The 55932-nt window shown below is 68.3% G+C and carries 52 protein-coding genes and 1 tRNA gene (2 of these 53 running past the window's edge); 26 read left to right on the top strand and 27 right to left on the bottom strand.

Annotated features, from left to right (window positions below; genetic code table 11):
• The 5 genes in view from AB0E69_RS35505 to AB0E69_RS35485 are tightly spaced (at most 33 nt apart) and all read right to left on the bottom strand, a layout consistent with a single transcriptional unit that may run on beyond the window.
• A protein-coding gene (locus AB0E69_RS35505; RefSeq protein ID WP_360156671.1) for a S26 family signal peptidase crosses the window boundary here: on the bottom strand, nucleotides 1-374 show its 5' portion. Its footprint begins 58 nt before the window's first position; only the first 374 of its 432 coding nucleotides appear in the window; it begins with the start codon at nucleotides 372-374; its stop codon lies off the left edge, out of view.
• A gap of 8 nt (nucleotides 375-382) precedes the next feature.
• Nucleotides 383-3133, bottom strand: coding sequence for a BTAD domain-containing putative transcriptional regulator (locus tag AB0E69_RS35500; protein ID WP_360156668.1), 2751 nt, complete (start codon nucleotides 3131-3133; stop codon nucleotides 383-385).
• 33 nt (nucleotides 3134-3166) lie between these two features.
• Complete coding sequence (locus AB0E69_RS35495) at nucleotides 3167-3919, bottom strand: SDR family oxidoreductase (RefSeq protein ID WP_360156665.1); 753 nt, start codon at nucleotides 3917-3919, stop codon at nucleotides 3167-3169.
• Nucleotides 3919-5139 carry an acetyl-CoA C-acetyltransferase gene (locus tag AB0E69_RS35490; protein ID WP_360156662.1) on the bottom strand — a complete coding sequence of 407 codons (1221 nt, stop codon included), beginning with the start codon at nucleotides 5137-5139 and terminating at the stop codon, nucleotides 3919-3921. The genes AB0E69_RS35495 and AB0E69_RS35490 overlap by 1 nt, the downstream gene beginning before the upstream one ends.
• 12 nt (nucleotides 5140-5151) lie before the next feature.
• The gene (locus AB0E69_RS35485) at nucleotides 5152-6297 is read right to left on the bottom strand and encodes an acyl-CoA dehydrogenase family protein (RefSeq protein WP_360156659.1); all 1146 of its coding nucleotides are present in this window, start codon (nucleotides 6295-6297) and stop codon (nucleotides 5152-5154) included.
• Nucleotides 6298-6392: 95 nt separating this feature from the next.
• On the opposite strand from AB0E69_RS35485, the gene AB0E69_RS35480 reads away from it, so the two are divergent.
• On the top strand, nucleotides 6393-6992 hold the full coding sequence (locus tag AB0E69_RS35480) for a TetR/AcrR family transcriptional regulator (protein WP_360156656.1): 600 nt from the start codon (nucleotides 6393-6395) through the stop codon (nucleotides 6990-6992).
• 43 nt (nucleotides 6993-7035) lie between these two features.
• Here the strand turns inward: AB0E69_RS35480 and AB0E69_RS35475 are convergent, their stop codons facing one another.
• Nucleotides 7036-7605, bottom strand: a complete 570-nt coding sequence (locus tag AB0E69_RS35475) for a YceI family protein (RefSeq protein WP_360156653.1) — start codon at nucleotides 7603-7605, stop codon at nucleotides 7036-7038.
• 139 nt (nucleotides 7606-7744) lie between these two features.
• On the opposite strand from AB0E69_RS35475, the gene AB0E69_RS35470 reads away from it, so the two are divergent.
• On the top strand, nucleotides 7745-8203 hold the full coding sequence (locus AB0E69_RS35470; protein ID WP_360156978.1) for a MarR family transcriptional regulator: 459 nt from the start codon (nucleotides 7745-7747) through the stop codon (nucleotides 8201-8203).
• 42 nt (nucleotides 8204-8245) lie between these two features.
• On the opposite strand, the gene AB0E69_RS35465 is transcribed toward AB0E69_RS35470, so the two are convergent.
• Complete coding sequence (locus AB0E69_RS35465) at nucleotides 8246-9616, bottom strand: NAD(P)/FAD-dependent oxidoreductase (RefSeq protein ID WP_360156650.1); 1371 nt, start codon at nucleotides 9614-9616, stop codon at nucleotides 8246-8248.
• Nucleotides 9617-9689: 73 nt separating this feature from the next.
• Between AB0E69_RS35465 and AB0E69_RS35460 the strand changes: the two genes are divergently transcribed.
• Both AB0E69_RS35460 and AB0E69_RS35455 read left to right on the top strand, forming a co-directional pair.
• The gene (locus AB0E69_RS35460) at nucleotides 9690-10130 is read left to right on the top strand and encodes a MarR family transcriptional regulator (protein WP_360156647.1); all 441 of its coding nucleotides are present in this window, start codon (nucleotides 9690-9692) and stop codon (nucleotides 10128-10130) included.
• Between the two features lie 40 nt (nucleotides 10131-10170).
• Nucleotides 10171-11037, top strand: a complete 867-nt coding sequence (locus AB0E69_RS35455) for an aminoglycoside phosphotransferase family protein (protein ID WP_360156644.1) — start codon at nucleotides 10171-10173, stop codon at nucleotides 11035-11037.
• Here AB0E69_RS35455 and AB0E69_RS35450 read toward each other — a convergent pair.
• From AB0E69_RS35450 to ettA, 4 genes are all read right to left on the bottom strand, one after another.
• On the bottom strand, nucleotides 11021-11641 hold the full coding sequence (locus AB0E69_RS35450) for a dihydrofolate reductase family protein (protein WP_360156641.1): 621 nt from the start codon (nucleotides 11639-11641) through the stop codon (nucleotides 11021-11023). The genes AB0E69_RS35455 and AB0E69_RS35450 overlap by 17 nt on opposite strands.
• A complete protein-coding gene (locus AB0E69_RS35445) occupies nucleotides 11638-12117 on the bottom strand; it encodes an SRPBCC domain-containing protein (RefSeq protein ID WP_360156638.1) in 480 nt (159 codons plus the stop codon). The genes AB0E69_RS35450 and AB0E69_RS35445 overlap by 4 nt, the downstream gene beginning before the upstream one ends.
• A complete protein-coding gene (locus AB0E69_RS35440; protein WP_360156635.1) occupies nucleotides 12114-12440 on the bottom strand; it encodes a metalloregulator ArsR/SmtB family transcription factor in 327 nt (108 codons plus the stop codon). The genes AB0E69_RS35445 and AB0E69_RS35440 overlap by 4 nt, the downstream gene beginning before the upstream one ends.
• Nucleotides 12441-12541: 101 nt before the next feature.
• Nucleotides 12542-14224 carry an energy-dependent translational throttle protein EttA gene (gene ettA, locus AB0E69_RS35435; RefSeq protein WP_360156632.1) on the bottom strand — a complete coding sequence of 561 codons (1683 nt, stop codon included), beginning with the start codon at nucleotides 14222-14224 and terminating at the stop codon, nucleotides 12542-12544.
• Nucleotides 14225-14338: 114 nt separating this feature from the next.
• Here ettA and AB0E69_RS35430 point away from each other — a divergent pair, with 114 nt between their 5' ends.
• Both AB0E69_RS35430 and AB0E69_RS35425 read left to right on the top strand, forming a co-directional pair.
• The gene (locus tag AB0E69_RS35430) at nucleotides 14339-14824 is read left to right on the top strand and encodes a single-stranded DNA-binding protein (RefSeq protein WP_360156629.1); all 486 of its coding nucleotides are present in this window, start codon (nucleotides 14339-14341) and stop codon (nucleotides 14822-14824) included.
• Nucleotides 14825-14902: 78 nt separating this feature from the next.
• The gene (locus AB0E69_RS35425) at nucleotides 14903-15520 is read left to right on the top strand and encodes an SRPBCC family protein (protein ID WP_360156626.1); all 618 of its coding nucleotides are present in this window, start codon (nucleotides 14903-14905) and stop codon (nucleotides 15518-15520) included.
• A gap of 17 nt (nucleotides 15521-15537) precedes the next feature.
• Here AB0E69_RS35425 and AB0E69_RS35420 read toward each other — a convergent pair whose 3' ends face one another.
• Both AB0E69_RS35420 and AB0E69_RS35415 read right to left on the bottom strand, forming a co-directional pair.
• Nucleotides 15538-16503, bottom strand: coding sequence for an aldo/keto reductase (locus tag AB0E69_RS35420; protein WP_360156623.1), 966 nt, complete (start codon nucleotides 16501-16503; stop codon nucleotides 15538-15540).
• Between the two features lies 1 nt (nucleotide 16504).
• Complete coding sequence (locus AB0E69_RS35415) at nucleotides 16505-16993, bottom strand: hypothetical protein (protein WP_360156620.1); 489 nt, start codon at nucleotides 16991-16993, stop codon at nucleotides 16505-16507.
• A gap of 102 nt (nucleotides 16994-17095) precedes the next feature.
• Between AB0E69_RS35415 and AB0E69_RS35410 the strand changes: the two genes are divergently transcribed.
• On the top strand, nucleotides 17096-17683 hold the full coding sequence (locus tag AB0E69_RS35410; protein ID WP_360156617.1) for a TetR/AcrR family transcriptional regulator: 588 nt from the start codon (nucleotides 17096-17098) through the stop codon (nucleotides 17681-17683).
• 13 nt (nucleotides 17684-17696) lie between these two features.
• On the opposite strand, the gene AB0E69_RS35405 is transcribed toward AB0E69_RS35410, so the two are convergent.
• The 3 genes from AB0E69_RS35405 to AB0E69_RS35395 form a co-directional block, all read right to left on the bottom strand.
• Nucleotides 17697-19376, bottom strand: coding sequence for a GTPase (locus AB0E69_RS35405; RefSeq protein ID WP_360156615.1), 1680 nt, complete (start codon nucleotides 19374-19376; stop codon nucleotides 17697-17699).
• Nucleotides 19373-23161, bottom strand: a complete 3789-nt coding sequence (locus AB0E69_RS35400; protein WP_360156612.1) for an AAA family ATPase — start codon at nucleotides 23159-23161, stop codon at nucleotides 19373-19375. The genes AB0E69_RS35405 and AB0E69_RS35400 overlap by 4 nt, the downstream gene beginning before the upstream one ends.
• Nucleotides 23162-23251: 90 nt before the next feature.
• On the bottom strand, nucleotides 23252-24922 hold the full coding sequence (locus AB0E69_RS35395; RefSeq protein ID WP_360156609.1) for a PrsW family intramembrane metalloprotease: 1671 nt from the start codon (nucleotides 24920-24922) through the stop codon (nucleotides 23252-23254).
• 149 nt (nucleotides 24923-25071) lie between these two features.
• Here AB0E69_RS35395 and AB0E69_RS35390 point away from each other — a divergent pair.
• From AB0E69_RS35390 to AB0E69_RS35380, 3 genes are all read left to right on the top strand, one after another.
• A tRNA-Arg gene (locus AB0E69_RS35390) sits at nucleotides 25072-25148 on the top strand.
• Nucleotides 25149-25323: 175 nt separating this feature from the next.
• A complete protein-coding gene (locus AB0E69_RS35385) occupies nucleotides 25324-26142 on the top strand; it encodes an LLM class flavin-dependent oxidoreductase (RefSeq protein WP_360156606.1) in 819 nt (272 codons plus the stop codon).
• Between the two features lie 155 nt (nucleotides 26143-26297).
• The gene (locus AB0E69_RS35380; protein WP_360156603.1) at nucleotides 26298-27074 is read left to right on the top strand and encodes a MarR family transcriptional regulator; all 777 of its coding nucleotides are present in this window, start codon (nucleotides 26298-26300) and stop codon (nucleotides 27072-27074) included.
• Between the two features lie 15 nt (nucleotides 27075-27089).
• Here the strand turns inward: AB0E69_RS35380 and AB0E69_RS35375 are convergent, their stop codons facing one another.
• On the bottom strand, nucleotides 27090-27563 hold the full coding sequence (locus AB0E69_RS35375; protein ID WP_360156600.1) for a pyridoxamine 5'-phosphate oxidase family protein: 474 nt from the start codon (nucleotides 27561-27563) through the stop codon (nucleotides 27090-27092).
• 179 nt (nucleotides 27564-27742) lie between these two features.
• On the opposite strand from AB0E69_RS35375, the gene AB0E69_RS35370 reads away from it, so the two are divergent.
• The 6 genes from AB0E69_RS35370 (at nucleotide 27743) to AB0E69_RS35345 (ending at nucleotide 33436) form a co-directional block, all read left to right on the top strand.
• Nucleotides 27743-28249: an RICIN domain-containing protein gene (locus tag AB0E69_RS35370; RefSeq protein WP_360156597.1), complete on the top strand. Its 507-nt coding sequence runs from the start codon at nucleotides 27743-27745 to the stop codon at nucleotides 28247-28249.
• Nucleotides 28250-29180: 931 nt separating this feature from the next.
• Complete coding sequence (locus AB0E69_RS35365; protein WP_360156594.1) at nucleotides 29181-29783, top strand: AAA family ATPase; 603 nt, start codon at nucleotides 29181-29183, stop codon at nucleotides 29781-29783.
• A gap of 115 nt (nucleotides 29784-29898) precedes the next feature.
• Nucleotides 29899-30318, top strand: a complete 420-nt coding sequence (locus tag AB0E69_RS35360; protein ID WP_360156591.1) for a zinc-binding dehydrogenase — start codon at nucleotides 29899-29901, stop codon at nucleotides 30316-30318.
• A gap of 151 nt (nucleotides 30319-30469) precedes the next feature.
• Entirely contained in the window at nucleotides 30470-31327 is an 858-nt protein-coding gene (locus AB0E69_RS35355) for a S1 family peptidase (RefSeq protein ID WP_360156588.1), read from the top strand.
• Between the two features lie 161 nt (nucleotides 31328-31488).
• Entirely contained in the window at nucleotides 31489-32622 is a 1134-nt protein-coding gene (gene dnaN, locus AB0E69_RS35350) for a DNA polymerase III subunit beta (protein WP_360156585.1), read from the top strand.
• A gap of 58 nt (nucleotides 32623-32680) precedes the next feature.
• Complete coding sequence (locus tag AB0E69_RS35345) at nucleotides 32681-33436, top strand: maleylpyruvate isomerase family mycothiol-dependent enzyme (RefSeq protein WP_360156582.1); 756 nt, start codon at nucleotides 32681-32683, stop codon at nucleotides 33434-33436.
• A gap of 27 nt (nucleotides 33437-33463) precedes the next feature.
• On the opposite strand, the gene AB0E69_RS35340 is transcribed toward AB0E69_RS35345, so the two are convergent.
• Nucleotides 33464-34231 carry an alpha/beta hydrolase gene (locus tag AB0E69_RS35340; RefSeq protein ID WP_360156580.1) on the bottom strand — a complete coding sequence of 256 codons (768 nt, stop codon included), beginning with the start codon at nucleotides 34229-34231 and terminating at the stop codon, nucleotides 33464-33466.
• Between the two features lie 171 nt (nucleotides 34232-34402).
• Here AB0E69_RS35340 and AB0E69_RS35335 point away from each other — a divergent pair, with 171 nt between their 5' ends.
• From AB0E69_RS35335 to AB0E69_RS35320, 4 genes are all read left to right on the top strand, one after another.
• Complete coding sequence (locus tag AB0E69_RS35335) at nucleotides 34403-35374, top strand: LysR family transcriptional regulator (protein ID WP_360156577.1); 972 nt, start codon at nucleotides 34403-34405, stop codon at nucleotides 35372-35374.
• A 44-nt stretch (nucleotides 35375-35418) separates the two neighbouring features.
• The gene (locus AB0E69_RS35330; protein WP_360156574.1) at nucleotides 35419-36582 is read left to right on the top strand and encodes an NAD-dependent formate dehydrogenase; all 1164 of its coding nucleotides are present in this window, start codon (nucleotides 35419-35421) and stop codon (nucleotides 36580-36582) included.
• Between the two features lie 111 nt (nucleotides 36583-36693).
• Nucleotides 36694-36876, top strand: coding sequence for a hypothetical protein (locus tag AB0E69_RS35325; protein ID WP_360156571.1), 183 nt, complete (start codon nucleotides 36694-36696; stop codon nucleotides 36874-36876).
• An 80-nt stretch (nucleotides 36877-36956) separates the two neighbouring features.
• A complete protein-coding gene (locus AB0E69_RS35320; protein ID WP_360156568.1) occupies nucleotides 36957-37715 on the top strand; it encodes a GntR family transcriptional regulator in 759 nt (252 codons plus the stop codon).
• A gap of 98 nt (nucleotides 37716-37813) precedes the next feature.
• Here the strand turns inward: AB0E69_RS35320 and AB0E69_RS35315 are convergent, their stop codons facing one another.
• The 8 genes from AB0E69_RS35315 to AB0E69_RS35280 form a co-directional block, all read right to left on the bottom strand.
• Nucleotides 37814-38542 (bottom strand): alpha/beta hydrolase, encoded by a 729-nt coding sequence (locus tag AB0E69_RS35315; protein ID WP_360156565.1) that lies wholly within the window; start codon nucleotides 38540-38542, stop codon nucleotides 37814-37816.
• 1241 nt (nucleotides 38543-39783) lie between these two features.
• On the bottom strand, nucleotides 39784-40299 hold the full coding sequence (locus AB0E69_RS35310) for a hypothetical protein (RefSeq protein ID WP_360156562.1): 516 nt from the start codon (nucleotides 40297-40299) through the stop codon (nucleotides 39784-39786).
• An 11-nt stretch (nucleotides 40300-40310) separates the two neighbouring features.
• Nucleotides 40311-41807, bottom strand: coding sequence for an Nramp family divalent metal transporter (locus AB0E69_RS35305; protein ID WP_360156559.1), 1497 nt, complete (start codon nucleotides 41805-41807; stop codon nucleotides 40311-40313).
• A 61-nt stretch (nucleotides 41808-41868) separates the two neighbouring features.
• The gene (locus tag AB0E69_RS35300) at nucleotides 41869-44016 is read right to left on the bottom strand and encodes an acetate--CoA ligase family protein (RefSeq protein WP_360156556.1); all 2148 of its coding nucleotides are present in this window, start codon (nucleotides 44014-44016) and stop codon (nucleotides 41869-41871) included.
• Between the two features lie 21 nt (nucleotides 44017-44037).
• The gene (gene frc / locus AB0E69_RS35295; RefSeq protein ID WP_360156553.1) at nucleotides 44038-45264 is read right to left on the bottom strand and encodes a formyl-CoA transferase; all 1227 of its coding nucleotides are present in this window, start codon (nucleotides 45262-45264) and stop codon (nucleotides 44038-44040) included.
• An 11-nt stretch (nucleotides 45265-45275) separates the two neighbouring features.
• Complete coding sequence (locus AB0E69_RS35290) at nucleotides 45276-46985, bottom strand: thiamine pyrophosphate-binding protein (RefSeq protein WP_360156550.1); 1710 nt, start codon at nucleotides 46983-46985, stop codon at nucleotides 45276-45278.
• Nucleotides 46986-47202: 217 nt separating this feature from the next.
• On the bottom strand, nucleotides 47203-47718 hold the full coding sequence (locus AB0E69_RS35285) for a hypothetical protein (protein WP_360156547.1): 516 nt from the start codon (nucleotides 47716-47718) through the stop codon (nucleotides 47203-47205).
• Nucleotides 47719-47756: 38 nt separating this feature from the next.
• Entirely contained in the window at nucleotides 47757-49103 is a 1347-nt protein-coding gene (locus AB0E69_RS35280) for an OFA family MFS transporter (RefSeq protein ID WP_360156544.1), read from the bottom strand.
• Nucleotides 49104-49247: 144 nt separating this feature from the next.
• Here AB0E69_RS35280 and sucC point away from each other — a divergent pair, with 144 nt between their 5' ends.
• Both sucC and sucD read left to right on the top strand, forming a co-directional pair.
• Nucleotides 49248-50399: an ADP-forming succinate--CoA ligase subunit beta gene (sucC, locus tag AB0E69_RS35275; protein WP_360156541.1), complete on the top strand. Its 1152-nt coding sequence runs from the start codon at nucleotides 49248-49250 to the stop codon at nucleotides 50397-50399.
• A 9-nt stretch (nucleotides 50400-50408) separates the two neighbouring features.
• Nucleotides 50409-51290 (top strand): succinate--CoA ligase subunit alpha, encoded by an 882-nt coding sequence (gene sucD, locus AB0E69_RS35270; protein ID WP_360156538.1) that lies wholly within the window; start codon nucleotides 50409-50411, stop codon nucleotides 51288-51290.
• Here the strand turns inward: sucD and AB0E69_RS35265 are convergent.
• Nucleotides 51261-52313: a LacI family DNA-binding transcriptional regulator gene (locus AB0E69_RS35265; RefSeq protein ID WP_360156535.1), complete on the bottom strand. Its 1053-nt coding sequence runs from the start codon at nucleotides 52311-52313 to the stop codon at nucleotides 51261-51263. The genes sucD and AB0E69_RS35265 overlap by 30 nt on opposite strands.
• 129 nt (nucleotides 52314-52442) lie before the next feature.
• Between AB0E69_RS35265 and AB0E69_RS35260 the strand changes: the two genes are divergently transcribed.
• The 4 genes in view from AB0E69_RS35260 to AB0E69_RS35245 are tightly spaced (at most 11 nt apart) and all read left to right on the top strand, a layout consistent with a single transcriptional unit that may run on beyond the window.
• On the top strand, nucleotides 52443-53375 hold the full coding sequence (locus tag AB0E69_RS35260) for a sugar ABC transporter permease (RefSeq protein WP_360156532.1): 933 nt from the start codon (nucleotides 52443-52445) through the stop codon (nucleotides 53373-53375).
• Entirely contained in the window at nucleotides 53372-54235 is an 864-nt protein-coding gene (locus AB0E69_RS35255; protein WP_360156529.1) for a carbohydrate ABC transporter permease, read from the top strand. The genes AB0E69_RS35260 and AB0E69_RS35255 overlap by 4 nt, the downstream gene beginning before the upstream one ends.
• An 11-nt stretch (nucleotides 54236-54246) precedes the next feature.
• Complete coding sequence (locus AB0E69_RS35250; RefSeq protein WP_360156526.1) at nucleotides 54247-55599, top strand: sugar ABC transporter substrate-binding protein; 1353 nt, start codon at nucleotides 54247-54249, stop codon at nucleotides 55597-55599.
• 3 nt (nucleotides 55600-55602) lie between these two features.
• Nucleotides 55603-55932 carry the beginning of a beta-galactosidase family protein gene (locus tag AB0E69_RS35245; protein WP_360156523.1) on the top strand. It continues 1416 nt past the right edge of the window, so 330 of the gene's 1746 nt are visible here — the first part of the coding sequence; its start codon is at nucleotides 55603-55605; the stop codon falls past the right edge of the window.

Below are 55932 nucleotides of genomic sequence, written 5' to 3'. Positions count from 1 at the left end.
CCGAAGGTGCGCGAGTCGAGGCTGTGGCCGAGCGCGTCGCCGAGCACGTAGACGTGACCGGGCGAGATCCGCGCCACCTCCTCCGCGGCCGGTCCGGGCGGTTCGGGATCACCCGGCAGGGCGGCGACCCGCTTCACCAGGAGCGCATCGCCGCCCGCGCCGGGAACGGAGTACCCCGACGGGATCCGGCAGAGCACGACGTCACCAGTCCGCAGACGGCGTAGTCCTCGGACCGCCAGCAGCCGCTCGCCGTCACGGAACGTCGGCGCCATGCTCATGCCGTGGACGTTCGTGATCACCAAGGCCTTCCGCAGGGCAACGGCTGCCGCGGCAACGACAGCGACTGCAAGCGGCAGCATCCGGCTCGTTCGCATGCCGCACCCTAGCCTGAGTCCGGGGCCGGTACCGTCGAAGTCAGGTGCCGGCGCACCTGCTCTGCCTGCGGGTCGCCCAGCTCGTCGAAGATCACCAGCGCGCGATGCAGGCAGTCTCCGGCTTGCTCAGCGATCCCGACCGCGCTGTAGATCTGTCCGAGTTCGCTGAGCGTCCGGGCCGTCCCCCAACGGTCGCCGGTCTGCTGCCGAACCTCCAGTGCCGACCGGAGATGCTCGATCGCCTGCGGCATCCGGCCCAGCTCGCGGAAGGTCGTACCAAGGTTGTGCAGTACGTACCCGACGCCCCGGAGGTCGCCTTGGGCCCGTCTGATCGCGGATGCCTCGCGGTAGCACGCCAACGCGTCGGTGAACCGTTCCTGCCGGCGGTGGGCCTCGCCGAGGTTCGTCAGTGCCAGCGCCTCTCCCCAACGGTCGCCGACCTCCCGGAAGACTTTCAGCGCACGCCGGTAGTAGTCCTCAGCAGCCGCGAGCCGGTCCAGCCGGTTGGACGCCGTACCCAGGTTGTTCAGCGTTGCCGCTTCGCCCTGCCGGTCACCGATCGACTGCCGGATCCGCAGGGCCGCGCCGTAGTACTCGAACGCCGCCTCCAGCTTCCCGGTCTGTTTGAGGGCGATGCCGAGGCTGTTCAGCATCCAGCTCTCGACCGCGACGAGCCCGGCCGCCCGCGCGCAGGTCAGACCGATCTGGTGGGTGGTGATCCAGTCCGACCAGTACCGGCGGAGCTCGAAGAACCCGAACATCGCGACCGGCAACTGCCAACCGAGGTCGTGCAGCCCCTGCTCGGCCGCGAGCGCGATTGCCGCGACCAGGTTGATCCGTTCGGTCTCGCACCAACTGAGCGCCGCCGCTCTGTCCCGGTGCCGTGGTAGCGGGAGGAGCGGGTCAGGTCGGCCCAAGGTGAAGGATCTGCGCCGGTGCGGATCAATCATCCGACCGGCCGTCTCGGCGCCATGCAGGTACCAGCCGAGCGCTCGCCGGTGGGCCTCGCGCCGTTCGTGGTCGGGATCGCCGGCCGCGCTCTGCTCGGCCGCGTACTGCCGCAGCAGGTCGTGGAACCGAAACCTTTCCGGCGACCAGCGGTCGAGCAGGCTCGCAGAGCACAGCGCGTCGAGCTGGACCTGGGCATCGCTGGTGGAGACGGCTGTCAATGCGGCAACGACCGGCACTGAGAAGTCTGCTCCTGGCAGACTGCCCGCCAGTCTGAACATGCGCTGCGCGGACGCGTCCAGCAGCCGGTAGGACTGGTCGAACGCGGTACGGACCGCCGCCGACGGATCCCCGGGGACTCGCAGACCACTCAACCCGCCCGCGGCTTCGAGGCGAGCCACCTCCGCCGCGATCGACTGGTTCGGCTCGGTCACGAGACGAGCGGCCACGATCCGTACGGCGAGCGGCAGCCCGGCACACAGCTCGGCGATCGCGGCAGCCGCAACCGGCTCCATGGACACCCGGTGGTCGTCCAGTACCTCCGCGAGTAGCGCCACCGCGCAGCCCGGGTCGAGCGGCTCGAGAACGACCGGCCGAGCGCGGTCGATGGCGACGAGACCCGCCAGCCGCTCCCGGCTGGTGGCCACGAGGAGACTGCCGGATCCGTTCGGCAGTAGCGGCCGCACCTGTTCCGCCGAACGAGCGTCATCGAGCAGGACCAGAACTCGCTTCTCCGTCGCGAGTGTCCGCCACAGCTGCAGCTGAGCAGCTGGATCGGGCGGAATCCGCTCCTCTGATGCGCCGATGCTCCGGAGCAGGACCGTCACAGCTTCGGTCGGGGCGAGCGGCTCGTCGCCGTGAAAGCCCCGGAGATCAAGGAAGATCAGGCCGTCGGGGTACTTCGTCGCGACCTGCTGCGCCCAGTGCCGCGCGAGCGCGGTCTTGCCGACGCCGGCCGGCCCACTGATCGTGATCAGGCCTGTCGAGCGGCTCAGCTCGTCGAGCCGGTTGAGCTCGACGGTTCGACCCACCAGGCCCGTCGGCGTACGTCCGGACCCCTCGACCGGAGCAGTGGGCTCCTGATCCTGGAGGACAACGGCTTGCAGCTGTCGCAGCTCCACACCCGGTTCGACTCCTAGTTCGGTGACGAGCAGCCTGCGGATGTCCTGGTAGGCGGCCAGCGCCTCGGCCCGGCGCCCGCACCTGTGCAGGGCAAGCATCAGTTGCCGGCGCAAGCCCTCACGGTACGGATAGTCGGCGACGCGCGCCCGGATCTCGGCCACCAGGTCTTGGTGCTGTCCGAGGTCCAGACGGCAGTCGATCGCACGCTCGACCATGTCCTGCCGTCGTTCGTCGATCCTGGCCAACTCCGCACGCAGCACGGGCCCGATCGCCAGTCCGGAGAGCGGATCGCCGCGCCAGAGATCCTGTGCCTGCCGGTAGCACTCGCTGGCTCGCGCCAGGTCGCCGGCGAGCGTGGCAGCTGCAGCCTGTTCGACGAGCCTGTCGAACACGATCAAGTCGAGCTCGCCGTCGAGGACGGTGACGGAGTAGCCATCGGATCCCCCGCGAAGCCGGTCCTGTCCGCCCGCACGCAGTGCCCGGCGAAGGGATGCGAGGTAGGTTCGCAGGTTGGACCTGGCCGACCGAGGTGGTCGCTCCCAGACAGCGTCGACGAACTCGTCCGCGGTCACGACCCGGCCCGCTCTCAGCAGTAACATCGCCAGCACGGCCCGCTGGCGCGCCGCGCCGATCGGCACCACCGCACCGGCATGGCGAACCTCCAGCGGGCCGAGCAAGCGAAACTGCATGGCTCATCGTCGGCCGCGAGGGGGTCTCCAGCCCTAGGCGATTCCGCCGTTCAGGGTGAGGCCGCCGTCGATGGTGATGGTCTGGCCGGTGATCCACGATGCCTCGTCGGACAGCAGGAACCACACCAGCGAGGCGACGTCCTCCGGCACACCCAGTCGCTTCATCGGGTACGTCGCGGCGACCTTGTCCTCACGCCCTTCGTAGAGGGCTCCGGCGAACTTGGTCTTGACCACGGCCGGGGCCACGGCGTTGACCCGGATCTCCGGCGCGAGCTCGACGGCGAGCTCCTGCGTGACCCGGGACAGCATCGCCTTGGTCGCGCCGTACCAGCCGATCCCCGGCGAGGGTCCGAGGCCGGCAATCGAGGAGATGTTGACGACGGCACCGCCGTGGGCGCGCATCCACGCGTCCCGGCAGGCCTTCACCCAGGCGATCGCGGCCAGCACGTTGGTGTCCACCATCTTGGCCGCGACCGTCTGGTCGACGTCGAGCAGGTTGCCGTAGATCGGGTTGATGCCGGTGTTGTTCACCAGCAGGTCCACCGACCCGTACGTCGCTACGGCTGCGGCCACTACTGCGCCGCGGTGCGAGGCGTCCGCGGCGTTGCCCGCTATGCCCAGGGCATGCTTGCGACCGCCCAGCGTGGCGACCGCTTCGTCGAGCGCCTCCTTGTTCCGACCCGTGACGATCACCTGTGCGCCGTCAGCCACCAGGCGCTGCGCCACCGCCAGCCCGATGCCGCGGGAGGCTCCGGTGACGATCGCCGTACGACCCTCCATGGTCATCAGCTGAGGCGCTCCAGAACCACGGCCATCCCCTGGCCGCCGCCGACGCACATGGTCTCCAGGCCGAACTGCTTGTCCTCGAACTGCAGCCCGTTGACGAGCGTGGTCATGATCCGCGCGCCGGTCGACCCGAACGGGTGGCCGAGCGCGATCGCGCCGCCGTGCACGTTCAGCTTGTCCTCGTCGATACCGAGCTCGCGGGCCGAACCGATCACCTGGACCGCGAAGGCCTCGTTGATCTCGACCAGGTCGATGTCGTTGATGCTCATCCCGGCCCGGGCCAGCGCCTGCTTCGACGCCTCGACCGGACCGAGGCCCATGATCTCCGGCGACAGACCGCTGACACCGGTCGACACGATTCGCGCCAGCGGGGTCAGGCCGAGCTCGCGCGCCTTGGTGTCGCTCATGATCACGACCGCGGCCGCACCGTCGTTCAGCGGGCAGCAGTTGCCGGCCGTGACCGTACCGTCGGGCCGGAACACCGGCTTCAGCTGGCTGACCTTCTCCAGCGTGGTGCCGGCGCGCGGTCCGTCGTCCTTGCTGACCACGGTCCCGTCCGGCAGCGTCACCGGCACGATCTCGCGCTCGAAGAAGCCGTTGTTGATCGCCTTCTCGGCCAGGTTCTGCGAGCGGACGCCGAACAGGTCCTGGTCCTCGCGGCTGATGCCGCGCAGCGTCGCGACGTTCTCCGCGGTCTGGCCCATCGCGATGTAGATGTCCGGGATCTGCCCGTCCAGGCGCGGGTCGTGCCAGGTCTCGTTGGTCTCGGCGTACTTCGCCGTCCGCGCGACCGCGTCGGTGAAGACCTCGTTGAACGAGCTCGGATCGCCGACCCCGGCCGAACCGAAGTTCTTGTACCGCGACACGCACTCGACGCCGGCGCTGACGAAGATGTCACCCTCGCCCGACTTGATCGCGTGGAAAGCCATCCGCGCGGTCTGCGTCGACGACGCGCAGAACCGGTTCACCGTGGTCGCCGGCGTGTTGTCCCAGCCGAGCTGGACCGCGACTCGGCGAGCCATGTTGCCGCCGTGCTCGTCGTGCGGCTCCGCACAGCCGAGCGCCAGGTCCTCGATCTGGTCGCCGGTCAGCCCGGCCTTCTCGACCGCGGCCTGGATCATCTGCACGGCGAGGTCGTCCGGCCGGATCGTGGTCAGCGACCCCTTGTTCGCGCGACCGATCGGCGAGCGGGCCGTCGACACGATGACTGCTTCAGGCACTGAGGTTCCCTTCTACAGGCCGAGGTCGCGGCCGATGAGTTCCTTCATGATCTCGTTCGAGCCGGCCCAGATCTTCGTCACCCGGGCGTCCCGCCACGCGCGGGCGACGCGGTACTCGTTCATGTACCCGTAGCCGCCGTGCAACTGCACACACGCGTCCAGTACCTCGTTCTGCACGTGCGCGCTCCACCACTTGGTCTTGGCCGCGTCCACCGCGGTCAGCCGGTCCTCGTCGTGGGCGACCACGCCGTTGTCGACGTACGCCTGGGTGACCTCGACCTTGGTGACGAGCTCGGCGATCAGGAACTTGTTGTACTGGAACGAGCCGACCGGCTGGCCGAACGCCTTGCGCTGCTTCACGTACTCGATCGTCTCGTCCAGGATCTGCGTGGCGTGCGCGATGTTCGACACCGCGGCCCCGATCCGCTCCTGGGCCAGCCGCTCCATCATGTGAATGAAGCCGCGGTTCACCTCGCCGAGCACGTTGTCGTCGCTGACGAACAGGTCCTCGAAGAAGAGCTCCGACGTACCGGACTCGGTCTGGCCGACCTTGTCGAGCTTGCGGCCGCGGGCGAAGCCCTGCATGCCCTCCTCGACGACGAACAGCGTGATGCCCTTCGCGCCACGCTCCGGGTCGGTGCGGGCGGCGACGATGACCAGGTCGGCCATGTCGCCGTTGGTGATGAAGGTCTTCGACCCGTTCAGCACCCAGCCGCCGTCGGCCTTCTTCGCGGTCGTTCTCAGCGCGGCCAGGTCCGAACCGCCCGAGGGTTCGGTCATGCCGATCGCGGCGACGTACTCACCGGAGCAGAACTTGGGCAGCCAGCGCTGCTTCTGCTCCTCGGTCCCGAGGTCGACGAAGTACGGCGCGCAGCAGTCGTAGTGGATGCCGAAGCAGCTCGAGAGCGACGCGGAGACCTTCGAGACCTCCTCGGCGAACACCTGGTTGAACCGGTAGTCGCCGACGCTCGAACCGCCGTACTCCTCCGGGACGTCGAGCCCGAGGAACCCCTGCTTGCCGGCCTCGAGCCAGGCCGCGCGGTCGATCGTCTTTTCCTCGAGGAACTGCTCCATCCGCGGCACCAGCGAGCGGTCGCAGTACTCCTTGGCACTGGCCCGAAAGGCGTGATGGTCCTCGTTGAAGATCGTGCGCTCCATCGGTGGGCCTCCCCGGGTCCATTGGTGGCACTCTCGCGTTGATCGCTGTCACTAAGCGCTTGCTTAGCTTCACGCGTTCGGTGCATGGTGTCAACGTGTCCGCAGTCACCAGTCCCCTGGTTTGGGAGCATGTCCAACCGGCCGCCGCACGCCGGCTGCTGACCGGCGCCGTCGACGCGTTCGCCGAGCGCGGCTACCAGGCCACCACCACCCGGGACATCGCCTCCCGGGCCGGCATGAGCCCGGCCGCGCTCTACGTGCACTACCCGTCCAAGGAGAACCTGCTCTTCGAGATCAGCCTCTACGGCCACAAGTCGGCACTGGAGGTACTGCGTTCCGCCGACCACGGCGCCACCCCGTCGGACCGGCTCCGCTCGCTCGTCTCCGCCTTCACCGCCTGGCACGCGGAGCACCACACCATCGCCCGAGTCGTTCAGTACGAGCTGGCCGCACTCTCCCCGGAGCACCTGGCCGAGGTGGCGACGATCCGCCGGGCCATCTCGGCCCAGATCGAACAGGTCCTCGCGGACGGGGTCACCGCCGGCGAGTTCGCCGTCAGCGACCCGCCCGGCACGACTCTCGCCGTACTCTCGCTGTCCATCGACGTGGCCCGGTGGTACACGCCGCACCGGGGTGACCCGTGGGCGCTCGGCAAGCTGTACGCCGACCTCGCGCACCGGATGGTCCAGGCATGACAAAGCCCGCATCCACGGGGATGCGGGCTCTTGTCCGGGTGCGTCAGGCCTGCAGCGCGGCCTGGACGTCGAGGTGGATGTCCACCTTGTCACCGATCAGCAGCTTGCCGCCCTCGAGCGGGACGTTGAAGTCGATGCCCCACTCCTTGCGGCTGATCGAGGTCGAGGCCTCGAAGCCGATGATGGTCTGGCCGTAGGCGTTCTGGTCCACGCCGAGGAACTCGACCGCGAGCTCGACCGGCTTGGTCACGTTCTTGATGGTCAGCTCGCCGGCCAGGACGTAGTCGTCGCCCTCGGCCTTGATCGCGGTGCTCGCGAACGTCATCTTCGGGGTGTTCTCGGCGTCGAAGAAGTCGCCGGAGCGCAGGTGCCCGTCGCGCTGCTCGCTGCGGGTGTGCACGGACGCCAGCTCGACGACGACGTTGGTGCTGGACTCCTCGATCGAGTCCTTGACGTGGATCTCGCCGCTGAAGTCCTTGAAGACGCCGCGGACCTTGGTCATCAGGTGCCGGACGGTGAAACCGATCTCGGTGTGCGCGGTGTCGAGGGTGTAGGTGCCGGCGACCAGGCCGGGGATGCTGCTGGTCGGGGTGCCGGTCGTGGTGTCGCTCATGAGGTCCTCTCGGGAAGGTGCGTACGGATGGGGGCGACGCAGCCTTGGGTCTAATAGTTAAAACTTCAACCGTTGCTACGACAGTAGGCAGTAACGGTTTAAAAGTCAACTACATTCCCGGTACACTGTTCTCGTGACGATGACGACTGAGACTCGGTGGCTGAACGCCGAGCAGCAGGTGGCGTGGCGTGCGTACCTGCTCGGGACCGCACGCCTGATGGCCAAGCTCGACGACGACCTGCGCCGGTTCGGTCTCGGTATCAACGACTACGAGATCCTGGTCCGGCTGTCCGAGGCCCCCGACCGACGACTCCGGATGGCCGACCTGGCCGACCGGTTGCACCAGAGCCGGTCCCGCCTGACCCACACCGTCGGCCGCCTCGAGGCTGCCGAGCTGGTGCGCCGTACGTCGTGCACCAGCGACAAGCGCGGCGTCTGGGCCGAGCTCACCGACGCCGGCTTCGCGCTGCTCGAGCAGGCGGCGCCGTACCACGTGGAGGGTGTCCGGGAGAACCTGGTCGACCTCGCCACCCCCGAGGACTTCGCCGCGGTCGGCCGTGTCTTCGACTCCGTCGCGGAGCACATCGGCCAGCGCTGACGCCTTCCGTTGATCGCCGGCCCGTCCTGGCGGGCCGGCTGATCAGTGCGCGGCCGGGGTGATCTCGAGCGCGAGCTCGTCCCGGTCGGCGCCACGGTAGGCCATCATCTTGTCGCGCATCCGCCGCTTGACCGGGGGCAGGTGGTTGATCGTGCGCATCGCCGTCCGCATGCCGGCCAGGGCCACGCGGCCGACCACCGGCTTGTGGACCGGGTCGTCGGACGTCATCTGCGCCCGCGACTTGAGCACCGCGTCGAAGCCGTACTCGATCATCTTCGCCTCGTACTCGTGCACGGCCGGGACCAGCTCCTTGCGGCCGTCGCGGACCTCGATGAGCTCGCGGCACAGGTTCACCGCGTCGCGCAACGCGGTGTTCGCGCCGACGCCACGGCCCGGCGTCATGGTGTGGATCGCGTCACCGATCAGCGTGACGTTCGAGGACTCCCACGGGTCGAGCGGGACCGAGGTCCAGATGTTCACCGGGAAGCAGGTGCCCGGATCGGTCAGCTCGAACAGGCGGCGCAGGTTCGGGCTCCAGTCCGGCGTCACGTTCAGCGCGACGTCGATCAGCTCCTGACCACGCAGCTCCATGATGTTCGCCGGGAACTTGTCCCTGGTCGCCGACAGGCCCCAGTTCATGTAGTCACGGGTGTTGTCGAACTGCAGGCCCGGCCAGTGCCGGATCAGGTCCTCGGTGTTGCCGCCGATACCGTGCTTCACGTTCCCGTCGCGGTCCCACTGGAACTCCATCACGTGCAGGATGCAGGCGAACCCGCGCGGTGCGGTGACGATCGAGATGCCCTCGAACACCTTCGGCGAGACCAGCTTCGCGCTCTCCTCGGTGATCGGCAGCTTCCCGGCGATCGCGACGATCCCGGTCTCCTCGGTCCTGGCCTGCGGCAGGTACTGACGCCGTACCCGCGAGCCCGAACCGTCGGCGGCCACCAGCAGGTCACCGGTCGCGCTCGACCCGTCGGCGAAGTACGCAGTCACCTGGTCACCCTGCTGCTCGAACCGCGTGAACTCCTTTCCGAACTCGACCACGTCGTCGAGGCCGGTCAGCAGCACCTGCCGCAGCGTCATCCGGCTGATCGACTTCTCGCTCTCGACCGGGTCCGTCGACGCCTCGATCTCCATCGACAGCACCTCCTTGAGGTCCTCGGTCAGCATGTTGAAGTACTTCGGGTCGCGCGCCTTGGTTGCGACGAACGTGTCGTAGAGGTCCTTCGGCAGCAACGCGTGCAGCGCCCGGCTGCCGTCCGGGTCGATCCCGACCCGGTAGCCGTGCAGCCCGTCGGTCCGCAGCGCGTCCCGCTCGAACACGGTGACACCGATCCCGGCCCGCTTCAGGCCGTGCGCGAGCGCCAGCCCGCCGGTCCCACCACCGATCACCAGTACCTTCATTTCTCTCATCCCTTCAAGTATCTCGTTGATCCGAGTATCTTGGAAATCCGAGATAAATGCAAGCCCTATGCTGAGGCGGACCATGACCAGTACTCGTGAAGAGCTCACCGGCGAGATCCAGCAGCGGATGATCCGCTTCATCGCCGAGGTGGTGCTGTACAACCACGCCGTGTCCGCCAAGGTCGGTCTGGGCGCGAGCGACTCGCAGTTCATGACGCTCCTCCAGGCGTACGGCCCGCTGACGCCGCGGCAGCTTTCCGAGCGCACCGGCCTGACCTCGGGGACGGTCACCGGCGTGATCGACCGGCTCGAGTCGCACGGCTTCGTCACCCGCCGGCCCGACGCCAGCGATCGCCGCAAGGTCGTCATCACGCCGTCGTTCGAGGCGATCCAGGAGACGTTCGTGCCGCTGTACGCCGAGCAGGCCGAGCGGATGCAGGGGGTCCTGGCGTCGCGCAGCGACGACGAGCTGCGGACGATCCTGGCGTTCCTCACCGACTCGGTCGCTGAAGCCCAGGGCTAAACCGTTTGAGGGCGCCGGGGGTGTTGAGGAAGCTGCTGCGGTGACATCACCTCAGGACGGCCGGGCAGGCATCGACGCAGAGCTGGTACGGCGGCTGGTGGCGCAGCAGTTCCCGCAATGGGCCGACCTGCCGGTGACGCCGGTGAAGGTCGACGGCTGGGACAACCGCACGTACCGCCTGGGCAGCGGCCTCACCGCCCGCCTCCCCACCGCCGAGTCCTACGTCGCCGCGATCGACAAGGAACACACCTGGCTTCCGGTCCTGGCACCGCACCTGCCGGTCGAGATCCCGACCGCCGTGGCCAAGGGAGCGCCGGGCTTCGGTTATCCACATCCCTGGGCCATCCGGCGCTGGATCTCCGGCGAAACAGCTTCGTACGACACGGTGGGCGATCTGGATGATTTCGCCCGGTCGATCGCAGCTTTCATCCTCGCTCTGCAGTCCGTGGACACTGCTGGCGGGCCGCTCGCCGGCGCCCACAGCTTCTACCGTGGCGCTTCCCTCCAGCACTACCACGACGAAACCGTCGAAGCGCTGACGATGTTGAAGGGCCGGACGGACACCGACCTGGCCGCTGAGGTGTGGGCAGCCGCACTCGCGTCGCCGTACGACGGCCCGCCCGTCTGGTTCCACGGCGACATCGCCCACGGCAACCTACTGGTCCAGGACGGCAAGCTGTCCGCGGTCATCGACTTCGGCACCTCCGGCGTCGGCGACCCAGCCTGCGACCTGGTGATCGCCTACACATTCTTCACCGGCTCATCCCGCACAACCTTCCGCTCCGCCGTCACCCAAGACGCCGCCATGTGGTCCCGAGCCCGCGCCTGGACCCTCTGGAAGGCCCTCATCACCGAGGACTTCCGCGTCATCGACACGGTCCTCGACGACTTCAAACAAACGCACTAACCCCTTCATACTCCCCCACAGGCGCCACGCCGACGGTCTCGTACTCGAGCAACGCGAGACCGCTCGGCGTCACCTCATGCTGCGTCAACTTGAGCCCAACCGCATCGACCGGATGCTCGAACAACCGCCGCCCGCTGCCAACCACAGTCGGCGCAACCACCAGCCGCACGACGTCCACCAGGCCGGCCTCGAGCAGGCTGCGGCCCAGCCGCGCACTCCCCTGCACCTGCAACTCCCGACCCGGCCGTCGCTTCAGCTCTTCAACACCTTCCAGGGTCATCAGCACGGTCGTCGGCTCCCAATCACCTTCGTCCAGCGTCGTGCTCACGACGTACTTCGGCAGCGAGTTCATCAACCCCGTGAACGGATCACCGGGGTCCGTGATCCGCGGCCAGTCCCGCGCAAACGCCTCGTACGTCTGCCGCCCGAACAGCAGTCCATCGGCCAGCCGCAGCCCCTCGACCGCCCGCCGTACGAACATCTCGTCGATGTACGGCACCAGCCAGCCTCCCCGCGTGAAGCCGCCGCTCGTGTCCTCGGTCGCCGACCCCGGCCCTTGGCTCACCCCGTCGAGCGTCACGAACTGCGTGAGTACCAGCTTCACAGCTCCCCCTCCGCGACCGCGGCCAACTGCTTGGTGACCGATCCCCAGCCGTCCGCGAACCCCATCTCCTCGTGCCGCGCGCGCTGCACCGCACTCCCGTGTCGCACCACGATTCGGTAGTCCGTCCCCTCGGGATGATCGGCAAACACCACCTCCGCCGTCATCACGAACGGTTCAGGTTCCACCGGCCGCCAACTGCTGTTGATCGCATTCGTCCACACCAACCGCTCCAGCTCCTCCACCAGCAAGAAGCTCGCATCCAGGTGCGGCTCAAAGGTCTGGCCGTCCTCACTCATCCACGTCACAATCCCGCCCCCGGCCCGCACCTCCAGCCGCTCGACCCGACAGACAGTCGGCGCCGGCACCCACCACCGCGCAAACTTGCCCGGCTCGGTCCACGCCGCCCAGACCCGCTCCCTGGGCGCCCGGATCACCCGCTCCACCCGCAGGTCCAGCTCCGGATCGAACTCGCTCACGACTCCTCCTCCACGACGAACTGCTCCAACCGATCGGTGCGGCCTTCCCAGATCCGACGCTGCTCGGCAAGCCAGCCGTCGACCAGCTCGAGCCGCTCGCGGTTCAGCACGCAGGTACGGACCCGCCCGGTCTTGACCGTGCGGATCAGCCCATTCGACTCGAGCGTCCGGACATGCTTCATGAACGACGGCAGCGTGATCGGGAACTCGGCCGCGAGGTCGCCGACACTCGTCGGGCCGTGGCCGAGCCGCCGGATCACCCGGCGCCGAGTGGGATCGGCCAGTGCGACGAACACACCGTCGATCTCCTGATGGTTAGCCATGAGGCTAAGTATTGCCTGACCCGATACTTAGCGCAAGGGCTAACTGTCAGGAACGACGAAGGGCCCCAAGCGTGCTTGGGGCCCTTCGGTGGCGCGGTAGGTCAGTCGCGGGTGAGCTTGCGGTGCGTGACCCGGTGCGGGCGGGCCGCCTCCGGGCCGAGCCGCTCGACCTTGTTCGCCTCGTACGACGCGAAGTTGCCCTCGAACCAGAACCACTTCGCCTCGTCCTCGTCCGTACCCTCCCAGGCCAGGATGTGCGTCGCCACCCGGTCCAGGAACCACCGGTCGTGGGACACGACCACGGCACAGCCGGGGAACTCGAGCAGCGCGTCCTCGAGCGACTGCAGGGTCTCGACGTCCAGGTCGTTGGTTGGCTCGTCGAGGAGCAGCAGGTTGCCGCCCATCTTCAGTGTCAGCGCCAGGTTCAGCCGGTTCCGCTCGCCGCCGGACAGCACGCCGGTCGGCTTCTGCTGGTCCGGTCCCTTGAACCCGAACGAGGCGACGTACGCCCGGCTCGGCATCTCGAAGTTCGCGACCTTGATGAAGTCGAGCCCGTCCGACACCTGCTCCCAGACCGTCTTCTTCGGGTCCAGGCCGCCGCGGGACTGGTCGACGTACGAGATCTTGACCGTCTCGCCGAGCTTGAGCGAACCCGCGTCGGGCTGCTCCTCGCCGACGATCATCCGGAACAGGGTCGACTTGCCGACGCCGTTCGGACCGACGATGCCGACGATGCCGGCCCGCGGCAGCGAGAAGCTCAGACCGTCGATCAGCGTGCGGTCACCGAAGCCCTTGACCAGCTTGTTGACCTCGAGGACCGTGCTGCCCAGCCGCGGACCCGGCGGGATGTTGATCTCGTCGATGTCCAGCTTGCGGTTGCGCTCGGCCTCGGCGGCGAGCTCCTCGTACCGCGCGAGACGCGACTTGCTCTTGGTCTGCCGGGCCTTCGCGTTCGACCGAACCCACTCGAGCTCGCGCTCCAGGATCTTCTGCCGCTTCGCATCCTTCTGACCCTCGACGACGAGCCGCGCCTTCTTGGTCTCGAGGTACTTCGAGTAGTTCCCCTCGTAGCCGTACGTGCGGCCGCGGTCGAGCTCGAGGATCCACTCGGCGACGTTGTCCAGGAAGTACCGGTCGTGGGTGATCGCCATGACGGCGCCCGGGTACTTCTGCAGGTGCTGCTCCAGCCACAGCACGGACTCGGCGTCCAGGTGGTTGGTGGGCTCGTCGAGCAGCAACAGGTCGGGCTGCTGCAGCAGCAGCTTGCAGAGCGCGACCCGACGCCGCTCACCTCCGGAGAGCTTGTCGACGAGCGCCTCCGGCGGCGGGCAACGCAGCGCGTCCATCGCCTGCTCCAGCTGCGCGTCGATGTCCCATGCGTTGCGGTGGTCGAGCTCGGTCTGCAGGTCGCCCATCTCGGTCAGCAGGGTGTCGTAGTCCGCGTCCGGGTCGGCCAGCTCGGCGGAGATCTCGTTGAAGCGGTCCAGCTTCTGCTTGGTGTCGCCGACCCCTTCCTGCACGTTCTCCAGCACTGTCTTGCCCTCGGTCAACGGCGGCTCCTGCAGCAGGATCCCCACCGTCGCGCCCTCGGCCAGCCGCGCCTCACCGTTGGAGGGCTGGTCGAGCCCCGCCATGATCTTGAACAGCGAGGACTTACCGGTGCCGTTGGGCCCGACCACGCCGATCTTCGCGCCGAGCAGGAAGTTCAACGTGACGTTGTCGAGAACGACCTTGTCACCATGCGCCTTCCGCACGTTACGAAGCGTGTAGATGAATTCCGCCATACGTAGAGCCTATGTGCTTTCTCCACAGCCACGAACTCGGGCGTCCACCGCACCCACGATCCGTGCATCTTCTCTGTCGACAACCCACGCCCCACCGAACGGAAGGCGACGAAGATGAGCCTCGGAGATACCTACCTCACAGTCCTGGGATGGGTCGGCAGCGATCCCGATTTCAAGGAGCTTCGTCAGACCCCGCAGACCTCCTTCAGACTCGGCTCGACCCCGCGTCAGTTCGACAAGACTCTGGGCAAGTACCTCGACAAGCCGACCACCTGGTTCACGGTCCAGTGCTGGCGAAGCCTGGCCCAGAACGCCTTCGAGTCCATCCGCATCGGCCAGCCCGTCATCGTGACCGGCCGGCTGAGAACCCACGAATGGACCGATGACGCCGGCGAGCAGCACAGCCGAGTCATCCTCGAAGCCTTCTCCCTCGGCCACGACCTCAGCCGCGGCACGACGACGTTCACCAAGCACGCACCCCGCACCGAATCCTTCCCCTTCACGCCGGCCGAAGCCGCGCCGGCCGAGGTAACCGCAGCCCCCTTCCCCACCGAGGAATACCCGGTCACACCACTCCCCCTGTCCGCGGAGGCCGCATGACTACCTCAGTGTTGACTTATATAAGCGCGGCCCGGCATTCTGTTCACGACCAGAGTCCACCAGGAGAGGGAACCACCCGTGATCGACCTGCTCGAGCACATCAACGCGGTCCAGCGCGAGGTCAGCAGAACCGGCGAGACCGTGTCGGTCGTGATGCGCCGCTCGTACACCGCCACCCCGGAAGAGCTCTGGGATGCGCTCACAACCCCGGAGCGGATGCGGCGCTGGCTCATGCCGGTGACCGGCAACCTCGAGGTCGGCGGCACCTTCGAACTGGAGGGCAACGCCGGCGGCGAGATCCTGGAATGCGAACCACCCAAGCGGTTCCGCGTCACCTTCGGCGGCCCGACCAGCCTCCTGGAGATCCGGCTGACTCCCGGCTCGGGTACGTCGACGGACCTCGAGCTCGAGCACTCGATGAGCGAAGCCCCCGCCCCGGGCGGCGCCGGCGCGCTCTGGGTCGGCCCCGGCTGGGACGGCGCTCTCCTCGGCCTCGCGCTCTACGTCAACGGCGAGCTCCCAGCCGACGCCGACCCGAGGGAGATGGCCAACTCCCCGGAAGTCGTCAAGTACAACGAACAGTGCGTCCGAACCTGGATCGAAACCGTCCGAGCCTCGGGCACCACCTCAGAAGGCGACCTACTCTCCGCCGCCAAGCTCTCCATGGCCCAGTTCGCCCCCGACGCCGAGCTGTAACCCACAGTCCATCCGGATCAGCTCGCATCAAGCCGCTCGACGAGCGTTTCGTCGAGCTCGAGGTCGAGAGCGCCCAGGCACTCCTCGAGCTGACGAACCGAGCTGACCCCCAGAATCGGCAGCACCGGTGGATCGCCCCGCAGGAGCCAGGCGAGGACGACCTGATTGGGCGTCGCACCGAGCTCCCGCGCCACCTCGCCGAGCACTCCGAGCCGGCGCCGGTTCTCCTCGGTGGCGTACTGCTCAGGCACCGGGCGGTCCGCCCGGCTGTACGCGCCGGACAGCAGCACGGAGTACCCGAGCAAGGTCAGCTCTGGCTCGGTGCGCACCAGGTCCAGCAACTCCTCACTCGCCGGCGGGTTGGCGCCGAAGTCCGACCCGGGTCTCGGCCGGAGATAGGTATGCCGTTGCTGTACGCAACTGAAGCCAGGCACCCCGCCAGCCTTGGCAACCTCGCGCGCCGTGGCGATCCGCCAGGCCGCGTGGTTGCTGCATCCGGCGATCCGGACCGTTCCCCGCTCGATCAGTGCACCGAAACCGGCCACCGTGTCCGCCAACGGCGTACGACGATCCTCGATATGCGCGTAGTAGACGTCGAGGTAGTCGGTGCCCAGCCGGCGCATGCTCGCCACAGCCTGCGCCTCGATCACCTTGCTGGACAGCCCTTCCGCGGACTCCGGCCAGGACGCACCCGGCGGATCGGGCAAGGCTCCGACCTTCGTGGCCAGGACAACCTGATCACGAGTACGCCGCGACGCGAGCCAGCGCCCCAGGAGCTGCTCGCTCTCGGCTCCCGTCCCACCCGGCACCCAGAACGAGTAGGTGTTGGCAGTGTCGATGAACGTCCCGCCTGCCTCGACGAAGCGGTCGAGGATCGCGAACGCACGGTCTTCGTCGATCGTCGTCCCGAAGTACATCGTGCCGAGGCACAACGAGCTGACGTCGAGACCGGCACCGCCGTCCGCAAGAGTCACCTGCTCCATCTCAGACCTCCCCCTTCATCAGGCAATCGGTTCGGTCGCTCTCGGCAGGATCCAGCCTGAAGACCGCGACACTGTCGACCCAGCGCTCGATCTCGTCGACCGAGGCTCCCTCCTCAAAGGGCAGCAACGGATCGTGGTACCCGCTCTGCGGCAGGTACGTCGCCAACGCAACCGCCGCCTCACGTCCCACCACGAGCACCGGCACCCGCTCGGAGTCGGCGCCGCCCGGACCGTCCCGTTCGATCCGGCATCGCCGCGCCGCCAGCAAGTTGCGCACCCAGTCCCGCTCCCGCGTCGCCGAACAGACATAGAGGTGTCCGTTGATCCGAGTGACATTGACCCCGAACGGCCGTGGCTCACCGGTTACCCGCCCCACGACCTCGATGACCCGAGCCACCGGCCGCCCGTCGCGGTACGGCGACACCGGGCTCTCCCGTAGTCCATCGATCGCCGCGAGCGCCACCAATCGCTGGCTGGCCACCTCGTCCATCTACCCACCACCGCCAAACGGTCCGCTGGTCCACTTAACCCCCGCTACGATACGGTCCAGCGGTCCACTTAGGCAAGGAGATCGTTTCCGAGGAGGAGCCAGATGGCAGAGCGCGCAGACGCGGCACGTAATCGCGTCACCATCCTCGCCGTGGCGGAAGAGCTCTACCAACGGCACGAGCCAGGGAGCATCACACTCGCGCGGATCGCGGAGACGGCCGGAGTGGGCAAGGCGACCGTGCTGCGCCGGTTCGGCGACCTCAACGGACTCGTCGAAGCCGTGCTGGCCCCGAAGGTTGCGGCGTTACGGGACGCTCTTCGCACCGGAGCGCCCCCGCTCGGCCCCGGCGGGACGCCCGCGGCCCAGTTGCACGCCTACCTCGACGCATTGTTCGACTTCGTTCTCGACAACCGCGTTCTCATCCGCGCGCTGGAGAACCGCCGCCCGCACGCCTACTACGCGAACTCGGCCAGTCAGTTCTGGATCGACGAACTGGATCGACGCCTGCGCGCAGTGCATCCGGCGAGCGACAGCAAGTACCTCGCTTACGTCGTCTTCACCGCGCTGCGGGCCGACGTCGTCGAGTACCTCAACGCCGAACAGCACCTACCCATCGACCGAATCCGCGCCGGCCTCCACAACCTGGCCGCCCTCGACCCCGGTAGCCCGAGCAGCTCACCAGCCGGCTGAGCCGACGCGGGAGTCAGCTGCGGGCGATGGCCAGGCTGTCGCGGCAGGTGGTGTACGCCGCGAGCTCATCCCTGGCCGGGGTCACAACGTGGCTGTCGGCAACCTTCTCCAGCTCGCCGCGCAACGCCTTGGCTACCTGGCGAGAGCGGCGAAGCGCGCCGTTCGCCGCGAACAACCGGCAGACGACCGAGACCGCAACACCCAGCACGGCGCCGCCGACGAGCATGATCCACGCGTACGGGATGCCGTTCCACTCCGGCAGCGGCGGATCGTTCAGGTCGGCGATCCGCGCGACCAGCAGTGCGATCAACCAGGCCGCACCGCCGAGCGTGATCAGGAACAGCAGCCACTGCACGATCCGGGCGACGTTCCACCAGCCGGGATTGTTGGACGTCCCAAGGTCCGTGCGCGCGACCGCCTGGTCGAGCTCGTCACCGAGCGACTCCTCCCGGCGCCGGATCGTCGACCGCACCGAGTCGGCCCACGGCCGGGACAGCCCCTCCGCGGCCTTGTTCGTGATCGCGCGGACCGCGGCATCCATCCGCGCCCGCTGCACCGGAGTTGCCGCAGGCAACGACGTACGGGCGATCGCGACCTCGGACGACGCCGACTTCCGCAACGCCTTGCCCTGCTGGCGAGAAACGTCATCGCCGTGCAGTCGTCGCAACGGATCGGGCTGGAGTCGCCCGACCCACTTGGTCAACGGCCACCCGGTCGCGGCACGGGCGCGCTGCAGGTACGAGCGCCGTACGGCGTCCGAGACCACAGTCAGGCCGCTCGCGTCCGAGAGGGCGTCGACGAGCTCGGTGACGTCGTCGTCGGCGATCTCCGGCGTCTTCGCATCGCCACACTGGCTCGCCATCCGGTCCGCGACCCGGTCGACGTCGGCGGAGAGGCGTTCACGGGCGGAGCGCTTGTTGCTGACTCGCTTCACCAGCAGACCACGCACCTCCTCCAGACCGTCACCGCTGACAGCCGAGGTCGCCACCACGGTCGGAGACTTCAGACCGTCGGTCTTCAGCAGGCGGTCCAGGTCGTTGAGGCAGCTCTTCCGCTGGTCCGGCGTCAGCTTGTCGATGTGGTTCAGCGCAAACACCATCACGCCGGAATGTGAGGCGTACGGCTTGATGTACCGATTGTGCAGCGCGGCATCCGCGTACTTCTGCGGGTCGACGACCCACACGAGCAGGTCCACCAACTCGACCAGCCGGTCGACGATCAGCCGGTGCTCGACTTCGGTCGAGTCGTGGTCGGGGAGGTCCAGCAGGACGAGGCCGTCGAGGTCCTCGGAGTGCGCTTCCTCGAGCGAGCTCCGGTGCTGCACCTGGTGCCGGCGCGGGATGCCCAGCCAGGTCAGCACCTCACCGGCCGGTTCGTCACCCCAGACGCAAGCAAGCGGCATCGAGCTGGTCGGCCGGCGCGTTCCGATCGCGGCCAGGTCGAGCCCGGTCAATGCGTTGAACAGCGACGACTTGCCCGAGCCGGTGGCACCGGCGAGCGCGACCACGGTCAGCTCACCCGACATCCGCAAGCGCTGCCCGGCGCGGTCGACGATCTGCGTGGCCTCGGTGAGCACCACCGGGTCGAGCCGGCCGTCACCGGCCTTCGCCGCCGCCTCGAGTGCGTCGATCTTCTTCAGGACATCGGTCGCGCCCCGCACCGGGGCCTCGACCGTATCCACTGTTTCCGTCACGTGCAGTCCTCCACCGCGCGCGCGGCCTCGGTCAGGTGCCTGGCGGCCTCGGCGTCGACCGGATGCTGGTCAAGGACAGCCAGATAGCGGGCGAATTCGGCATCCATCAGGGCATGAACCTTACCGTCAAGGTCCTCTCCTGCCTTCTCGACCAGCCCGTGAACCGCCTTCTCGCCGAAAACTGCCTCCAGCAGCCGCTGCCCGACCACCGCGCTGCCGACTCCGGCGCTGGCCTCGGCACCCTTCGGGATGCCCGCCGCGCTGGCGAAGGTCGCCACCATCAGCGAGAGCCCGAGCCCGTTCACGCCGTACTCCAGGATCTTGGCGGTCGACTTCTTGCTGCCGCCTTCCTTCCGGATCAGGTCGAGCACGAACGTCTGCCACTCGCGGACGGCCCGCTCGGCTCCGGCCGGGAAGTCCTCCGACAGACCGCCCAGCTCAGGTCCACCGGCGGCAAGCAGCTGGCGACCGGGAGCGCTCGCTTGCCAGGCCTGTTCGGCGCGCTCGGCAGCGGCTGCGGCGTGTTCGCGAAGGAGCGACTCCAGACCGGACTGGATGGCGTCGCTGACGTCGCGGGTCTCCGCGGGTTTGTTGCCGAGCGAGTTCTTCAGGCGATCGCGCAACCGGCCGGCGTTGGACTGCAAGCCCTTCAGGAGCTCGCCAGTGCCGACGAACTCCTGCCACCGGGCAAGCACCTCGCCGCGCAGCATCGTCCCGTCCTGACAAGCCTTGGCGATGTCCTTGACGGCCTGGTCGTACGCCGACTCCACGGTCGACCGCAGCTCGATCGCGGTCTCGGCCTGAGCGCGGACCGCGTCCGCGAACGACGGAGTCCGCTTCACCATCGCGGAGACGGCGCCCTGCAGGGTACGGCGTACCACTGCCGCGCGAGCCTCCGCGTCGGCGGCCAGGTCGACGAGCCAGTCCTTGATCGAGGCAACGGACTCGGCGGGGAGCATGCCGTTGCTGTCGACAACGGTCTCCTGGATGGAGAACAGCGGCGACTCGCCGAGCCCACGTTCGAGCAGCATTTGGGCGAGGTGGCCGGTGATGTCGTCGATGGTCTCGCCCGGAGCCCGGTCGAGGACGACCGCGACCGCCGTACTGCGGTCGGACGCGCTCTGCAGGAAGTCCCACGGGACGGCGTCGGAGTACCGGGCCGCGGTGGTGACGAACAGCCAGAGGTCGGCCGCCGCGAGCAGCTGGGTGGCGAGGTCACGGTTGGCCTCGACGACGGAGTCGATGTCCGGCGCGTCGAGGATCGCGAGCCCACGAGGCACAGTGTCAGACGCAACCAATCGCAACTGCCCCGGATCCTCGGTCCCGCCCGGTTGCTCGGAACTGGTCCGAGCCATCCCCGGCAGCACCCGATCCCCCACGAACCAGTCCGCGTCCGCCGGGTGATGAATCAGCACCGGCGACCGCGTCGTAGGCCGCAACACGCCCGGCTCACTGACAACCTTCCCGATCACGGTGTTGACCAGCGTCGACTTCCCAGCCCCCGTAGACCCACCGACCACGGCAAGAATCGGAGCCTCCAACTGCACCAGCCGGGGCAGCAGGTAGTCATCCAGCTGATCCAACATCCCCTTCTGCTGCTGCCGAGCCTCATCAGCCCCCACCACCTCCAGCGGCAACCCACTCCCCGCCAAAGCCCCCCGCAACTTCATCAAAGCAGTAATCAAAGCCATAGCAGCCTGCTCAGCCGCCAACCGCTCAGCCAGCTCCTCCGCCGTCAACTCCCGCGAATCACCCTCACCAGCCCCTTCGCCGGAGCTGTCACTGGCGCCTCCGCCAGACCCCTCGTCGGAACCCTCGCCAGAGCCTGCGCTGGAATCCTCGCCAGGCCCCTCACTCGAACCTTCGCCAGAGCCCTCACTCGAACCTTCGCCGGAACCCTCAGTCGAGCCTTCTCCGGAACTCTCGCTCGAGCCCTCGCCGGATCCATCGCTCGAGCCTTCACCGGAAGCCTCGCCCGATCCGTCGCCAGCAACCTCGCCCGACTCCTCGCCGGCACCCTGGCCAGAGCCTTCGCCGGCACCCTGGCCAGAGCCTTCGCCGGCACCCTGGCCAGAGCCTTCGCCGGCACCCTGGTTAGAGCCGTCGCTGGAACCTTCGCCGGAATCCTCGTCCGAGCCGTCGCTGGAGCCGTCCGCCGAGGTCGCCCCCTCGGCGACGCTCTCGCCTGCCGCAGCCTCGGGGTCGTCAGCCGCAGCTTGTGAGTTCCGTCCGGCCGCGTCGGACTCGGCGCCGGTCGCACTCGAGTCAGCCTTCACCGCCTCGCCGGAGTCAGCGGCCTCGCCGGAGTCGCCGGAGTCAGCGGAGTCGCCGTTCGCGTCATCCGCACCATCCACGGCGCTACCTGACACCTCATCCGCCGGACCGCCCGCCGAGCCCTCCATCGACTTGCCAGCGTCCTCGGTCGACTCATCCCCAGAGCTGCCGACCTCCTCGGCCGTCCCACCTGCAGAGTCGTCGCCGGAGAGCTCACCAGATTCGTCAGCCGAGCTGTTGTTGCCCTCAGCACCCGACTCCCCGGCCCCGTCCACCGAGCCACCAGAGCCCCGAGCCACACCCTCAGCCGGCTCAGCACCCTCAGCGGCCGCCTCATCCCCAGCCGGCACACCGTCCTCAACCGCAGCCGGGTCCGCAGCAACCGCTGACTCCTCAGCAGCCTCAGCCCCGTCGCCATCCTCAGGCGCCGCGTTCCCGCTGCCCTTGACCTCCGGGGCCTCGTCCCCCGCGTCTACCGGCGCCTTGTCAGCATCAGCTTCTTCAACCGCAGCTACGTCAGCCTCAGCCGCTGACGTCTCTTCGGCCGCCGAGTCAGCCTCGGCTTCGTCGCCCGGCTCAGTCACGGCAGCTCCGCCGACCTCAACCTCCGGCGTCTCGCCACCCTCAGCCACCGCGGTCCCGGCGGCACCCGGCTTATCGGCCGCGTCCTCGGGCTCGGTCGCCGCGTCGTCGGGGCCCTTGGGAAGACCAACGATGATGTTGCCGTACTCGAGCGGAAACCCGTCCGGCGACTCGTCCGGCTCGTAGACAACACCAACAGTCGGCCGCGGCCGCTCAGCAGGCTCGTCGGCCTGCGCGACGGTACCGTCCTGAGCGGATGCATCGCCGGTCGATGCGTCCTCAGCAGGTGCGTCCTCGGTGGATGCGTCGTCATTGGATGCGTCGCCTGCTGGTTCGGCCTCGCCCGCAGGTACGTCGTCCTCGGCAGCCACGCCGTCCTCGGCTGACACTGCCTCCGCCGCAGGCCCGGCGTTCCCGGCAGCCGCGCCGTCCTCGGCTGACGCGGCGTCCGCCAGGGGCGCAGCGTCCTCGGCCGGTGCCTCGGCTGCCTGTACCGCGTCGTCCGTCGATTCGCCGGCGGCTGGTGCGGCGTCGTCTGCCTCGGCCTTCTCCGGCTCGGCTGGCTTCGGCGCCTGCGCTCCGTTGTCTGCTGACGCGTCAGACTCGGCAGCCGACGCGTCCTCGGCCGCGGGGACGTCTGAGGGCTTGCCGGGCGTGTCGGAGGTGCCGTCCAAGGACTTGGTGGACTGCTTGTTCGTAGCAGTTGAGGCGTCAGCTACTGCGGACTCTCCCGGCTCCTCCGCGTTGGTCGACGTGGAGGGCTGGGTCGGCTCAGGTGTTGTGGGGGTGGACGACTTGCGGCGTCGGCGCCAGAAGGTGCGTTTGGGGGGTGACTGGGCGATCAGGTTCGCCAGCTCCTGGGCAGGTTGATCCTGGCTCGGAACCTGAGGCTCCGAACCTTCACCTGCTGCTGACCTGATGTCAGCCACGGCGTCCGCCCACGAGCACAGAGTGCCCGGTCGGACAGCGCAGAAGCAAAGTCATCGTCATCCCCGTTTGGCGGCGTGGACGGGTGGCAGTCACTGCGGTGGTGGATACGGACCGTATCCTCCCGCCGATCCTTGCTGACCAGGGGGTCCCGGTGGGTAACCAGGCTGGCCCGCTGGGTAACCGGGTTGCCCCGTCGGATACCCCGGCTGAGCAGGCGGATAACCGTCCGGCGGCCCACCCGGTCCCGGCGTATCAGCGCCGCCTCCCCCGGCCCACGGCGTACCGGCATCGGTCCCCGGCCCACCAGCCCCACCAGGCACAGGCCCACCGATCGGCCCGCCAGGCCCTGCCATGCCCGGTCCAGCCGGCACCGGCCCACTAGGCACAGGACCGGGTCCAGGGGGCCCGTAGCCGCCCGGACCAGGCCCACCCGGGCCCACCGGTCCATACCCGCCCGGGCCAGGCGCACCCGGCCCGTACCCACCAGGCATCGGACCGGAGTACTGCGGTGCCGCCTGGGCGAACGCCGGCATCGGCGGGAACGGCACGCTCCCCCGCCGATCGCGCAGCTCGTCCAGCAGCCGCTTCTCGGTCTCCAGGGCGTCCGGCCCGATCACCTGCCGCACGATCTTGTCCCGCAGGTAGGCGAGCTCGGTCGCGTTCTGCTGGAACGCCTTCGCGGCCGCCTCCGCCTGCGGGCCGTACCGCTTCGCGTTCTGCCGGAGCGCCTTGCGCCCCCGCAGCGTCGCTATCAGCGGTACGTCCTGCGGCACCAGCCAGCCGAACCGCACGTAGTCATACAGCCGTGATGCGATCATCTGTCCTTCCCGGGACCGCATCACCAGCGCGAAGATCACCATGCCGATGAAGATCGGCACCATCAAGAAGAGGTACACGGTGATGAAGCCGCCACCGCCGGCCCAGCTGGCGCCACCGTTCCACAGGCCGTGGGCCAGCACTGCTGCCAGGTACCCGACGATCGGGGCGAGGAAACGGACGACCGTACTTCGGTGCCGTATCGCGACGCCGATCCCGATCGCGGTGAACGACGTGAAGAGTGGATGCGCGAACGGCGAGATCAACCCGCGGATCACGAACAGCACGAACGCGCCGCGCAGACCGGCGTCGCTGCCGGACTCCTCGGAGAGCGTGTTGAAGATGCGGCCGTAGTACAGGATGTTCTCGGTGAAGGCGAAGCCGACGCCGACCATCCCGGCGTACACGAGCCCGTCGATGATGCCGTCGAACTCCTTCCGCCGGACCAGCGCCAGCAGCAGGATCACCGACCCCTTGGCGAACTCCTCCACCGGCGGCGCCACGAAGACGGCCGACCGGTCGCCGCCCACGCCGGTCTCGGCCAGCCGGTGCGACACCTCGGTGTTGATGAAGATGGCCGCGAGGGTCGCGATGAACGCACCCCAGCAGAGCGCGAAGATGATGTACTTCGTCGGCTCGGGCTCGTAGCGGTCCAGCCAGAGGTAGAGCGCGATCACCGGGACGACCGGGACGAACGCGAACACCAGGCCCCAGGTGAAGCCGCCCGCGCCCGTGGACTTGGCCACGATGCCGAAGATCACCAGACCCGCGATCGCGAACACCACCGCGATCACGATCCCGATCAGAACACCCTGGTTCCGCCGCTGGCCGGGGACCGGATGGCTCCCGAGCACGTTCGGCTGCGGATAGGGTCCGCCGGGCGAGTACGCCGACCCCGCCGCGGGTTGCGGCGCGCCGGCCGGGCGTGGTGAGGGGTGACTCATGCCCCGAAGCCTAGTTGGGGAGCCGACCGCGTGGCAGAACCACCCACTCAGCGTTACCTGGATGGAACGACAGCCCTGTACTTCGAACCGCCCGGACCGGAACCCAGAGGCGCGTTCACCCGCCGATCTGACAGACTCTTCCCTGCCAAGCGCCCGTAGCTCAGCTGGATAGAGCGTCGGACTTCTAATCCGTTGGTCGCAGGTTCGAATCCTGCCGGGCGCGCCAGCTGAACGCGCAGGTCAGGTGCTGCGTGCCCGCCGGTGGGGGGGCGTCGGTCACGGATGATTCGTCTCCGGCCGAAGTGTTGAGGTTCTTGGGTGGGGTTTGTCGAATTCTGGGTGGTGGGTTCGTGGAAGGGGCAAGCGGACCCAGCAAGGGTCCCGGACTCGAGGAGAGCACGATGAACGAGCAGGCCGGGCGAGTGAGTAGGCCATTTCGGTTCGGGGTCGTTGCGCCGGTGGGGGATGACCTGGCGGCGTGGCGGGACGGTGCGCGACGTGTGGCTGACCTCGGTTATTCGACGTTGCTGCTGCCCGACGTTCCTACCTGGCAGCCGGCGATGGGGCCCACGCTGGCGACCGCGGCCGCGGTTGCTGACCTGCGGGTCGGCTCGTGGGTCTATGCCGCCGCGCTGCGCGAACCCTGGAGTACAGCCTGGGAGGCGCACTCGCTCTCAGTTCTCACCGAAGGTCGCTTCGAGATGGGCCTCGGCGCCGGCCGGCCCGGGATCGAGGTCGAGCTGGGGCTGCCTGCCGTCTCCCCCGCTGAGCGTCGCACCAGGATGCGTGAGACGGTGGCGGCCCTCCGTTCGTTCGACGGTCCCGAGCTGCACACGCCGGTGGTCATGGCGGTGAGTGGGCCGAAGTCGCGGGCGCTGGCGCTCGAAGTCGCCGACGCGGTCACGTTCGTACTCCCAGCGGACGACGACCGGGCCGAAACCACGAAGGTGGTACGCGACTTCGCCGGCCGCGGCGACCTCGAACTCGCCCAGCACGTCGCCGCCATCGGTGACCGTACCGCCCCGTTCATGGCGGCTCCCGGCCTCGACACCGCGGCGCTGCGCGCGGCCGACTCGCTCGTCATCCTTCCGAGTGACCCGTCGGCAGCCGCCGAAGAAATCCAACGGCGTCGCGAGGAGATCGGCTTCTCCTACTTCGTCATCGGTGCCGACTTTGCCGACACCCTCGCGCCGGCCGTGGCCAAGCTGGCCGGACAGTAGACGGCGCTCATCGGAGATCTGTACGTCGTTGGGCGGTGCGGAAGTGTCGAATGCCGGCGACCTTGTCCGACGTCAGGGTTAGAGGCTGCCTGTGGTGGCGGTCGTGACCATGGGAGATGTCGGCGATGGCGCATCCGCACGTGAAGATTCACCGGATGTTCGAGCTGGTTGAGCCGATTGCGACCGTGACGTTCTCCGATGCGGTGACGGAGGCGTTCCTGGCGCTGGGGATGCGGAACTACTGGGACGGGTACTTCGCCGGCCGGGCCGCCCCGCTGGGTCTGGCGCCCGCCGAGGTGGTGCACGCGGTCTTCTACAACTTCGCCGACGGCGAGGTGGCGCGGCACATCCCATGGGTCTGGGGGAAGACCACCCCGGAGGAGGCCATCGCCGTGCGTGAACGGGCCAGCGCCGCGGAGCTGCGGCGGAGGATCGGGGATCTCGCCGACTCACCCGGTCTGGTCCGGGTCGCTGACCTCGCCACCAGAGCAGCGGTCAGCGCGCCGACCGAGGGCCGAGGGTTGTACGCCGGGCTCCGAGCCCTCGACGTACCCGAGGAGCCGGTGGCCAGGCTGTGGCACGCGGCGAATCTGCTGCGGGAGTACCGCGGCGACGGCCACAACGCTGCTCTGGTCGCTCACGGCATCGGTGGCACCGAGGCACATGTCCTGATGGCTCTCGCTCTCGGAATGCGGCCGGAGGAGTTCGATCGGGTCCATCACCTACCCGAGCCACAGCTGTCCGCAGTCGTCGAACGGCTGCGCGGCCGCGGCCTCGTCGATGCCGCAGGCGGGTTCACCGCCGCCGGCCGGGACGCCAAGGAGCGGATCGAGGCCCTCACCGACGAACTGGCAGCGCCGGCGTACGACGTACTCAGCGCGGACGAGCTTGACGAGCTGATCGCGGGGCTGGAGCCGATCGCTGCGGTGTAAGTGGACTTGAGCGTCCTAGCCGAGGTCGACTGTCATCCGGCGGTCGGTGCCCGTGCCGTACTCCGGGTGCCGGCCCGGGATGTGGATCGAATGCTCGCTGATCCGCGCCCGATACAGCCGCCGTACCTCTGGATCCCGCAGCTCCGCCGCGGCGAACTGCCGGAGTCCCGGAAACCGCGTCCAGGTCACCGTGTCGAGACACGTCTCCAACTCCTCGTCCGGCACCACCTCTGCCCGAGCGATGAAGTAGACCGCCTCACCACTGCCGACCTCCGCCGCCGAGTCGAACACGACCATGCTGACCTCGGGACGCTCGGCGATGTTCAGCGAGTGGTGTGACTCGAGCGAAGACACCCAGTAGACGACCGAGTAGCCGTCCGGAGCGAAGTACACCGGCGAGACCCGCGGACGCCCGTCCGGGTCCACAGTCCCGAGAACCATGTAGCGATTGCTCTCGATCAGGTGCTTGGCCAGCGCATCAGGTCTCATACCGGAAAGCTAGCCGCGGGCCGGGTCGCTGGGGGGGCGGCGCCTCGGCCGCAACGCTTCAGCCGGCGGTCTTCGTTGCTTCGATCGCAACAAGCTGCAGATATTGGTCTATCCGTTGCGGCCCGATGCCTTCCACCCGTTCTCTGTGTTCCAACGAAACCCCGAGGAGAGGTCATCACATGCGAGTTCGGAGCTGGGTCGCCGGATTGTTCGTCTTCGGTGCGACCACCTGTCTGCTCACCGCACCGGCGAGTGCCTCCGGGCCCGTCTACACGATCCCGTTGATCAACAAGCACAGCGACAAATGCGCGGCCGTTCCGGGCGGAAGCAGGGTGATTCAGACGCAGCTCATCCAGTTCACCTGCGAGCCCTCCGCCACCGATCAGTACTGGGACGCGACGTTCCAGGGGCGTGACGCGTACGGCAATCCCGAGTACACGTTCGAGAACGACAAAACCGGGATGTGCATGGAGGCGGCCGGCGGCCACGGTGGGCCGGTGTGGCAGAACAACTGCGCCGGCTTCAGCGAAGCTCAACTCTGGTCGTGGGACCAGGGAAACAGACTGCACAACCTCTCCACCGGCGAGTGCCTGGCCGTCCCCGCCAGCCAACTGGGAAATGGAGTCAAGCTGATCCACTACACCTGCAGTGGGAATGCCGACCAGGTATGGGGCCCCAAGCCTTGATGAAGCTGCGCCGGCTGCTGCCAGGGAGGGGTACTTGGCCTCGGGGGTCAGGTCGGATGACAGGCGGGTCAGGCCGTCGCTGGTGTCTATCCAGATAGCGGTGGGAGTGATGGCGGCCAGTCGAGGGGCTGGTAGCGAGGTGCGGGCGGTGACCTGACCCGTGTAGGCGTCCAGAGCAACTACTGCGCCCTCTGTGGAGGACGTGGCGACCACTTTGTCTTCGGAGGCGGCCAACTGGAGGCAGCGGACACCTAGTGGGTACGACGTGACCTGACCGGTCAGGCTGACGACGGCAACGGTTGTGCCGTCGCCGGTCAGGACCCAGGCACCGCGGGAGGTTACGGGGATCGTCAGCTGGTCGAAGACCTTGTGTGCGGCGACTCGCCGGAGCACGTGTCGGGTTGCCGCGTCCAACTGGACCACGTCCGTGCCCTGGTCGGTGGTGGCGCACGCCCACAGAGATGCGCCGTGGGAGCCGATGCCCTGGCAGTACTGGTTGGGGTCGGACGTGGTGTCGAGCTTGACCTGACCCGTCACCCGGTTGGTCGCCGGGTCGATCCGAACCACCCGACCGTCGTCGGTCTTCACCCACAGGGCCCCCGCGGCGACCGCCATGCCGTCCGGGTTCTCGACGGCGACGACCGCCGGCGCGTGGGCGGAGTACCCGCTCGTGTGCTCCGGGCTGGTCGAGACCGTGCTCGGCCCACCGGCCGCCGGATCCACCGCGTCCGCACAACCGGCGACCCCAACGGCAAGCGCCGCCAAGCCCCACCACAGGGACCTGCCCATAGCGACAGGATCACCCAGCGCGGTCGAACCGGACCACCCTGGCTCTCAGAAAGTTCCTACTGAGTTCTCAGTGTGCTTTGGGGGCGGTGGGGTTGGCTCGTTCGTCTTACCTGTACTGGCGAGGGCAGGAAGGACGGGTCGGGTGCATTCGGGACTGATCGAAGGAGTGCTGCGCGGGCGTGAGCTCCGGTATGCCGTGGATGCGGTTGTGGTGCTGGCGGGGATCCCAGGAGCGGGCAAGAGCACTCTGCTGCGTCGGCTGTACCCAGTGGGGAGTGACCACAGCGGTGTACGGGTGCTCGACTCGGAGCGGCTGCGGGCTCGGTGGATGCCCTTGCTGGGCCGGGTGCCGTATGCGTGGTGGCGACCGCTCCTCCACCTTGCGTACTACGTGACCGTCCTCAACGCGATCCGCCCTGGCCGGGGTCCGCTGGTGCTGCACGACTGCGCTACCCGGCCCTGGGTGCGCAATCTCCTGGGCTGGCGAGCCAGACGCGCCGGTGTGCCGCTGCACCTGGTCCTGCTGGATGTCCCGGGCGACGTTGCGCGGTCGGGCCAATGGGCCAGAGGGCGTGTGGTCCGCTCCGGAAGCATGGAGACGCACTGCCGCCGCTGGCCGGCGCTGCTGAGACAGGCGGCCGACGACCCGGGTCACGTCGTACCAGGGGCTCAGTCGGCGGTCGTCCTCAGTCGGCGCGAAGCAAGTGCTCTCCAGGGGATCCACTTCGGCCACCTTACGATGTAAGCTTAGCGGCTGGCTGGTTACGGTGTCCGGGCGCCGAAGCATCCGGCGCTCGGGATGGATCTGGCAGGGGTAGTGGCAGCCGTCGGAGGCGGCGTTACCCGGTTCCAGGTGGGTGATGAGGTGTTCGGCGTCGGAAGAGGTCCTCGACTACACCCGCGACGACTTCGCCGACGCAGCGCCGTACGACGTGATCCTCGACGTCGCCGGCAACGCGACGCTCCGTAAGCTCCGCCACGCCACGACGCCGAAGGGACGCATCGTCATCGTCGGCGGCGAGACCGACGGCCGCTGGCTCGGCGGGACCGACCGGCAGCTCCGGGCGATGCTGCTGGCGCCGTTCATCGGGCAGTCGCTGAAGGTCTACATCAACTCGGAGAAACACGAGGACCTGAGCGCGTTGGCCGACCTCGCCGCCGCGGGCAAGTTCACCCCGCCCGTCGATCGAGTGTTCCCGCTCGACCAGACCGCGGCCGCCGTCCGCTACCTGAAAGACTGTCTGGTCCGCGGCAAGACCGTCGTCTCGATCACCGGGTAAGCCGCCTCGCGACGCGGCTTCGGCTTGCACACAACGCCCAGCGGGAAAACACTCCGAAGTGTCGGGAAGTGCTGTCACGACTACGCGCCGCCACCGCCCGGCACTCCAGGGACCCCGCCCATCGGTCCCGTTCACTCCGCAGGAGGAACAAGTGAGGATCGAACGTACGACAGTCCGGACACGCCTGCGCCGGACCGCCCAGCTCCTGGCCGCCGTCAGCGCGGTCGCCGCAGCGCTGTACGCCGTACCGGCAGAGGCAAAGGCTCCGTCACCGGCCGCCCAGTTGTCCGCCGCGCAGTCCGCCGTCGAGCGGTCCGGAGTGCGGGGCATCGCCTGGTACACCGACGCGGCCTCCGGCAAGGTAGTCGTCACGGCCGACAGCACTGTCTCCAACAGGGACCTCGCAGCGCTGAAGCAAGGCGCAGTGCAGGTCAACCGCACCAATGGCGTCTTCCGTCCACTCCTCGCGGCCGGAGACGCGATCTACGGCGGCCAGTACCGCTGCTCGCTCGGCTTCAACGTCCAGAAGGGCGGTTCCTACTACTTCCTGACCGCCGGGCACTGCGGCAAGGTGGCCAGCACCTGGTACACCAACTCGAACCACAGCACGCTGATCGGTCCGACCGTCGGGTACAGCTTCCCGGGCAACGACTATGCGCTGGTGCAGTACACCAACACGTCGCTCAGCCACCCGGGCGGTTTCACCGCGGCCAACGCGTTCGTCGGTGAGAACGTGACCCGCAAGGGCTCGACGACCGGCGTCCACAGCGGCAAGGTCACTGCGCTCAACGTCACGGTGCGGTACTCCGGCTCCGGCGGCGGCCGGGTCAGCGGGCTGATCCAGACCACCGTCTGCGCAGAGCCCGGCGACTCCGGCGGTCCGCTGTACGACGGATCGAAGGCGATCGGCCTGACCTCAGGCGGCAGCGGTAACTGCACCACCGGAGGTACGACGTTCTTCCAGCCCGTCACCGAGGCCGCGAGCGCGTACGGCGTGACCGTCTACTGACCCACGCTGCGCCGCAACGATCGATCTGTCCGCGGATGGCCTCCGCGGACAGATCGGCCCAGCCCTCAAAGCGGCCCAGCCCTTAAAGCGGCCCAGCCCTTAAAACTGTCGGCGGCAGGTGATTGAGTCGTACTTCGCGATGGGGATCGGGAGGCACGGCGATGAAGGTTCGGGTTGGACGTGAGGTGCTGGCCGAGGCGGTCGGATGGGTCGCGCGCGGCCTGCCGACCAGGCCGAGTGTGCCGATCCTGGCCGGGATGGTGGTCGAGGCCGCGGACGGGCAGGTGACGCTGTCCGGGTTCGACTACGAGAGCTCCGCGCAGGTGAGCGTGCCGGCCGAGGTGGCCGGCGAGGGACGCGCGCTGGTGTCGGGGCGGCTGCTCTCGGACATCTGCCGCAGCATGCCTCGGGACTCGGTCGAGCTGGACGGCGAGTCGACGCGGATCCAGGTGAGCAGCGGGAGCTCGCGCTTCAGCCTGCACATGCTGCCGCTCGACGAGTATCCGGCGCTCCCCGAGATCCCCAAGGCGAGCGGCGTCGTCGACGGTGACCTGTTCGCGCGCGCGGTGGCGCAGGTGGTGAGCGCGGCCGGTCGCGACGACACACTGCCGGTGTTCACCGGGATCCGGCTCGAGATCCGCGGTACGTCGATCTCCCTGCTCGCCACCGACCGGTACCGGCTGGCCGTCCGAACCATCCCGTGGGAGCCGGTCGATGCCGACATCGACACGAACGTGCTGGTCCCCGCCAAGCTGCTGTCCGACGTCGCGAAGGCGATGGCCGGGCACGAGCTGACCCTCGCGCTCGGTTCCACCCGCACAGGGGACGGGTTGATCGGGTTCGAGGGCGGCGGGCGGCATGCGACCAGCCGGCTGATCGACGGCGAGTTCCCGAAGGTCCGCAACCTGATCCCGGCGGAGGCCGCGATCACCAGCACCGTGACGGTGGACACGGCGACGCTGGTCGAGGCAGTCAAGCGGGTCGCCCTGGTCGCCGAGCGAGCGGCGCCGATCCGCTTCACCATCGAGGAGGGCGTGGTGACTCTCGACGCCGGCAACGGCGAGGAGGCCGAGGCCTCCGAGGCTGTGGAGATCACGCTGACCGGACAGCCGGTGATCGCCGGGTTCAACGCCGGCTACCTGCTCGACGGCCTGGCCTCACTCGGCGCACCGATCGCCCACTTCGCCTTCACCCAGCCCACCCGCCCGGCCAATCTGACCGGCATCCGCTCCCCCGACGAGACCCCGTCCGAAGATGCCGCCTACATCCTGATGCCCATGCGCCTGCCGAACTGACGTCAAGACACCGGATCTGGCTCCGACTCCCAGGCAGAACCAAACGGAGGAGAGACAGATGGACTACGAGCGGCACTGCGAGCTGATCGTCGAGCAGGCCGAGCTGATGGCCGACCAGCTGACCGGAGCCGACCTGGGTACGCCGGTCCCGTCGTGCCCCGGCTGGAACGTCGGCCAGCTCGTCCGCCACGTCGGCGGCGCCCACCGCGAGGCGACGATCGTCGCGCAGACCGGCAGCGCGCCGCCCGAGGACGACTTCCGCGACCCCACGCACTGGACCGCGGACAACGCCAAGGCCCGCGCGCTCGCCGACTGGCTCGTCGACGGCGCGCGCGACCTGTCGAAGGCGCTGCTGACCGCGGGGCCCGACGTACCGATCCAGATGCCGATCGACAACCCGACCATCCGCTTCACCGCGCGCCGGATGACGCACGAGACCGTCATGCACCGCGCCGACGCCGCGCTCGCTCTCGATCGTCCCTACGAGCTCGACGCCGAGGTCGCCACGGACGGCATCGACGAGTGGATGGAGCTCGGCGCGCTCCCGCTGCACTTCGAGGTCCACCCCTGGATGCGCGAGCTGCTCGCGCCCGGCCGGACCCTCAAGTTCAAGGCGGCCCACCAAGCCTGGGTCGTCGACCTCACCGGCGACGCGATCCAGTGGCGTCACAGCGACGAGCCGACGGCCGTGACGGTCAAGGCACCGGTCACCGACCTCCTCCTGCACCTCTACAAACGCCGCAACGACAACGTGCAGGTCGAGGGCGATCGGGACCTGCTCGACTATTACCGGGAGCGGGTGAGCTTCGGCTAGCCTCCGCGGGCGGCCGCGACAGTTGGATCACGTGCTGAGGAAGTAGGCGGTCAGCGCCCGTGCCAGGGTGTCCGACGGGATGGTGTGGAACGTCCCGTCGTACCCCTCGACTGTGCCGTTGGGCAGTCCGGCCGCGGTCTGACGGGTTGCGTTCTTCAGCCAGTCCGGGCTGGCGTTGCTGAACAGCGCCAGCGTCGGTACGTCGATCGACGCCAGCAGCTCGGTCGGTACGGCGTTGTCGCGCAGCTGCAGCGCGTCGTACACGAGGGTGTGCGCGATGGCCTCGAACCGAGGCCACGCCGGCGTCTCCTTGAGCTGGTCGACCGCCGCCTTCGGCTGCCCGACCGCCTCGGTCATGAACAGCTCCGCGGCGCCACCCGGGTTCCCGGCGGCGACGTACTCCTGCAGGCGCTCGACGTAGTGCTCCGGAGGCGGCGGTGCGCCTTCGACGCGGAACGGCGGCTCCATCACGGCCTGCTTCTCGAACGGCAGCCGGGCCTGGAGAAGCACCATCGAGCCGGACGAGTACGCACACGCGAAGCGCGCACCGGTGGCCGCGCGCACCGCTTCGAGGTCCTCCCACTCCCGCTCGACCGCGTACGGCAGCGTGTCGCCGGAGTCCCCACGGCCGCGACGGTCGTAGTTCACCACCGTGAACGTCGACGCCAGCGCCTCGGCGTCACCGACGTACCGCGAGCGTTCGGTGAACCCGCCGGCCACGAGCACCAGACCAGGGCCCTGCCCGTAGGTGTCGTAGGCGATTTCGGTGCCGTCCTTCGAGACAACCGTTTCCATCTCAACTCCCTTGTGCCTGAGGTTCCTCTGCCCAGCCGTCGAACGGTGCGCGACCCGAACGACCCTCTGTGATCCACCTCACACGCTACTCGGCGCTACCGACAAAGAGACCCGGCATCACTACAGTTGGATTATGTATACAGACGACTGCACACCGCCCCGGAGTCGTTGATGCTGCTCCGCCAGCTGGAGTACCTCGTCGCGCTCGCCCGGGAGAAGCACTTCGCCCGGGCGGCGGACACCTGCTACGTGTCCCAGCCGTCCCTGTCGGCCGCGATCCGCAAGCTCGAGCAGGAGCTCGACGTACCGATCGTCCGCCGCGGCCGCCGGTTCGAAGGGCTTACGCCCGAGGGTGAACGGGTGCTGCTCTGGGCGCAGCGGATCCTCGCCGAGCAGGACGCGCTGCGGCACGAGCTGTCGGTACTGCGCGGCGGTCTGACCGGCACGCTCCGGCTCGGCGCGATCCCGACTGCGATGCCGGTCGTCTCGCTGTTGACCACCCCGTTCTGCGAGCGGCACGGCCACGCGCGGGTGACGATCGAGTCGCTGTCGTCGCGGGACATCACCCACAAGCTGGCGGACTTCAATCTCGACGTCGCGATGACGTACCTCGACGACGACACCCTCGGGCAAGTCCGGAAGACGCCGCTGTACGAAGAGCGGTACCTGCTGCTGACGCCGAAGCACTCGCCGCTCGCCGAGTTGCCGATGGCAACGTGGGCGCAGGTCTCGGAGCTTCCGCTCTGCCTGCTCTCCCCCGACATGCGCAACCGGCGGATCATGAACGGGTACTTCACCGATGACGGCGTGACGGCGACACCGGCCATCGAGAGCGACACCGTCTCGGGGCTCTACAGCCATCTGCACGGCAACCACTGGTCGACCGTGATCTCGCACGCGTGGCTGCACATGTTCGGCGTACCGGACGGGATGCGCGTCGTACCACTGAAGAGTCCCGCGCACGGGCCGCGGGTCGGTCTGGTGATCGCAGCGCGGAGTCCGGAGCCGGTGCTCGCGCGGGCGTTGCTGGATATCGCCCGGCAGGCCGGCGTCCACAAGGCTCTCGACGATCTGCTCGATGTGCACTTGATGGGCTCGGGCTATCTCGACATAGCAAGCAAGTCTTTGACCGTCGGGCCGTGACCCGGAGATGGTGGAATTCCCTTCAGAACAAGGAGATTCCCATCATGGCAAAGATAGTCTGCGTGTTGTACGACGACCCCACGACCGGCTACCCGACGTCGTACGCGCGCGATGAGATCCCGGTGATCTCCGGGTACCCGGGCGGCCAGACCGCGCCGTCGCCGAAGGCGGTCGACTTCACGCCGGGCGCCCTGCTCGGCAGCGTATCCGGCGAGCTCGGCCTGCGCGCGTTCCTCGAGAGCCAGGGGCACACGCTGGTCGTCACGTCCGACAAGGAAGGCGCGGACTCGGTCCTCGACCGCGAACTGCCAGACGCCGACGTGGTGATCTCACAGCCGTTCTGGCCGGCGTACCTGACCGCGGAGCGGATCGCGAAGGCGCCGAACCTCAAGCTCGCGATCACGGCCGGGATCGGCTCCGACCACGTCGACCTGGACGCGGCGATCGCGCACGGGATGACCGTTGCCGAGGTCACCTACTCGAACAGCATCAGCGTCGCCGAGCACGTGGTGATGATGATCCTCGGCCTGGTCCGCAACTACATCCCGTCGTACCAGGTCGTCGTCGACGGCGGGTGGAACGTCGCGGACTGCGTGGCACGCTCGTACGACCTCGAGGGCATGCAGGTGGGTACGGTCGCAGCGGGGCGGATCGGTACCGCCGTACTGCGACGGCTGGCGCCGTTCGACGTGAAGCTGCACTACACCGACCGGCACCGCCTGCCGGAGTCGGTCGAGCGCGAGCTCGGGCTGACGTTCCACCCGAGCGCGGCCGATATGGTGCCGCACTGCGACGTGGTGACGAGCAACGCGCCGCTGCACCCGGAGACCGAAGGGCTGTTCGGCGAGAAGCTGCTGAGCTCAATGAAGCGCGGGACGTACCTGATCAACACCGCGCGGGCCCGAATCGTCGACCGGGACGCCATCGTGCGCGCACTGGAGAGTGGTCAGCTGGCCGGGTACGCCGGTGACGTCTGGTACCCGCAGCCCGCGCCGGCCGATCACCCGTGGCGGACGATGCCGCACCACGGGATGACGCCGCACATCTCCGGCTCGTCGCTCTCGGCGCAGGCACGGTACGCCGCAGGCACGCGCGAGATCCTGGAATCGTGGTTGGCCGGTACGCCGATCCGCGAGGAGTACCTGATCGTCGACGGCGGTCAACTGGCCGGGGTTGGCGCGCACAGCTACTCGACGAACAGCAGGTGACGCTTGGCTACTGATCGGTCATGAGAGCGGGATCACCTGAGATCTGGGCATGACCGGCGAGTTGAGCTGGTTGAATGTATACAGAAGCCAGAATTCAGAGAAAGGTTGGACATGATCTTCACCCGTAGGTTCGGCGCTCTGGCGGCTCGTCCGCAGTTCCCGGATGCCCCGGAGCTGCAGGAGCTCAACGCCCCGGTCGACCTGGACGCCGAGCTCGCCAAGCTGACCAACGACCACCACCACCGGTCCGCGCACGACGACGACTGCCGGCGTGCCGACGAGTCCGCGGCCTGAAACATCCGGCCCTATATGTCACGTCATGGCACTTGGTAGACTGTCTACCAAGTGCCATGACTTTGATCAGAAGGGGTCTCATGACCACCATCAGCGCTGGGCCAGGGGCGGGTGCGGAACCGACCGGTGTGCGGCACGTCAAGCGGCCGACGCCGTTGCGTGAGTCGGTGTACGAGGCCCTCACCGAGATGATCATCGACGGTACTCTCGAGCGCGGCCGGCACCTGGTTGAAGTCGAGCTGGCCGGCATGTTGGGCGTGTCGCGGCAGCCGGTCCGCGAGGCCCTGCAACGACTGAACAACGAGGGCTGGGTGGATCTGCGGCCCGGGTTCGGCGCGATGGTGCACGTACCCGCCGAGGACGAGGTCGACCAGTTGCTCGCGGCCCGCGCGGCGCTGGAGTCCGAGTCGGCGCGGCTGGCGGCCCGGCACGCGACCAAGGAAGACGTCGCCCGGCTGCGCGAGCTGTGCAAGATCGGCACGACGTACCAGGAGTCCGGCGACATCGACGGGACCGTCCGGACGAACGCCGAGCTGCACAGCCTGATCACGCAGATGTCCGGCAACCGCTTCCTGGTCGACTTCGCCGCCCAGGTCGACCGCCGCGTCCGCTGGTACTACACACCGGTCGCCCCCGTCCGCGGCGCCGCCTCCTGGCGCGAACACAACCGCCTGGTCAAGGCAATCAGCGAAGGCGACGAAGACAAAGCCGCCCAAACAATGCGCGAACACACCGAACACACCCGCAAGGCCTACCACGACCTCCAGTCCGGCACCCCCTCCCCCGAGCCCCCACCGGAAGAGGAGTCCCCCCGCCGTCGCCGCCGTACGACGAACTGACCTGTCCCGGCGCGCCCGTCCGGTGCGTTTGAGCGGTCAACCTCGGCGGTGAACCGCCCAAACGCCGCCTGGTACTGCGAGCGTTTCTGCTGCTCGCTTCAGCTGAGGTGGCGGAGGAAGAAGCGGGCTGCGTCTTCGGCGGCGTGCTGTGGGACGCCGGTGTGGCCGCCCAGGTTGGCTTGGAGGGTTTTCTCCCTGGAGCCGAAGGCGTCGAAGAGGTCCAAGGCCATTTGCCGATCGTTGCCTTCGTCATCCCATTGGAGCAGGACGTGCAGCGGGATGGTGACCTGGCGCGCTTCCTCGAGGATGGTGGCGGGCACGTAACTGCCGGCGAAGAGGCCGGCTGCAGCGATGCGTGGCTCGACGACAGCCAGTCGTACGCCGATGGCGATCACGCCTCCGGAGTACCCGACCGGGCCGCCGAGCCGGGGCAACTCGAGGAGTGCGTCCAGGGCGGCCTGCCATTCCGGGACTGCCTGCTCGACCAGCGGGAGGATCAACCGGTCGACGATCCCGTCCACCGGCTCCCCCGCCGCCAACGTTTGTCGCAGATCGGCGCGGGCCTCGTCAACGCCGACCAGCCGGGGCCGATCGCCACTCCCCGGGAGCTCGATGGTGGCCGAGGCGAAACCCATCGACGCGGAGTGCTGTGCCCGACCCACGAGCCGGGGATACATCTTGCCCAGCCCACCTGGGTGCCCCATCAGAATCAGCGGGACTCTGGTCGACTCCGATCCGGGTGTCCACAGAATGCCGGGTACGTCGCCGAGGCTGAACCCACGCTCGACAACACCATCGTCGAGCCGCCGTTCGTTCGTGAACTGCATAGTCGTGCCTTTCAGGAGTGCGCTACGGCGCTCCCGGACAACCTACCGCCCGACCGTGACCCCAAACAGGAGCACCCACGTCGATACATCCATGGGTACCACCTCCTCAGTCAGCTGCACGGCCCCGAAGCTTAACAGCGCACGTTGACGCTCCACACGATGTTTCTCTTGCCGACCCGTGCGACGGCGCGTTCCTTCTCCGCCCCCGCCGGACCGGCCCCCTCCGCCTTCGCCGGACCGGCCACCCTCCGCCCCGCTGGACCGACTCCTCCGCACTCGCCGAGATCCGCATCAGCCATCTGCCGCGAACCGCCGCCTTGTGGCCCGCCGCCTACGCCGGATGAGCAACCCACGCACCGCGCACCCTCACCCCAAGCCGAACGCATTCGGTGGTTGACCATGCGATGCACCCTTCACAGCCTGCCTGCAGAAGGCGAACGGGCAACCGCAGCGGTTAACCACCGAGATGCCGGGCCCGCAGGAGCACCGGGCAGAGCCGCTCTGGCCTCGAAAGTGATGATCGCGCGGCCACGTCCTCGCAGTCCACGTCACCACCGCTACCCGCCGAGGGGCGGCGACAGAACAGCCGTCGCGCAGCGGTGCCCTTTCCAAACCACTCTCCACGTGAGCCTGCGCCGATCACGCCTGCCCGTGACCACGAGCCGCGCACCCGCCGAAGGCGGCAACAGACAGCCACCGCGAAGCGGTGTCGTTTCATCCCACTCATCACATCAGCTCGCGCCAGAAGCAGTCGCCGGGATCAGCAGTCCGCGCACCCGCCGAAGGCGGCAGAAGAACAGCCACCGCGAAGCGGTGACCTTCCAACCCACTCTCCACGTCAGCCTGCGCCGATCACACCCGCCCGTGACCACGAGCCGCGCACCCGCCGAAGGCGGCAACAGACAGCCACCGCGAAGCGGTGTCGTTTCATCCCACTCATCACATCAGCTCGCGCCAGAAGCAGTCGCCGGGATCAGCAGTAGGCGCACCCGCCGAAGGCGGCAGAAGAACAGCCACCGCGAAGCGGTGACCTTCCAACCCACTCATCACATCAACTCGCGCCACAAGCAGTCGCCGGGATCAGCAGTACGCGCGCCCGCCGAAGGCGGCAACAGAACAGCCACCGCGAAGCGGTGACCTTTGGACCCGCCGGAGGCGGCAATAGGCAGCCGCCGCGGAGCGGTGTCCTTTCGATGCAGTCGCCCCGTAACCCGGGGGGTTGCGGGGCGACTGGGAGGGGATTACTTGCGGGTGGTGGCTGCTTTGCGGGTGGCTAGGGCGGTGGCTAGGTGGGTGTGCTGCTCTACCGTGCGTCTTGCGTAGGTGTTGCGGTCGAAGATGTGTGGCCACCAGTGGCGGCCTATTTGGTCGTGCATCCAGAGGAAGCCGATGGCGAAGCCCATGCTGATCAAGGCCCGGAAGGCGAGGAACTTCCACGGTTCCGGCGGGAGGCCCGGCGTACCCGTGATGACCCAGGTCGTGACGACGGCGTGGGCCAGCAGCGAGAGTGGGAATGCGACCACCCAGTAGACCGCCGCCGGCGCGAACACTCCGGCGGGGACCTTCCCCAGTGCGACCAGTACGGCGTACCCGGTGCCGAACAGGATGAGCGGTACGCCGAGCCCGAGCCCGGTGAGGACTGCCCAGTCGGCGGGCTGGCCCACGAACGCGGCCAGTCCACCGGCGATCAACCCTGCCGCGGCGCCGACCGAGATGGCCGGCACCGAGTACTCCGCCAACTCCTTCACGTCAGACATGTCCGTCATGCTCAGCCCACCGCCACGCCGAAGCGGAACAGGCAGTAGAACAGCATGCCCAGGTAGAACACCGCACCGAAGCCGATGATCACGTTCCGGACCGGACCGGGCCGGATCTTCTTCGGCAGCAGCAGGTTGTTCGTCAGCAGCAGCACGATGCAGTAGGCACCCATCGCGAACGTCGACAGGAACGCCAACGTGTCCAGGATCCCCGCCGGACCGTCGGCCGGCCCGAACAGCAGGATCAGGATCCCGAACAGGATCACGCCCCACAGGAACCCGGCGTACAGCCGCGACATCGAGAACCGCTTCGCACCAGGGACGAAGTAGTACGTCATGTCCGCCTGGCCGCGCGAGAACGAGTCGAACAGACCCAGGGTCGCGTTCAGCCCGATCAGCGCGATGAACGCGAAGAACAGCGTGCCGAGGATCGGCGAGCCGGCCGACGCGAACGCGTCCGACATCGCCTTCAGCGCCGCTTCCCGGTCGCCGCCTTCGATCAGCGACGCCACGTTCGGGTTCTCCCGGGCCGCCGACATGGCGAGCACGGTGAACGAGATCGTGACCAGCATCGTGATCCCCCAGAAGAGCAGGATCGCGTCGAAGGTGACCCACTTGCGCCAGCCCTTCCACTTCGCCAGCTCGGCCGGGTCCTCGGTGTCGAACATGAACCCGCGGGACGGCATCGCTTCCGCCTCGCCCGCGGCCCGCAGGCCGCGGATCTTCGGGATGTGCGCACCCATACCGGCGCCGCTGTCCCGCAGCTGCAGCGTGTACCACATCTGCTGCATCCCCGACGGTCCCGCGAACGCGATCGAACCGACCACGACCGGGAACCAGACCGAGTTCATCGCGTCGTGCGGGAAGTACCCGAACGCGAACATCCCGGACAGCGTCCGGCCGAGGTCGTCCCAGCTGCCGACGATGGCCGCGATGACCGACGTACCGACCACCAGCAGGCCGATCAGCAGACCGAGCAGCTTCTCGAGGAAGTTGTAGATCACCGACAACAGACTGAACAGCACACCGACGAACACCAGAGCCACGCACGCGGTGACCTGCCACGGTATGCCGGTGATCTCCTCGAAGGCGGCCGCACCCGCGGACAGATGTCCCGGCCACATGTAGATCAGGATCGCCGCCGCGTAGAAGAACCACATCAGCGGTTTGAAGATCCGCGCCGCGCCGAAGAAGATGCTCTCCCCGGTCGCCATCGCGTACCGGGCCATCTCCAGCAGGACGAACGCCTGGAGCGTGACGCCGACCATGAACAACCAGCGGATGTCCGGCCCGAACACCAGGACGAGCCGGGGCCACATGTACGACTCCCCCATGCCCACCCCGAGCGCGACCAGGAACACGGTCGGGCCGAGGATGTGCAGCGAGGGTGGTGCGTCCGGAAGCTTCCGGATCGGCATCGGTTCGAGCCGTCCGGCCTTCCAGACCTTCTCGGTGACGGTTGCCGCCGGCTCTTCGGGTACTTCTGAGGTCTTGCTCGTGACGTCCAAGGCGGACTCCTTAGTTCGACGCCAGCTAGCGGTTGTTCCCCCGCGGACTTGCTTCCTCCAATCAGCTGCGGCCGAGCGGACCCGCGTTGCGGGCCCAGCGGTACTTCGCACCGAGAACCTGGACCGGGGTCTCGGTGGTGTACGGGTACGCGACCACACCGTGGTCGAACAGGTACTGCGAAGCCTCCTCGACCTCGACGTCACCGGACAGCGACGCCACCACCGGCTTGTCGATGCCCTTGGCCCGGAACTCCTCGACCACCTCGGCGACCAGCTTCGCGAACACCATCGGCGGCGTCACGATCGTGTGCCAGTAGCCCAGGATGAGGGCGTGGATCCGCTCGTCGGACAGCCCGAGCGCGACCGTGTTCCGGTACGTCGAGGGCGGCTCGCCGCCGGTGATGTCGACCGGGTTGCCGGCCGCACCGAACGGCGGGATGAACTTCCGGAAGGCTTCGTCGAGGTCGGGCGGGATCTCCATCAGCGACAGCCCGTTGTCCACGCACGCGTCCGACAGCAGGACGCCGGAACCGCCCGCGCCGGTGATGATGACGACGTTCTCACCCTTGGGCGTCGGCAGCAGCGGGATCCCCCGGGCGTACTGGAGCATCTCGTTCAGCCCCGGGGCCCGGACCACGCCGCTCTGCCGCAGGATGTCGTCGTACACCTTGTCGTTCCCGGCCAGCGCTCCGGTGTGCGAGCTGGCCGCTCGGGCGCCCATGGACGTCCGGCCGGCCTTCAGCACGACGACCGGCTTCTTCTTCGACACCCGGGCCGCCGTCTCGGCGAACGCCCGGCCGTCCTTCAAATCCTCAAGATGCATGGCGATCAGGTTGGTGTTGTCGTCGCTCTCGAAGAACGTCAGGAGGTCATCCTCGTCGATGTCGGCCTTGTTGCCTACCCCAACAATCGCCGAGACTCCCATCCGGCTGGACCGGGAGAAGCCCAGGATGGCCATCCCGATCCCGCCGCTCTGTGACGAAAGCGCAACACTGCCCTGCACGTCGTACGGCGTGCAGAAGGTCGCGCAGAGGCTCTCCGGCAGGTAGTAGTAGCCGTAGATGTTCGGCCCGAGGATCCGCACGTTGTGCTTGCGCGCGATCGCGACGACCTCGTCCTGCAGCGCCTGCTCGCCGGTCTCGGCGAACCCGGACGGGATCAGGACCGCGCCCGCGACCCCCTTCTGCCCGCACTGCTCGAGCGCGGCGCCGACGAACTTGGCCGGTACGGCGAACACCGCCACGTCGACCTCACTGGGAATGTCCAGCACCGAGGGAAACGCCTTCAGTCCGAGGACTTCGCCGCCCTTGGGGTTGACCGGGTAGATGTCCCCGGCGTACTCGCCGTTGACCAGGTTCTTCATCACCGAGTTGCCGATCTTGCCGTCCTCGTTCGAGGCACCGATCACGGCCACCGCCCGCGGCTTCATGATCCGCGTCATCGCGGTCAGGATCTCCTCCTGACCGAACCGCTCGACCGGCTCGCCGGCCGCGGCGTCCACGATGATGCGAAAGTCCACGGCGGTGGACCCGTCCGGGCCGGCCAGCACCGGGTTCAGATCGACCTCGGCGAACTGCGGGAAGTCGGTGACCAGGTCGGACAGCCGCCGGATCAGGTCAGCCAGCGCGTCCTTGTCCACCGGCTTGGCGCCACGGACACCGTTGAGCATCTCGTGCGCGCCGATCCCGTCGATCATCGCCCGCGCCTCGCCGTCGGCCAGCGGGGCCAGCCGGAAGGTGACGTCCTTCAGTACCTCGACCAGCACGCCACCCAGGCCGAACGCGACGATCTTGCCGAACGTCGGGTCGGTGACCGCCCCGACGATGACCTCCTGCACGTCACCGCCGGTGACCAGCATCTTCTGCACCTGTACGCCGGTGATCTCCGCGTCGGCCTGGTACGCCACGGCGTTGGCGAGGATCCTGTCGAAGGCGTCGCGAGCGGCGTCCTCGCTGTCCACCCCGACCATCACGCCGCCGGCGTCGGTCTTGTGCAGGATGTCCGGCGAGACGATCTTCAGCACGACGGGAAAGCCGATCTCGGCCGCGAGACCGGCGGCTCCCTCGGCAGTCGTGGCCAGCCCCTCGCCCGGCGTCGGGATGCCGTACGCGTCCGCGACCTGCTTGGCCTCGGGTGCGCTCAGCGAGGTGCGGCCGTCCGCCAGAGCCTGGTCGAGGATGGTCCGGACTGCTGCCTTGTCATATGTCATGGGGACTCCAGTTCAGGATGGTCAGATCACGCCGGCGGCTTTGAGTTCCCGCAACTCGGCCGTGTCGATGCCGAGCGAGCCGTAGATGACGGAGTTGTGCTCACCGAGCCCTGGCGAGGTCTGCACCTCGACCGGCGAGTCGGACAGCTTGATCGGGCAGCCGACGGTCTTGAAGCTGCCGCGCTGCGGGTGCGCGACCTCGACCACCGCACCGAGATCGGCCAGGGTCTCGTCCTCGATCAGCTCGCGGGTGGACATGATCGGCCCGCAGGGCACGTTCAGCGCGTTGAGCTTGTCCATCACCTCGAACTTCGTGTGCTGCTCGGTCCACTGCTCGATCAGCGCGAACATCTTGTCCAGCTTGTCCAGGCGCGCAGCCGGCGTCGCCCAGTCCGGGTCCTCGGCCAGCTCGGGCTTGCCGATCAGGTTGGCGATCGGCGCCCAGCCGGGCGGCTGCACGATCACGTAGATGTAGTCGTTCGGCCCACCCGGAGCGGTCCGGACGGCCCAGCCAGGCTGACCGCCGCCGGAGGCGTTCCCCGAGCGCGGCACCTCGTCGCCGAAGTTGTCGTTCGGGTACTCCTTCAGCGGTCCGTGCGCGAGCCGCTGCTGGTCGCGGAGCTTGACCCGGGTCAGGTTCAGCACGGCTTCCTGCATGGCCACCGACACCCGCTGGCCCTTGCCGGTCACGGTCCGCTGGTACAGCGCGGCGAGGATGCCGGCGACCAGGTGGATTCCGGTGCCGGAGTCACCGATCTGCGCGCCGGTCGCGGTCGGCGGACCGTCCTCGAAGCCCGTCGTACTCATCGCGCCGCCCATCGCCTGGGCGACCACCTCGTAGGCCTTGAAGTTCTCGTACCGGCCCGGGCCGAAGCCCTTGATCGAGGCGTAGATCAGGCGCGGGTTCAGCAGTTGCAGCCGCTCCCAGGTGAAGCCCATCCGGTCGATCGCGCCGGGGGCGAAGTTCTCCACCAGGATGTCGGCGTTCTGCACCAGGTCGGTGAAGATCTCCTTGCCGCGGTCGGACTTCAGGTTCAGCGTGATGCTGCGCTTGTTGCAGTTCAGCATCGTGAAGTAGAGGCTGTCCGCGTCCGGGAGGTCGCGCAGCTGCTGGCGGGTGATGTCGCCGGTCGGTGCCTCGAGCTTGATCACGTCGGCGCCGAGCCAGGCCAGGATCTGGGTGCAGGACGGTCCGGACTGCACATGGGTCATGTCGAGAACACGGACACCGTCGAGGGCCTTGGGCATAGCTGGTCCTCCTACTTGTACATGGTCTGGTTCATGGTTCCGGGGGCGTACGCGTCCGGGTCGACCCAGACGTTGATCAGCGACGGCAGCCCGGACTCGCGGGCGCGCTGCATGGCCGGCCCGATGTCCTTCGGGTCCCGGACCTCCTCGCCGTACCCGCCGAGCATCCGGGCGAACTCGTCGTACCTGACGTCGCCAAGGGTGTTGCCGATCCGGCCGCGATCGTGGCCGTACTTCGCTTCCTGGCCGTAGCGGATCTGGTTCATCGAGGAGTTGTTGCCGACGACACCGACGAACGGGAGGTTGAAGCGGACCAGGGTCTCGAAGTCCCAGCCGGTCAGCGAGAACGCGCCGTCGCCGAAGAGCGCGACCACTTCCTTGTCCGGCCGCGCGTACTTCGCCGCCAGCACGAACGGGATGCCGACGCCGAGGGTGCCGAGCGGGCCCGGGTCCATCCAGTGGCCCGGCGACTTCGGCTGCACGACGCCACCGGAGAAGGTGACGATATCGCCACCGTCGCCGATGTAGATCGAGTCCTCGGTGAGGAACTCGTTGATCTCGTGCGCGAGCCGGAGCGGGTGGATCGGGTTCGCGTCCGACAGCTGCCGCGGCAGCCGTTTCTGGTACGCCGCGTCCTCCTCGGCGCGGAGCTCCGCGAACCAGGCCTTGCGGTCGGTCTTGTGCAGCCGGCCCGACGCGGCCTGGGTGACCGCGGCCAGGATCGCACCCGGGTCCCCGACCAGGCCGAGGTCGATGTCGCGGTTCTTGCCGACGGTGCGGTAGTCCATATCGATCTGCACCACGGTCGCGCTCTGCGGCAGCCGGCGGCCGTAGCCCATCCGGAAGTCGAACGGCGTACCGACGATCAGGATCAGGTCGGCGTTGTTGAAGCCGTAGCGCCGGGACAGGTGGAAGTGATGCGGGTCGCCGGGCGGCAGCGTGCCGCGGGCCGAGCCGTTCATGAAGGCCGGGACGTCGAGCGTGCGGACGAACTCGGTCGCGGCGTCGCTGCCGCGCGAGGTCCACACCTGGGTGCCGAGCAGCACGACCGGCTTCTCGGCGCGTACCAGCAGGTCGGCCAGCGCCTCGATGCTCGCTGGGTCGCCGATGCTCTTGGTCGAAGCCCGGTAATGGCCGGCCGCCGGGATCGTCGCGGAGTCGACCGGGACCGAGTTGTCCAGGATGTCGCGCGGGATCTCCAGGAAGGACGGGCCGGGGGCACCGTTGAAGCACTCGCGGAACGCCATCGAGACCATGTCGGCGGCGCGTGCGGTGTGCGGCACGGTCGCGGCGAACTTGGTGATCGGCGTCATCATGTCGACGTGCGGCAGGTCCTGCAGGGACCCCATCTTGTGCTGGTTGAGCGCACCCTGGCCGCCGATCAGCAGCATCGGGCTCTCCGCCCGGAACGCGTTCGCGACGCCCGTGACGGCGTCCGTCGTCCCCGGGCCGGCGGTGACGACCGCGCAGCCGGGCTTGCCGGTGACCCGCGCGTACCCATCCGCGGCGTGCGCGGCGACCTGCTCGTGCCGGACGTCGACGACGGCGATGCCCTCGTCCACGCAGCCGTCGTAGATGTCGATGATGTGACCGCCGCAGAGCGTGAAGATCACGTCGATCCCCTCGGCCTTCAGCGCCTTGGCGACCAGATGACCACCCGAGATGGTCTCCGGCTCCTTCACTTCGGCGACGGGCTGGGTCTCCGACACTGTCTGCGCCATCTGCAGTCCTCTCCTCGGAAGGGCCGAGATCAGGTTCTTCGGCTTCGTTGTAGATTGCATACCGTATGGTGTAGTCGTAGTCTTATCCCACCGAGTGGGGCTTGTCCAGAGCTCGTTTCGAGGAGGCAATCCCTGGTGGCGTTGAGGAATCGGCTCGGTCCGCACCTCGACGTACCGAGCTGGTCGCGATTCCGGACGAGGACTACGAACCGGACTTCTAGGCCGACGCGGACCACGAGGGACTTGGCCGTACGGCGGCGCCATGAGCCGCCAGGCACTGTTTGAGCAGACCTCTGAGGCGTACGTCGCTGACTGTGCGCGCGGTGACAGCGATCGCTTCGGCGGCATGCTCTGTCGCTACGAAGGTGCGATAGAACGCCTCACTCCGCCGGCCCAGAACTGATAACCACCAGCGGGCGGCACCGGCCGGACGTTCTCTTGTGCCCAACAGGTGCAATGCGGTCTGGTGAGCAGCTCGCAGGCGGCGATGTTCGTCGGGCCGGAGCTCGCCGCCCGCGAGCGCTGTGGAGACACAGAGCGCGACGACGCGGGCGGACGGCTCGAAGCCGGGACGGGCAGTGTCGAGGAAGTGTGGCGCCAGCGGGAGAAGTTCGCGCCGGCCGGCGGACGTACTGTGGTCGTGCACGGCGCGTGCCACCGATCCCAGGACCGGATGTACGCCGCTCGGGCGGTCTGTCCACGGCTCCCCGGCCAGCCGGGACACCAGTTCCATGACGCACGGATCGGGTCGCGCGGCCAGTGCGTGGCCGTTCATTCGCCGGTCACGGGGGTGCCGAGCTGCGGGCGGACCGGCAGGGCGGGGCGACCGGGCTGTTTGAGCAGCCGCACGCTGAGCGCGGTCAGCAGGCCGAGCAGTCCGGCGACCAGGAACAGCGGACGGTACCCGACCGCGGCCACGACAGACGCTGCGACACCGATGCCGACGAGCCCGCCGACAGCCTTGGCGGAGTACAGGATCGCTTGGTTCTGCAGCAGGCTGTTCTCACCGAAGAACTCGAGGACGAGGTTGGCCATGATCGCGTAGAACGCGCCGCCGCCGAGGCCGGCGAACATCGCGCAGACCACGAACGCCGGACCGTTGCCCGCCGCGACCAGACCGATATGTGCGAAGCCCTCGATCATCAGCACGGCGGCGAGCACGCGTCGACGGCCGAATCTGTCGGACAAGTTGCCCGCTGTCGATCGCCCAAGACCGTTGACAGCAGCAAGCAATCCGGCAGCAGTGGCGGCAACTGTGGTGCCGAGACCACTGGTGGTGGCGTAGCTCGCCACGAAGCCGATGCCAAACAACGACAGCGCAGCGCTGATTGCCAGGAGCAACCACATCAGCGGCAACGCGCCGGTGCGCATTGCCTCGGCCGGGCGGTAGTGGCGGACGGCGGGCTGGTTGTGCGGGATGTTCCGGTTCAGCTTGCGGTCGATCGCCCAGGCCTGGGCGTCGATGTCGGCCGGCCACCAGTGCTTCGGCGGATCCTTCAGCAGACCACCGGCGACCAGCACGATCAGGAGCGCGACGACCGCGGTCACGTCGAACACCGTCGACCTGAAGTTCGCCAGCAGGGCGATGCTGGGCACGGCGCCGACGGCGAATCCGCCTGTGACGAACCCGATCGTCGCCGTCCTCCGGTCCGGGAACCAGCGCGCCGATGTCGTGATGCACGCGGAGTACACGACTCCCGCGCCGACGCCGCCGAGTACCGCGTAGCCGATGAGGGCAGCGGCGTAGCTGTGCGCGTGGGCGAGCGTTGCGAGTCCGATCGCGGCGAGCACGCCACCGGCGATGACCAGCTGCGTCGGCGAGGCACGGCGTACCCGCTGGAGCCAGGCGGCCGGGATCGCGACCAGCGCCTGACATGCAACGAAGACGGCGAGCAGCCAGAGGGTCTGGGCCGCACCCCAGCCGCGGTCCACCTCCAGACCGCCTGCCGCCATGCCGAACGCGTACTGCAGTGGGCTGATGGCCACCATGCAGGCCCAGGCAGCCCAGAGCTGCCAGCGCCGGGAGTGGCCGGTCAGTTCGCGAGCGTCTTCGCCGATCCGGTACCGCCGGCCGTAGACGTCGCGGACGTCCCGGGGAGTGGGCATCACGTGATTCATGGCGCCTCCTGACTACTGCATACCGTATGAAGTCTGTGGTACTCCACCGAACCATCGCTGTCCAGACCTGAGGCGTTGCGACTGCCTCTTGTGGCCAGATTGCATACCGCATACCGTAGTCACTCACCGAGATGGGAGGCCTACGTGGACCTGATGGAGTACCAAGCGAAGGAGCTCTTCGCCCGGCACGGCGTCCCGGTGACGCTCGGCCGGGTGATCGAGGATCCGGCCGACGCGGCCGCTGCCGCCGTGGATCTCGGCGGCCGGGTGGTGGTGAAGGCGCAGGTGAAGACCGGCGGCCGCGGCAAGGCGGGCGGCGTGAAGCTGGCCAGGTCCCCCGAGGAAGCGACCGAGAAGGCCGGCGAGATCCTCGGGATGGACATCAAGGGTCACACCGTGCACCGGGTGCTGCTCGCGCCGGCAGCGGACATCGCCGCGGAGTACTACTTCTCGTTCCTGATCGACCGGGCGAACCGTGAGTACCTCTGCATCGCCAGTACGGAAGGCGGGGTGGAGATCGAGGAGGTCGCCCACACCAAGCCGGAGGCGATCGCGAAGGTGCCGATCGACCCGGCCGTCGGCGTCGACGCCGCCAAAGCCGAGGAGATCGTGGCGGCGGCCGGCTTCCCCGCGGAAGCTACGTCGATCGTCCAGCGGCTGTGGGACGTGTTCGTCGCCGAGGACGCGACGCTGGTCGAGGTGAACCCGCTGGTGAAGCTCGGCGACGGTTCGCTCGAGGCCCTCGACGGCAAGGTCACGCTCGACGACAGCGCGACGTACCGGCACCCCGATCACGCAGCCTTCGAGGACAAGACGTCGGCGGACCCGCTCGAGGCGGCGGCCCACGAGAAGGGCCTCAACTACGTCAAGCTGGACGGCTCGGTCGGCATCATCGGCAACGGCGCCGGCCTCGTCATGTCGACGCTGGACGTGGTGGCGTATGCCGGTTCGCAGTACGGCGTGAAGCCCGCGAACTTCCTCGACATCGGGGGTGGCGCGTCGGCGGAGGTGATGGCGAACGGTCTCGGCATCATCTTGTCCGACGCCCAGGTGCGGAGCGTGTTCGTGAACGTCTTCGGCGGGATCACCGCCTGCGACGCAGTCTCGAACGGCATCGTCCAGGCGCTCGCCGTGCTCGGCGACCGCGCCGACAAGCCCCTCGTCGTCCGGCTGGACGGCAACAACGTCGACGAAGGCCGCCGCATCCTTGCCCAGGCCAACCATCCGCTGGTGACCGTGGTGGACACGATGGACGGCGCCGCGGCCAAGGCCGCCGAGCTGGCCGCCCAGAACTGAGGAGTTGAGATGGCGATCTTCCTGACAGAGCACAGCCGGGTCATCGTGCAGGGCATGACGGGGGCCGAGGGACAGAAGCACACCAGCCGAATGCTTGCTGCCGGCACCAACATCGTCGGCGGCGTGACACCGGGCAAGGGCGGCCAGTCGGTCGACTTCGCCAAGCGGTCGATCCCGGTCTACGGGTCGTGCGCGGAGGCGGTGCAATCGACGGCCGCCGACGTGTCGGTGGTGTTCGTGCCGCCCCGCTTCACTCGCGGAGCGGTTCTGGAGGCCGTCGACGCCGGCGTGCCGTTGGTCGTGGTCATCACCGAGGGTGTCCCGGTCCACGACACCGCGGCGTTCTTCGCGGCCGCGCAGGCGAGCGGGACGCGGATCATCGGACCGAACTGTCCGGGCATCATCAGCCCGGGCCGCGCCAAGGCGGGCATCATCCCGGCCGACATTGCCGGTCCGGGCCGGCTCGGCCTGGTCAGCAAGTCGGGCACGCTGACGTACCAGATGATGTACGAGCTCCGCGACTTCGGCTTCTCGACCGCGATCGGGATCGGTGGCGACCCCATCATTGGCACCACCCACATCGACGCCCTGCAGGCGTTCCAGGACGACCCGGACACCGACGCGATCGTGATGATCGGCGAGATCGGCGGCGACGCCGAGGAGCACGCCGCCGACTTCATCAAGGCCAACGTCACCAAGCCGGTCGTCGGCTACGTGGCCGGCTTCACCGCCCCCGAGGGCAAGACGATGGGCCATGCCGGCGCGATCGTCTCCGGCTCGTCCGGTACGGCGGCCGCGAAACAGGAGGCGCTGGAGGCAGCCGGCGTACGCGTGGGCAAGACCCCGACCGAGACCGCCGCGCTACTGCGCTCGGTGCTGGTTGCGGTTTAGCGGCGGCGCGGTGCTCTGCCGGATGATGAGCTCGGTGGGCACGGCGACCGGGGCGTGGTGGTGCTCGCCGGCCTGGATCTCGGCGATCAGTGCGTCCACGCTCCGGCGGCCCACCTCGCTGAAGGTCTGGCGGACAGTGGTCAGGGGCGGCCAGAAATGGGCCGACTCCTCCATGTCGTCGAAGCCGACCACGCTCACGTCGTCCGGCACCGCGCGGCCGCGCTCGTACAGCGCGCGCAACAGGCCGAGCGCCATCTGGTCATTGCCGACGAAGACCGCGGTCACCGCGTCGTTCGCGGCGAGCCGCCGGCCGGCCTCGTAGCCCGAGGTCGAGGTCCAGTCCCCGTCGACCACCGGCGGCACCTCGCGGCCGTGATCGATCAAGGTCTGCTCCCACGACTGCCGGCGCCGGTCCGCGGCGAACGACGTAGGCGGGCCGCCGAGGTGCCACACGGTCTCGTGCCCCAGCTCCAGCAGGTGTTCGGTCGCCAGGCGTGCACCCTGCCGCTGGTCGGTGTCGACGATCGGGTAGTCGTAGTGGGCGCTGGAGTCGATAACGACCACCGGGAGGCCGTCCGGCAGCCGCACGCCGGCCTCGTCCAGGGTGTAGGCCTCGATCAGGATGATCACGCCGTCCACAGCCTGCTGCCCCAGCCGGTTGAACGCGTTCGTCACCGCGCTCTGGGTGACGTCGAGCACGGGGACCAGGTTGATCGCGTACCCGCGGATCGTGGCGGCGGTGGCGATCGCGTCCAGCGTGCGCGTCGTACCGAAGCTGTGCAGCTCGAAGACGATCACTCCGATACTGCGGTACTCGCCGTTGCGCAGGGCGCGAGCAGCGCTGTTCGGCCGGTACCCGAGCTGCCGCATCGCGGCCTGGACCCGCTCCCTGGTGACGGCGTCGACGTTGTGCCGGTCGTTCGCCACCCGCGACACGGTCTGACCGGACACGCCGGCGAGTCTGGCCACGTCGGCCATCGACGGCCCTCTGCGCCGCCGTACCGATGGTTCCTCCGCCGACATCGGCCCCCTCCTCCGGTTCGTGTCCGCAGTGTAGACATGTTGACGTAAACACGTTACGGTCGCCGCGTCGATGTTGACGTAAACATCGCGCGTCCCGCGGGACGCCGCAGTGAAAGGAGGCCGACGGACGTGGCGGAGTCTGTGGCCCAGCACCAGGTCGTCGGAGTGCGGACGACCGGCCGGCGGCGCCGGGGAGCGTTCCGGGACGGCAAGGGGTGGCTGTTCGTCAGCCCGTTCCTGGCCGTCTTCGCGCTCACCTTCCTGGCCCCGATCGGGTACGCGATCTACCTGAGCCTGTTCCGCGAGCAGGCCTTCTTCGGTGGGCGGGTCTTCGTCGGGCTCGGCAACTACACCGAGGCGCTGCAGGACCCGAAGTTCTGGACGGCGTTCGAGCGGGTCGGCCTGTTCCTGGTCGTCCAGGTGCCGGTGATGCTGATCCTGGCCCTGGCCGCGGCGCTCGCGATCGACAGCGCCCGGCTGTACGCGGCCGGGTTCTTCCGGATCGTGATCTTCCTGCCGTACGCCGTCCCCGGCGTGGTCGCCGTCCTGATGTGGGGCTACATCTACGGCAACGACTTCGGACTGGCCGCGAACCTCAACCACCTGCTCGGCACGACCGCGATCCAGCCGCTCAGCGGCAGCTGGATGCTGCCGTCGATCGCCAACGTGGTCACCTGGGAGTTCGTCGGCTACAACATGCTGATCTTCTACTCGGCGCTGCGCACGGTGCCGGGTGAGCTGTACGAGGCGGCCGCGATCGACGGCGCCGGCACGTTCCGGACGATCCGGGCGGTCAAGCTGCCGGCGCTGCGCGGCGCGATCGTGATCGCGACGATCTTCTCGATCATCGGCAGCTTCCAGCTCTTCAACGAGCCGAACATCCTGCGCACGCTCGCGCCGAACGTGATCACGACGTACTACACGCCCAACATGTACGCCTACAACCTGTCCTTCGCCGGCCAGCAGTTCAACTACTCCGCGACGGTGGCGATCGTGATGGGCGTCATCACCGCGATCATCGCGTACGTCGTCCAGCTCCGCGGATCCCGGGAGTCGCTGTGAGTGTCCTGTCTTCTCCGCTGCGCCCGAAACGGTCGAAGCTGCTGACCGGAGTCTTGGTCCTGTACCTGCTCTACACGATCCTGCCACTGGCCTGGTTGTTGCTCAGTGCAACCAAAACCCAGAACGACCTGCTGACCACACCCGGCCTGTGGTTCGGGAAGAGCTTCGCGTTCTTCGGCAACCTCAGGGACACGCTGACCTACAACGACGGCATCTTCCTGCGCTGGCTCGGCAACACACTGCTGTACGTCGTGGTCGGCGCCGGCGGGGCGACGCTGCTCGCCACCGCGGCCGGCTACGGGCTGGCGAAGTACAAGTTCGCCGGCCGGCGCGCGGTGTTCGCGATCCTGCTCGGCGCGGTCGCGGTGCCCGGTACGGCGCTCGCGGTGCCGACGTTCCTGATGTTCTCCAACCTCGGGCTGACCAACACCGTCTGGGCGATCATCATCCCGTCGCTGGTGAGCCCGTTCGGCCTGTACCTGATGTGGGTCTACGCGACCGACGCCGTACCGCACGACCTGCTCGAGGCGGCCCGGATCGACGGCGCCGGCGAGGTCCGGACGTTCTTCACCGTCGCGCTCCGGCTGCTTGCCCCCGGCATCGTCACCACGCTGCTGTTCGCGATGGTGTCGACCTGGAACAACTACTTCCTGCCGCTGATCATGCTCAGCAAACCCAGCCTCTACCCGCTCACGGTCGGGCTCACCCAGTGGAGCAACCAGGCGACCGGCGTGGGGGCCCGCCCCATCTACAACCTGGTGATCACCGGATCGGTGCTGACGATCGTTCCGCTGGTGATCGCCTTCCTCCTTCTCCAGCGGTTCTGGCAGTCAGGCCTGAGCGCGGGGAGCGTGAAGTGAAAGGAACACCGATGAAGTCACAGTGGCGCGGAATCCGGCGGCTGGTGGTCGCCGGAGCCGCACTGACGGCGCTGGCCGTCGTGGCCGCCTGCGGCGGGTCCAAGGCGGGCAACGACGCCGGCAGCAGCCAGACCACCGGGTCGGCCGACGCCGTCGACGCCGCCCTCAAGGCCGGCGGCACGATCACCTACTGGAGCTGGACGCCGTCCGCGCAGGCCCAGGTCGACGCGTTCATGAAGCAGTACCCGAACGTCAAGGTGAACTACGTCAACGCCGGGACCGGCAACGACCACTACACCAAGCTGCAGAACGCGATCAAGGCCGGCTCGGGTGCCCCGGACGTGGCCCAGGTCGAGTACCAGGCACTCCCCCAGTTCGCGCTGCCGGGCTCGCTCGTCGACCTGAACCAGTACGGCTTCAGCCAGTACGAGTCGGCGTACACGGCATCGACCTGGGCCGCGGTGCACGCCGGCAGCGGTCTCTTCGGTCTGCCGCAGGACTCCGGACCGATGGCGCTGTTCTACAACAAGGAGGTCTTCGACAAGTACGGCATCGCCGTACCGAAGACCTGGGACGAGTACGTCGCGGCCGCGAAGAAGCTGCACACGGCCAACCCGAAGGCGTACCTCACCAACGACTCCGGTGACGCCGGCTTCACCACAAGCATGATCTGGCAGGCGGGCGGGACGCCGTTCAAGACCGACGGCAAGAACATCAGCCTGAACCTGCAGGACGACGGCTCGAAGAAGTGGACCAGCACCTGGAACCTGCTCGTCTCCGGCGGTCTGGTGGGCCAGATCCCCGGCTGGACGGACGCGTGGTTCAAGGCGCTCGGCGACGGGACGATCGCGACGCTGCCCACCGGCGCCTGGATGCCCGGTGTGATGGAGGCGTCGGTCAAGGCCGGGGCCGGCAAGTGGCGCGTCGCGCCGATGCCGACGTACGACGGTCAGCCGGCCACCGCGGAGAACGGCGGCAGCACCGAGTCCGTGCTCAAGCAGAGCAAGAACCCGGCGCTGGCCGCCGCGTTCGTCCGGTGGCTGAACCACGACGAGGGCGTCAAGCCGTTCCTGGCCAGCGGCGGCTTCCCGGCGACGACGGCCGACCTGAAGGACCCGGCGTTCGTCGACAAGACCAGCGCGTACTTCGGCGGCCAGAAGATCAACCAGGTGCTCACCGCGGCGGCAGGCTCCGTCGTCAAGGGCTGGAGCTACCTGCCGTACGAGCTGTACGCGAACAGCATCTACGGCGACACCGTCGGCAAGGCGTACCAGTCGAAGTCCGACCTGAACGCCGGACTGAAGGCCTGGCAGGATGCACTGGTGACCTATGGCAACCAGCAGGGCTTCCAGGTGAACGGCTGACCCGTGACCCACTTCGCGATCGGTGAGTCCGACTTCCTCCTCGACGGGCGGCCCTTCCGGATCCTGTCCGGCGCGCTGCACTACTTCCGCGTGCACCCGGACAGCTGGGCCGACCGGATCGAGAAGGCCCGGTTGATGGGGCTCAACACGATCGAGACGTACGTGCCGTGGAACGCGCACAGCCCGCGTCGCGGGACCTTCGACACCACGGGCATGCTCGACCTCGAGCGGTTCCTGCGGGAGGTCGCCGCGGCCGGTCTGTACGCGATCGTGCGCCCCGGGCCGTACATCTGCGCGGAGTGGGACAACGGTGGTCTCCCCGCCTGGCTCTTC

The organism is Kribbella sp. NPDC026611 (genome assembly GCF_040638345.1).
Lineage (GTDB): Bacteria > Actinomycetota > Actinomycetes > Propionibacteriales > Kribbellaceae > Kribbella.
Note: the sequence above shows the minus strand (reverse complement) of the source record. Positions and strands in the feature narration are given on the sequence as shown.

What these genes read in the sequence shown, in the direction of transcription:
- AB0E69_RS35500 (WP_360156668.1), bottom strand. Translation starts at nt 3,133, where the DNA reads ATGCAGTTTCGCTTGCTCGGCCCGCTGGAGGTTCGCCATGCCGGTGCG.
- AB0E69_RS35495 (WP_360156665.1), bottom strand. Translation starts at nt 3,919, where the DNA reads ATGACCATGGAGGGTCGTACGGCGATCGTCACCGGAGCCTCCCGCGGC.
- AB0E69_RS35485 (WP_360156659.1), bottom strand. Translation starts at nt 6,297, where the DNA reads ATGGAGCGCACGATCTTCAACGAGGACCATCACGCCTTTCGGGCCAGT.
- AB0E69_RS35475 (WP_360156653.1), bottom strand. Translation starts at nt 7,605, where the DNA reads ATGAGCGACACCACGACCGGCACCCCGACCAGCAGCATCCCCGGCCTG.
- AB0E69_RS35470 (WP_360156978.1), top strand. Translation starts at nt 7,745, where the DNA reads ATGACGACTGAGACTCGGTGGCTGAACGCCGAGCAGCAGGTGGCGTGG.
- AB0E69_RS35465 (WP_360156650.1), bottom strand. Translation starts at nt 9,616, where the DNA reads ATGAGAGAAATGAAGGTACTGGTGATCGGTGGTGGGACCGGCGGGCTG.
- AB0E69_RS35460 (WP_360156647.1), top strand. Translation starts at nt 9,690, where the DNA reads ATGACCAGTACTCGTGAAGAGCTCACCGGCGAGATCCAGCAGCGGATG.
- AB0E69_RS35440 (WP_360156635.1), bottom strand. Translation starts at nt 12,440, where the DNA reads ATGGCTAACCATCAGGAGATCGACGGTGTGTTCGTCGCACTGGCCGAT.
- ettA (WP_360156632.1), bottom strand. Translation starts at nt 14,224, where the DNA reads ATGGCGGAATTCATCTACACGCTTCGTAACGTGCGGAAGGCGCATGGT.
- AB0E69_RS35430 (WP_360156629.1), top strand. Translation starts at nt 14,339, where the DNA reads ATGAGCCTCGGAGATACCTACCTCACAGTCCTGGGATGGGTCGGCAGC.
- AB0E69_RS35420 (WP_360156623.1), bottom strand. Translation starts at nt 16,503, where the DNA reads ATGGAGCAGGTGACTCTTGCGGACGGCGGTGCCGGTCTCGACGTCAGC.
- AB0E69_RS35415 (WP_360156620.1), bottom strand. Translation starts at nt 16,993, where the DNA reads ATGGACGAGGTGGCCAGCCAGCGATTGGTGGCGCTCGCGGCGATCGAT.
- AB0E69_RS35410 (WP_360156617.1), top strand. Translation starts at nt 17,096, where the DNA reads ATGGCAGAGCGCGCAGACGCGGCACGTAATCGCGTCACCATCCTCGCC.
- AB0E69_RS35395 (WP_360156609.1), bottom strand. Translation starts at nt 24,922, where the DNA reads ATGAGTCACCCCTCACCACGCCCGGCCGGCGCGCCGCAACCCGCGGCG.
- AB0E69_RS35385 (WP_360156606.1), top strand. Translation starts at nt 25,324, where the DNA reads ATGAACGAGCAGGCCGGGCGAGTGAGTAGGCCATTTCGGTTCGGGGTC.
- AB0E69_RS35380 (WP_360156603.1), top strand. Translation starts at nt 26,298, where the DNA reads ATGTTCGAGCTGGTTGAGCCGATTGCGACCGTGACGTTCTCCGATGCG.
- AB0E69_RS35375 (WP_360156600.1), bottom strand. Translation starts at nt 27,563, where the DNA reads ATGAGACCTGATGCGCTGGCCAAGCACCTGATCGAGAGCAATCGCTAC.
- AB0E69_RS35370 (WP_360156597.1), top strand. Translation starts at nt 27,743, where the DNA reads ATGCGAGTTCGGAGCTGGGTCGCCGGATTGTTCGTCTTCGGTGCGACC.
- AB0E69_RS35360 (WP_360156591.1), top strand. Translation starts at nt 29,899, where the DNA reads ATGAGGTGTTCGGCGTCGGAAGAGGTCCTCGACTACACCCGCGACGAC.
- dnaN (WP_360156585.1), top strand. Translation starts at nt 31,489, where the DNA reads ATGAAGGTTCGGGTTGGACGTGAGGTGCTGGCCGAGGCGGTCGGATGG.
- AB0E69_RS35345 (WP_360156582.1), top strand. Translation starts at nt 32,681, where the DNA reads ATGGACTACGAGCGGCACTGCGAGCTGATCGTCGAGCAGGCCGAGCTG.
- AB0E69_RS35340 (WP_360156580.1), bottom strand. Translation starts at nt 34,231, where the DNA reads ATGGAAACGGTTGTCTCGAAGGACGGCACCGAAATCGCCTACGACACC.
- AB0E69_RS35335 (WP_360156577.1), top strand. Translation starts at nt 34,403, where the DNA reads ATGCTGCTCCGCCAGCTGGAGTACCTCGTCGCGCTCGCCCGGGAGAAG.
- AB0E69_RS35330 (WP_360156574.1), top strand. Translation starts at nt 35,419, where the DNA reads ATGGCAAAGATAGTCTGCGTGTTGTACGACGACCCCACGACCGGCTAC.
- AB0E69_RS35325 (WP_360156571.1), top strand. Translation starts at nt 36,694, where the DNA reads ATGATCTTCACCCGTAGGTTCGGCGCTCTGGCGGCTCGTCCGCAGTTC.
- AB0E69_RS35320 (WP_360156568.1), top strand. Translation starts at nt 36,957, where the DNA reads ATGACCACCATCAGCGCTGGGCCAGGGGCGGGTGCGGAACCGACCGGT.
- AB0E69_RS35315 (WP_360156565.1), bottom strand. Translation starts at nt 38,542, where the DNA reads ATGCAGTTCACGAACGAACGGCGGCTCGACGATGGTGTTGTCGAGCGT.
- AB0E69_RS35310 (WP_360156562.1), bottom strand. Translation starts at nt 40,299, where the DNA reads ATGTCTGACGTGAAGGAGTTGGCGGAGTACTCGGTGCCGGCCATCTCG.
- AB0E69_RS35300 (WP_360156556.1), bottom strand. Translation starts at nt 44,016, where the DNA reads ATGACATATGACAAGGCAGCAGTCCGGACCATCCTCGACCAGGCTCTG.
- frc (WP_360156553.1), bottom strand. Translation starts at nt 45,264, where the DNA reads ATGCCCAAGGCCCTCGACGGTGTCCGTGTTCTCGACATGACCCATGTG.
- AB0E69_RS35290 (WP_360156550.1), bottom strand. Translation starts at nt 46,985, where the DNA reads ATGGCGCAGACAGTGTCGGAGACCCAGCCCGTCGCCGAAGTGAAGGAG.
- AB0E69_RS35285 (WP_360156547.1), bottom strand. Translation starts at nt 47,718, where the DNA reads ATGGAACTGGTGTCCCGGCTGGCCGGGGAGCCGTGGACAGACCGCCCG.
- AB0E69_RS35280 (WP_360156544.1), bottom strand. Translation starts at nt 49,103, where the DNA reads ATGAATCACGTGATGCCCACTCCCCGGGACGTCCGCGACGTCTACGGC.
- sucD (WP_360156538.1), top strand. Translation starts at nt 50,409, where the DNA reads ATGGCGATCTTCCTGACAGAGCACAGCCGGGTCATCGTGCAGGGCATG.
- AB0E69_RS35265 (WP_360156535.1), bottom strand. Translation starts at nt 52,313, where the DNA reads ATGTCGGCGGAGGAACCATCGGTACGGCGGCGCAGAGGGCCGTCGATG.
- AB0E69_RS35250 (WP_360156526.1), top strand. Translation starts at nt 54,247, where the DNA reads ATGAAGTCACAGTGGCGCGGAATCCGGCGGCTGGTGGTCGCCGGAGCC.